The sequence below is a fragment of the Haloferula sp. A504 genome, assembly GCF_044385805.1.
In the GTDB taxonomy this organism is placed as follows: domain Bacteria; phylum Verrucomicrobiota; class Verrucomicrobiia; order Verrucomicrobiales; family Akkermansiaceae; genus Haloferula.
The window spans coordinates 55,721-109,357 of sequence record NZ_JBISBU010000007.1 but is presented as its reverse complement, the minus strand read 5'-3'; the positions used below and the strand labels follow the sequence as shown (position 1 = coordinate 109,357).

At 65.3% G+C, this 53,637-nt stretch carries 58 protein-coding genes and 1 tRNA gene (3 of these 59 cut by a window edge); 40 read left to right on the top strand and 19 right to left on the bottom strand.

Annotated elements, in window-relative coordinates; genetic code table 11:
• Positions 1-161 carry the 5' end (the start) of a polyprenyl synthetase family protein gene (locus tag ACG2LG_RS05795; RefSeq protein WP_396257158.1) on the bottom strand. 847 nt of this gene lie to the left of the window's left edge, so 161 of the gene's 1,008 nt are visible here — the first part of the coding sequence; its start codon is at positions 159-161; the stop codon falls past the left edge of the window.
• A gap of 242 nt (positions 162-403) precedes the next feature.
• On the opposite strand from ACG2LG_RS05795, the gene ACG2LG_RS05790 reads away from it, so the two are divergent.
• Together ACG2LG_RS05790 and ACG2LG_RS05785 are read left to right on the top strand one after the other, a co-directional pair.
• The gene (locus ACG2LG_RS05790; RefSeq protein ID WP_396257156.1) at positions 404-2,605 is read left to right on the top strand and encodes a hypothetical protein; all 2,202 of its coding nucleotides are present in this window, start codon (positions 404-406) and stop codon (positions 2,603-2,605) included.
• 61 nt (positions 2,606-2,666) lie between these two features.
• Entirely contained in the window at positions 2,667-3,749 is a 1,083-nt protein-coding gene (locus ACG2LG_RS05785) for a hypothetical protein (protein ID WP_396257154.1), read from the top strand.
• Positions 3,750-3,756: 7 nt separating this feature from the next.
• Here the strand turns inward: ACG2LG_RS05785 and ACG2LG_RS05780 are convergent, their stop codons facing one another.
• Complete coding sequence (locus tag ACG2LG_RS05780; RefSeq protein ID WP_396257152.1) at positions 3,757-4,809, bottom strand: substrate-binding domain-containing protein; 1,053 nt, start codon at positions 4,807-4,809, stop codon at positions 3,757-3,759.
• 154 nt (positions 4,810-4,963) lie between these two features.
• On the opposite strand from ACG2LG_RS05780, the gene ACG2LG_RS05775 reads away from it, so the two are divergent.
• Positions 4,964-5,194: a DUF6364 family protein gene (locus ACG2LG_RS05775; protein WP_396257150.1), complete on the top strand. Its 231-nt coding sequence runs from the start codon at positions 4,964-4,966 to the stop codon at positions 5,192-5,194.
• Entirely contained in the window at positions 5,184-5,615 is a 432-nt protein-coding gene (locus ACG2LG_RS05770; RefSeq protein WP_396257148.1) for a PIN domain-containing protein, read from the top strand. Before ACG2LG_RS05775 ends, ACG2LG_RS05770 begins: the two co-directional genes overlap by 11 nt.
• Positions 5,616-6,022: 407 nt before the next feature.
• Here the strand turns inward: ACG2LG_RS05770 and ACG2LG_RS05765 are convergent, their stop codons facing one another.
• Genes ACG2LG_RS05765 through ACG2LG_RS05755 form a run of 3 tightly spaced genes read right to left on the bottom strand, consistent with a single transcriptional unit; the run spans position 6,023 to position 8,366 of the window.
• On the bottom strand, positions 6,023-7,252 hold the full coding sequence (locus ACG2LG_RS05765; protein WP_396257146.1) for a M16 family metallopeptidase: 1,230 nt from the start codon (positions 7,250-7,252) through the stop codon (positions 6,023-6,025).
• Positions 7,252-7,911 carry a 2-C-methyl-D-erythritol 4-phosphate cytidylyltransferase gene (ispD, locus tag ACG2LG_RS05760; protein ID WP_396257145.1) on the bottom strand — a complete coding sequence of 220 codons (660 nt, stop codon included), beginning with the start codon at positions 7,909-7,911 and terminating at the stop codon, positions 7,252-7,254. The genes ACG2LG_RS05765 and ispD overlap by 1 nt, the downstream gene beginning before the upstream one ends.
• The gene (locus ACG2LG_RS05755) at positions 7,911-8,366 is read right to left on the bottom strand and encodes a GatB/YqeY domain-containing protein (RefSeq protein WP_396257143.1); all 456 of its coding nucleotides are present in this window, start codon (positions 8,364-8,366) and stop codon (positions 7,911-7,913) included. The genes ispD and ACG2LG_RS05755 overlap by 1 nt, the downstream gene beginning before the upstream one ends.
• 95 nt (positions 8,367-8,461) lie before the next feature.
• Between ACG2LG_RS05755 and ACG2LG_RS05750 the strand changes: the two genes are divergently transcribed.
• Entirely contained in the window at positions 8,462-8,959 is a 498-nt protein-coding gene (locus tag ACG2LG_RS05750) for a DUF3592 domain-containing protein (protein ID WP_396257142.1), read from the top strand.
• A gap of 3 nt (positions 8,960-8,962) precedes the next feature.
• Here ACG2LG_RS05750 and ACG2LG_RS05745 read toward each other — a convergent pair whose 3' ends face one another.
• Positions 8,963-9,904: an ABC transporter ATP-binding protein gene (locus ACG2LG_RS05745; protein ID WP_396257140.1), complete on the bottom strand. Its 942-nt coding sequence runs from the start codon at positions 9,902-9,904 to the stop codon at positions 8,963-8,965.
• Between the two features lie 146 nt (positions 9,905-10,050).
• Between ACG2LG_RS05745 and ACG2LG_RS05740 the strand changes: the two genes are divergently transcribed.
• On the top strand, positions 10,051-12,816 hold the full coding sequence (locus tag ACG2LG_RS05740; RefSeq protein ID WP_396257138.1) for a 2-oxoglutarate dehydrogenase E1 component: 2,766 nt from the start codon (positions 10,051-10,053) through the stop codon (positions 12,814-12,816).
• An 18-nt stretch (positions 12,817-12,834) separates the two neighbouring features.
• Positions 12,835-14,319 (top strand): dihydrolipoyllysine-residue succinyltransferase, encoded by a 1,485-nt coding sequence (gene sucB / locus ACG2LG_RS05735; protein WP_396257136.1) that lies wholly within the window; start codon positions 12,835-12,837, stop codon positions 14,317-14,319.
• Positions 14,320-14,598: 279 nt separating this feature from the next.
• Here sucB and ACG2LG_RS05730 read toward each other — a convergent pair whose 3' ends face one another.
• The gene (locus ACG2LG_RS05730) at positions 14,599-14,844 is read right to left on the bottom strand and encodes a hypothetical protein (protein ID WP_396257135.1); all 246 of its coding nucleotides are present in this window, start codon (positions 14,842-14,844) and stop codon (positions 14,599-14,601) included.
• 178 nt (positions 14,845-15,022) lie between these two features.
• Between ACG2LG_RS05730 and hisA the strand changes: the two genes are divergently transcribed.
• On the top strand, positions 15,023-15,796 hold the full coding sequence (gene hisA / locus ACG2LG_RS05725) for a phosphoribosylformimino-5-aminoimidazole carboxamide ribotide isomerase (protein WP_396257133.1): 774 nt from the start codon (positions 15,023-15,025) through the stop codon (positions 15,794-15,796).
• Positions 15,797-15,821: 25 nt separating this feature from the next.
• Here the strand turns inward: hisA and ACG2LG_RS05720 are convergent, their stop codons facing one another.
• Entirely contained in the window at positions 15,822-16,172 is a 351-nt protein-coding gene (locus ACG2LG_RS05720; RefSeq protein ID WP_396257131.1) for a DUF5615 family PIN-like protein, read from the bottom strand.
• Positions 16,169-16,390 (bottom strand): DUF433 domain-containing protein, encoded by a 222-nt coding sequence (locus ACG2LG_RS05715; protein ID WP_396257129.1) that lies wholly within the window; start codon positions 16,388-16,390, stop codon positions 16,169-16,171. The genes ACG2LG_RS05720 and ACG2LG_RS05715 overlap by 4 nt, the downstream gene beginning before the upstream one ends.
• A 108-nt stretch (positions 16,391-16,498) precedes the next feature.
• Between ACG2LG_RS05715 and ACG2LG_RS05710 the strand changes: the two genes are divergently transcribed.
• The 15 genes from ACG2LG_RS05710 to ACG2LG_RS05640 all read left to right on the top strand — a co-directional run bounded on the left by ACG2LG_RS05710 (position 16,499) and on the right by ACG2LG_RS05640 (position 26,783).
• On the top strand, positions 16,499-17,248 hold the full coding sequence (locus ACG2LG_RS05710; RefSeq protein WP_396257127.1) for a CorA family divalent cation transporter: 750 nt from the start codon (positions 16,499-16,501) through the stop codon (positions 17,246-17,248).
• Complete coding sequence (locus ACG2LG_RS05705; protein ID WP_396257125.1) at positions 17,245-18,051, top strand: zinc-dependent peptidase; 807 nt, start codon at positions 17,245-17,247, stop codon at positions 18,049-18,051. The genes ACG2LG_RS05710 and ACG2LG_RS05705 overlap by 4 nt, the downstream gene beginning before the upstream one ends.
• A gap of 147 nt (positions 18,052-18,198) precedes the next feature.
• Positions 18,199-18,711: a GYF domain-containing protein gene (locus ACG2LG_RS05700; protein WP_396257123.1), complete on the top strand. Its 513-nt coding sequence runs from the start codon at positions 18,199-18,201 to the stop codon at positions 18,709-18,711.
• A 15-nt stretch (positions 18,712-18,726) separates the two neighbouring features.
• Positions 18,727-19,152: a DUF2752 domain-containing protein gene (locus ACG2LG_RS05695; RefSeq protein ID WP_396257122.1), complete on the top strand. Its 426-nt coding sequence runs from the start codon at positions 18,727-18,729 to the stop codon at positions 19,150-19,152.
• 206 nt (positions 19,153-19,358) lie between these two features.
• The gene (locus tag ACG2LG_RS05690) at positions 19,359-19,895 is read left to right on the top strand and encodes a Na+/H+ antiporter subunit E (RefSeq protein WP_396257120.1); all 537 of its coding nucleotides are present in this window, start codon (positions 19,359-19,361) and stop codon (positions 19,893-19,895) included.
• Entirely contained in the window at positions 19,892-20,161 is a 270-nt protein-coding gene (locus tag ACG2LG_RS05685; protein WP_396257118.1) for a monovalent cation/H+ antiporter complex subunit F, read from the top strand. Before ACG2LG_RS05690 ends, ACG2LG_RS05685 begins: the two co-directional genes overlap by 4 nt.
• Positions 20,158-20,499, top strand: a complete 342-nt coding sequence (gene mnhG / locus ACG2LG_RS05680) for a monovalent cation/H(+) antiporter subunit G (RefSeq protein ID WP_396257116.1) — start codon at positions 20,158-20,160, stop codon at positions 20,497-20,499. The genes ACG2LG_RS05685 and mnhG overlap by 4 nt, the downstream gene beginning before the upstream one ends.
• Positions 20,496-20,741, top strand: coding sequence for a hydrogenase subunit MbhD domain-containing protein (locus ACG2LG_RS05675; RefSeq protein ID WP_396257114.1), 246 nt, complete (start codon positions 20,496-20,498; stop codon positions 20,739-20,741). Before mnhG ends, ACG2LG_RS05675 begins: the two co-directional genes overlap by 4 nt.
• A complete protein-coding gene (gene mbhE, locus ACG2LG_RS05670; RefSeq protein ID WP_396257112.1) occupies positions 20,738-21,034 on the top strand; it encodes a hydrogen gas-evolving membrane-bound hydrogenase subunit E in 297 nt (98 codons plus the stop codon). The genes ACG2LG_RS05675 and mbhE overlap by 4 nt, the downstream gene beginning before the upstream one ends.
• Positions 21,031-21,474, top strand: coding sequence for an MnhB domain-containing protein (locus ACG2LG_RS05665; RefSeq protein ID WP_396257110.1), 444 nt, complete (start codon positions 21,031-21,033; stop codon positions 21,472-21,474). The genes mbhE and ACG2LG_RS05665 overlap by 4 nt, the downstream gene beginning before the upstream one ends.
• Positions 21,467-21,838 carry a cation:proton antiporter subunit C gene (locus ACG2LG_RS05660; RefSeq protein WP_396257109.1) on the top strand — a complete coding sequence of 124 codons (372 nt, stop codon included), beginning with the start codon at positions 21,467-21,469 and terminating at the stop codon, positions 21,836-21,838. Before ACG2LG_RS05665 ends, ACG2LG_RS05660 begins: the two co-directional genes overlap by 8 nt.
• The gene (locus ACG2LG_RS05655; protein WP_396257107.1) at positions 21,835-23,307 is read left to right on the top strand and encodes a complex I subunit 5 family protein; all 1,473 of its coding nucleotides are present in this window, start codon (positions 21,835-21,837) and stop codon (positions 23,305-23,307) included. Before ACG2LG_RS05660 ends, ACG2LG_RS05655 begins: the two co-directional genes overlap by 4 nt.
• Before the next feature lie 4 nt (positions 23,308-23,311).
• Positions 23,312-24,838 carry a monovalent cation/H+ antiporter subunit D family protein gene (locus tag ACG2LG_RS05650; RefSeq protein ID WP_396257106.1) on the top strand — a complete coding sequence of 509 codons (1,527 nt, stop codon included), beginning with the start codon at positions 23,312-23,314 and terminating at the stop codon, positions 24,836-24,838.
• A gap of 12 nt (positions 24,839-24,850) precedes the next feature.
• On the top strand, positions 24,851-25,072 hold the full coding sequence (locus ACG2LG_RS05645; RefSeq protein ID WP_396257104.1) for a hypothetical protein: 222 nt from the start codon (positions 24,851-24,853) through the stop codon (positions 25,070-25,072).
• Complete coding sequence (locus ACG2LG_RS05640) at positions 25,056-26,783, top strand: Na(+)/H(+) antiporter subunit D (RefSeq protein WP_396257102.1); 1,728 nt, start codon at positions 25,056-25,058, stop codon at positions 26,781-26,783. Before ACG2LG_RS05645 ends, ACG2LG_RS05640 begins: the two co-directional genes overlap by 17 nt.
• 12 nt (positions 26,784-26,795) lie before the next feature.
• Here the strand turns inward: ACG2LG_RS05640 and ACG2LG_RS05635 are convergent, their stop codons facing one another.
• On the bottom strand, positions 26,796-27,383 hold the full coding sequence (locus tag ACG2LG_RS05635; protein ID WP_396257100.1) for a riboflavin synthase: 588 nt from the start codon (positions 27,381-27,383) through the stop codon (positions 26,796-26,798).
• Positions 27,384-27,602: 219 nt separating this feature from the next.
• Here ACG2LG_RS05635 and ACG2LG_RS05630 point away from each other — a divergent pair, with 219 nt between their 5' ends.
• The 5 genes from ACG2LG_RS05630 (at position 27,603) to ACG2LG_RS05610 (ending at position 31,268) form a co-directional block, all read left to right on the top strand.
• The gene (locus ACG2LG_RS05630) at positions 27,603-28,511 is read left to right on the top strand and encodes a hypothetical protein (RefSeq protein ID WP_396257099.1); all 909 of its coding nucleotides are present in this window, start codon (positions 27,603-27,605) and stop codon (positions 28,509-28,511) included.
• A 249-nt stretch (positions 28,512-28,760) separates the two neighbouring features.
• The gene (gene trxB / locus ACG2LG_RS05625; RefSeq protein ID WP_396257097.1) at positions 28,761-29,690 is read left to right on the top strand and encodes a thioredoxin-disulfide reductase; all 930 of its coding nucleotides are present in this window, start codon (positions 28,761-28,763) and stop codon (positions 29,688-29,690) included.
• 60 nt (positions 29,691-29,750) lie between these two features.
• Positions 29,751-29,831 (top strand) — tRNA-Leu (locus ACG2LG_RS05620).
• 19 nt (positions 29,832-29,850) lie between these two features.
• Positions 29,851-30,672, top strand: coding sequence for an LpxI family protein (locus ACG2LG_RS05615; RefSeq protein WP_396257095.1), 822 nt, complete (start codon positions 29,851-29,853; stop codon positions 30,670-30,672).
• Positions 30,669-31,268 carry a GNAT family N-acetyltransferase gene (locus ACG2LG_RS05610; protein WP_396257093.1) on the top strand — a complete coding sequence of 200 codons (600 nt, stop codon included), beginning with the start codon at positions 30,669-30,671 and terminating at the stop codon, positions 31,266-31,268. Before ACG2LG_RS05615 ends, ACG2LG_RS05610 begins: the two co-directional genes overlap by 4 nt.
• A 79-nt stretch (positions 31,269-31,347) precedes the next feature.
• On the opposite strand, the gene ACG2LG_RS05605 is transcribed toward ACG2LG_RS05610, so the two are convergent.
• The 3 genes from ACG2LG_RS05605 to ACG2LG_RS05595 all read right to left on the bottom strand — a co-directional run bounded on the left by ACG2LG_RS05605 (position 31,348) and on the right by ACG2LG_RS05595 (position 35,920).
• The gene (locus ACG2LG_RS05605) at positions 31,348-32,196 is read right to left on the bottom strand and encodes an SMP-30/gluconolactonase/LRE family protein (protein ID WP_396257091.1); all 849 of its coding nucleotides are present in this window, start codon (positions 32,194-32,196) and stop codon (positions 31,348-31,350) included.
• Positions 32,193-34,295: a polyphosphate kinase 1 gene (ppk1, locus tag ACG2LG_RS05600; protein WP_396257089.1), complete on the bottom strand. Its 2,103-nt coding sequence runs from the start codon at positions 34,293-34,295 to the stop codon at positions 32,193-32,195. The genes ACG2LG_RS05605 and ppk1 overlap by 4 nt, the downstream gene beginning before the upstream one ends.
• 74 nt (positions 34,296-34,369) lie before the next feature.
• Positions 34,370-35,920, bottom strand: coding sequence for an HD domain-containing protein (locus tag ACG2LG_RS05595; protein ID WP_396257087.1), 1,551 nt, complete (start codon positions 35,918-35,920; stop codon positions 34,370-34,372).
• Between the two features lie 111 nt (positions 35,921-36,031).
• Here ACG2LG_RS05595 and ACG2LG_RS05590 point away from each other — a divergent pair, with 111 nt between their 5' ends.
• Together ACG2LG_RS05590 and ACG2LG_RS05585 are read left to right on the top strand one after the other, a co-directional pair.
• Positions 36,032-36,862 (top strand): polyphosphate kinase 2 family protein, encoded by an 831-nt coding sequence (locus tag ACG2LG_RS05590; protein ID WP_396257085.1) that lies wholly within the window; start codon positions 36,032-36,034, stop codon positions 36,860-36,862.
• 42 nt (positions 36,863-36,904) lie between these two features.
• Positions 36,905-37,318 carry a DUF4259 domain-containing protein gene (locus tag ACG2LG_RS05585; protein WP_396257083.1) on the top strand — a complete coding sequence of 138 codons (414 nt, stop codon included), beginning with the start codon at positions 36,905-36,907 and terminating at the stop codon, positions 37,316-37,318.
• Between the two features lie 36 nt (positions 37,319-37,354).
• Here the strand turns inward: ACG2LG_RS05585 and mfd are convergent, their stop codons facing one another.
• On the bottom strand, positions 37,355-40,513 hold the full coding sequence (gene mfd / locus ACG2LG_RS05580) for a transcription-repair coupling factor (protein ID WP_396257081.1): 3,159 nt from the start codon (positions 40,511-40,513) through the stop codon (positions 37,355-37,357).
• Positions 40,514-40,809: 296 nt separating this feature from the next.
• Between mfd and ACG2LG_RS05575 the strand changes: the two genes are divergently transcribed.
• Together ACG2LG_RS05575 and ACG2LG_RS05570 are read left to right on the top strand one after the other, a co-directional pair.
• Positions 40,810-41,586 carry an N-acetylmuramoyl-L-alanine amidase family protein gene (locus ACG2LG_RS05575; RefSeq protein ID WP_396257080.1) on the top strand — a complete coding sequence of 259 codons (777 nt, stop codon included), beginning with the start codon at positions 40,810-40,812 and terminating at the stop codon, positions 41,584-41,586.
• Entirely contained in the window at positions 41,586-41,984 is a 399-nt protein-coding gene (locus ACG2LG_RS05570; RefSeq protein WP_396257079.1) for a YkgJ family cysteine cluster protein, read from the top strand. Before ACG2LG_RS05575 ends, ACG2LG_RS05570 begins: the two co-directional genes overlap by 1 nt.
• A gap of 188 nt (positions 41,985-42,172) precedes the next feature.
• Here ACG2LG_RS05570 and thiD read toward each other — a convergent pair whose 3' ends face one another.
• Positions 42,173-42,967, bottom strand: coding sequence for a bifunctional hydroxymethylpyrimidine kinase/phosphomethylpyrimidine kinase (thiD, locus tag ACG2LG_RS05565; protein ID WP_396257077.1), 795 nt, complete (start codon positions 42,965-42,967; stop codon positions 42,173-42,175).
• Between the two features lie 73 nt (positions 42,968-43,040).
• On the opposite strand from thiD, the gene ACG2LG_RS05560 reads away from it, so the two are divergent.
• Complete coding sequence (locus tag ACG2LG_RS05560) at positions 43,041-43,427, top strand: Co(2+)/Mg(2+) efflux protein ApaG (protein ID WP_396257075.1); 387 nt, start codon at positions 43,041-43,043, stop codon at positions 43,425-43,427.
• A 279-nt stretch (positions 43,428-43,706) separates the two neighbouring features.
• Here ACG2LG_RS05560 and ACG2LG_RS05555 read toward each other — a convergent pair whose 3' ends face one another.
• The gene (locus tag ACG2LG_RS05555) at positions 43,707-44,288 is read right to left on the bottom strand and encodes a 5-formyltetrahydrofolate cyclo-ligase (protein ID WP_396257074.1); all 582 of its coding nucleotides are present in this window, start codon (positions 44,286-44,288) and stop codon (positions 43,707-43,709) included.
• A gap of 67 nt (positions 44,289-44,355) precedes the next feature.
• Here ACG2LG_RS05555 and ACG2LG_RS05550 point away from each other — a divergent pair, with 67 nt between their 5' ends.
• The 5 genes from ACG2LG_RS05550 to ACG2LG_RS05530 all read left to right on the top strand — a co-directional run bounded on the left by ACG2LG_RS05550 (position 44,356) and on the right by ACG2LG_RS05530 (position 50,060).
• Entirely contained in the window at positions 44,356-44,910 is a 555-nt protein-coding gene (locus tag ACG2LG_RS05550; RefSeq protein WP_396257072.1) for a hypothetical protein, read from the top strand.
• A gap of 52 nt (positions 44,911-44,962) precedes the next feature.
• Positions 44,963-45,832, top strand: coding sequence for a branched-chain-amino-acid transaminase (gene ilvE / locus ACG2LG_RS05545; protein ID WP_396257070.1), 870 nt, complete (start codon positions 44,963-44,965; stop codon positions 45,830-45,832).
• 66 nt (positions 45,833-45,898) lie between these two features.
• On the top strand, positions 45,899-46,417 hold the full coding sequence (locus ACG2LG_RS05540) for a UvrB/UvrC motif-containing protein (protein WP_396257068.1): 519 nt from the start codon (positions 45,899-45,901) through the stop codon (positions 46,415-46,417).
• Positions 46,414-47,538 (top strand): protein arginine kinase, encoded by a 1,125-nt coding sequence (locus tag ACG2LG_RS05535; protein ID WP_396257066.1) that lies wholly within the window; start codon positions 46,414-46,416, stop codon positions 47,536-47,538. Before ACG2LG_RS05540 ends, ACG2LG_RS05535 begins: the two co-directional genes overlap by 4 nt.
• Entirely contained in the window at positions 47,535-50,060 is a 2,526-nt protein-coding gene (locus ACG2LG_RS05530; RefSeq protein ID WP_396257064.1) for an ATP-dependent Clp protease ATP-binding subunit, read from the top strand. The genes ACG2LG_RS05535 and ACG2LG_RS05530 overlap by 4 nt, the downstream gene beginning before the upstream one ends.
• A 267-nt stretch (positions 50,061-50,327) precedes the next feature.
• Here the strand turns inward: ACG2LG_RS05530 and ACG2LG_RS05525 are convergent, their stop codons facing one another.
• Positions 50,328-51,911 carry an arylsulfatase gene (locus ACG2LG_RS05525; RefSeq protein WP_396257062.1) on the bottom strand — a complete coding sequence of 528 codons (1,584 nt, stop codon included), beginning with the start codon at positions 51,909-51,911 and terminating at the stop codon, positions 50,328-50,330.
• Between the two features lie 100 nt (positions 51,912-52,011).
• Between ACG2LG_RS05525 and ACG2LG_RS05520 the strand changes: the two genes are divergently transcribed.
• Positions 52,012-52,764, top strand: coding sequence for a DUF502 domain-containing protein (locus ACG2LG_RS05520; protein WP_396257060.1), 753 nt, complete (start codon positions 52,012-52,014; stop codon positions 52,762-52,764).
• On the opposite strand, the gene ACG2LG_RS05515 is transcribed toward ACG2LG_RS05520, so the two are convergent.
• Entirely contained in the window at positions 52,713-53,111 is a 399-nt protein-coding gene (locus ACG2LG_RS05515) for a Crp/Fnr family transcriptional regulator (protein WP_396257058.1), read from the bottom strand. The two genes, ACG2LG_RS05520 and ACG2LG_RS05515, sit on opposite strands and share 52 nt — an antisense overlap.
• Before the next feature lie 98 nt (positions 53,112-53,209).
• Between ACG2LG_RS05515 and ACG2LG_RS05510 the strand changes: the two genes are divergently transcribed.
• Positions 53,210-53,637, top strand: the 5' portion of a protein-coding gene (locus ACG2LG_RS05510; protein WP_396257056.1) for a deoxycytidylate deaminase. It continues 13 nt past the right edge of the window; 428 of the gene's 441 nt are visible here — the first part of the coding sequence; it begins with the start codon at positions 53,210-53,212; its stop codon lies off the right edge, out of view.
• Positions 53,634-53,637: the 3' portion of a tetratricopeptide repeat protein gene (locus ACG2LG_RS05505; protein WP_396257055.1), read on the bottom strand. The gene runs 749 nt beyond the window's last position; 4 of the gene's 753 nt are visible here — the last part of the coding sequence; its start codon lies beyond the right edge, outside the window — the gene reads right to left on this strand; it ends in the stop codon at positions 53,634-53,636. The genes ACG2LG_RS05510 and ACG2LG_RS05505 overlap by 17 nt on opposite strands.

The window sequence follows — 53,637 nt, the reverse complement described above, 5'->3', positions numbered from 1 at the left end:
TTGCCCGAGGTGTTGCAGACATAGCTGACGTACGGCTCCACCGCCGGGTCGAAGGCGCGCACCTGTTCCCGGATCGAGGTTTCCACCAGCTCGAGATGGGGTCGAACGAGGTCGAAGGGAAAGCGGTCGCTGGTGGTCAGGAAGGAAGTCGTCTTTGCCATGATCGCGGGGCGCTGGACCGTGTCACAGCCCCGGGCTTCCCGCAACTCCCGACTGGTCCTCCTCCCGACTGGTCCTCCCGGCCGGTTCGGGCCATCGGGCGTGCAGCCGGACAGGAGGCCCGAAGCCACGGCAGGCGCCGCCAACATCATGTCGCGGAAAGATTCGAGCCTCGGGCGTTCCTCATTTCCCACAGAATTGGAATTGCCCGCTTGGGGAGAGGATTCGTAGGGTCGATCCAGTTATGAAGAAGCCCCGCTTTCCCGCCGCCCTGCTCGTCGCTCCCCTGTTCTTTCTGGCGTCGTGCGACGACAAGACCCCGCCGGCTGAATCCGGAGCGGGCGGCGAGGCACCTGCAACGGTCGATCCGGCCACCGGAGATCCGGCTCCCCCGGTGGAAACCGGCCTCTCCGCCGGGGAACGGGCGGAAATGCTCGGGTTCGCCGGACACCTGTCGGCGGACGCCGATTTGTTCATGGCGATCTACGACGGGACGGGAATGGTGAAGAGCCTCGCCGACCTCGACGCCTGGGACTTCATCCGCAAGGTGGTCGAGCAGGAGGAGGGGATCGATCCCCAGGAGCAGATCGAAGGGGGCGCGGCGCAGGTCGAGGCCTTCCTCGGCACGGAGTTCTTCCTCGCGCTCGGTGATGGCTCCGCCGAGCAGTTCGAGTCGTTCAACACGATGAGCTCGCGGATGAGCTACTACCAGTTCCGGATGATGTCGGCGGCCTTCGCCCGCGCGGCGGCTTCCGGAGACCTTGAGGAGGGAATGCAGGCGATGGACGACGAGGCGTGGCTGATGGACATGGCGCGGGACATCGGTGACTACATGCCCCTGATCGAGTCGGTCGCCGTGCCGCCGGTGCTGGCGGGGCTGCGGATCACCGACGAGGAGCAGATGAAGGTGGCGGAGCAGCAGATCCGCGACTTCCTCGGCATGGCCTCCGAGGGATCGGAGCCGGTGGAGTTTGAGAAGGGACCGGCGACCTTCAGCGGGAATCTCTACAAGGGGGAGATGCTGGCCCAGGGAATGGAGGGGGAGCGCGATGAGATGGACCAGGTGCTGGGCGAGGAGAACGCCGACAAGTTGTTGGCCGCGCTCCGCGAAAAGCAGCTTCTCGCCTGCGTCGGCCGGCTGGATGACTACCTGCTGGTGTATTTCGGCGGATCCTCGGACGCCTGTCCGATCGCCGATGACTTGAGCGGATCACTGGCGGGCGACGCTGGAATCGGCTTCATCGACGGCTTCAAGGACACGCCCGTCCATGGCTTCGTCCATGGGTCCGGGAGCTTGATGGAGAGCGCGGTGAGTTCCGGCCTCAAGCAGATCGCCGAGGGATGCCGCGACGGAATCCAGGGCGTCGAAGGATTCGGCGACACCCGCGAGCTGGTGGCGCTGCTCAACATGGTGGGCGAGCGCGAGCAGGCGCTGCTCGATTTTTATGAAGCGGAACCGGTCGGGGCGGTGATCAGCATCGATCAGGGCGCGCGCTTCGATCTCTTCGGCGGAGGGCGGAGCGGTGCCACCGACTTCGAGAGCCCGCACCAGCTCGAGTCGCTCGGTGATGCCGAGGACGTGCTGCTTTTCGCCAACTGGGCGAACAACCCGGCCTACGAGAAGCGGGCCGGTGAACTCGTCGAGCTGCTGGTGGAGATCGTCTATGCCACGGCGGGGCATCTTTCCGCGCTCGAGGTGGAGAGCGATGACCTCGCGCAGATTCGTGGCGGCTATCAGATGTTCGACAGCATGTTCCGCGAGGACCTGCTCAAGCTGTGGAAGGGCCTCGGAGCGATGGAAGCGGGGCTCGGCAGCGAGGGCGCGTTCCTGGTGGATCTCACGGCGGAGTTTCCTCCGATCCCGGGGGTCCCGGCCGGCATCGTCGAGGAGGGTCGCTTCCCCCGGATGTCCTTCGTCGCTCCGGTCGAGGAGCGGGAGAGCCTCCAGGTCTCCTGGAAGCAGATCGAGGAAGCAGTCGCGGCGATGCTCGCGACCGCCAACGAAATGGGGGACCTCGACCTTCACATGCTCAAGCCGACGAATTCGCAGAAGGATGACATCGTCACCTGGTACTTCGATGCGCTGGCCTTCTCGGACGATGTGAAGCCATCGGTGACCGTGAGCGACGACTGGTTCGTGGCCTCGACCTCGAAGAACCAGGCGCTGGATCTGGTCGAGCGCGCCGGCAGCGGCGAGGCCGGGCGGACCGGCCTCTGGGCGAAGCTGGACCTGGAGGTGCTGCGCAAATACCTCGAGGAGTCGCTGAAGGTGGTCGAGAAGAACGGCGGAGACGTCATGGGCGAAGGGGAGCTTGAGCAGTTCCGCGAGATGCTGCCGGTGGCGCTCGAGGGTCTGGCCTCGCTGGAGCAGGTCAAGGCGGTGACCGTGCACGAACGGGTGGAGGACGGCGTCCGCCGGGCCACGCTGCATTTCCACGTGGAGTGAGGGCCGAGCGGTTTCGCTCGCCGGATTGCCGCCGGGTGTGTTGGAATAAGTCGACAGCCGAATGAGCGAATCGGAACCTCCCACCCTTTACACCACCGAGCCACCTCCGGACTCGGTGGTGCATCAGCTTGACGGCTTTCTCGCACGCCAGAAGCGCAACGACACGATCCAGTCGCTGGTGGTGGCGGTGATCGTGATGCTGCTGCTGGCGGCCTTGCTGTGGCTCATCGCCATCCTGCCCGAGTTTCAGAAGGCGGAGACCATCGTGTCCTACGCGCCGCCGAAACCGCCCGAGGAGAATCCGGTCGACCGGCCCGACATGGCGGTGGGCATGAAGCCGAAGCCGGCGAGTTCAAGTTCCTCGATGGCGAAGGTGATCGCGGCATCGGTCGAGGCCCCGGTCGCGGTGCCGATGCCCGAGTTTTCGGATCCGGTGCTGCCCTTCGGGATCGATGACGACTTTGCCGCCGGATTCGGAGCCGGCGACGGGGATGGCGACGGGGGCGGTGGATCGTCCTTTTTCGGGACCCCGAGGAAGGGCCGCCGGGTGGCCTACGTGGTCGACTACTCGGAGTCCATGAAGTCGGACACTGAAGCCGGGGGGACCCGTCTCGATGCCCTGAAGAAGGAACTCACGCGCTCGATCAATTCGCTGCGGGACGGGATGAGCTTCAACGTGATCTTTTTCTCCCAGTCGGCATGGACGATCGCCACCGAGGGGCCGAACGAAGCGGACAAGGGCTGGAATGGTCTGGGCGAACCGCCGCCGGTGCCGTGGCACATGGCGAGCCAGCGCACCAAGAGCGTGTTCGCCGAGCGCATCGAGAACATGGGCTGTGGCATCGGCACGGTCTGGTCGTCGCCGCTCAAGCTGGCGTTCTCGATGCGGCCGCCGCCCGACATCGTGTATCTGCTTTCCGACGGTGAGCCGTCGGACTTGGACTACGCCCTCAACCGGGTCGACGAGATGAATCCGACCGGGGTTCCGATCGATACTTTTGCGATGGAGGCACCGGGGACGCCCGCCCAGGCGATGCAGGAGATGGCCCGGGAAACGGGCGGAAACTTCACCATGATCTACAAGGGCCGTGCCTACAGCGGCCTGAGTGCCCAGAAATACACCGACGAGACCGAGTTCGACTGATCCGCCGTCATCCCTTGCCCGGGACCGGCCCGATCGTCCCGCCCTCGACGAAGGTGGTTTCTACCTTGGTCCGCCGTCGGTCCTCCCTGCCGCGGCTCACATTGTCCACCCATCTCGTCATCCGGCGGACGAGCGCATCGATGTCCCAGCGGACATGGGCGAGCGGGCGATCCCACAGCTCGAAGCTGGGGTGGAAGTCGAGGCAGACCAGCGAGATCCGCTCGGGGGCGATGAAACCGCGCCGTGCGAGGTGGTCATGCGCGGCGTGGAAGGTGTGCAGCTCGTCGATGAGCAGGGCGGTTGGCGGAGTGACCGCCAGCAGCGAGTCGAGGCAGCGGCGGAACTCCTCCGGACCCGGACCGCAGTCGGGGATGTTGTAGGGGCCGGTGGAGATGCCGTGGGCCTTCAGCTCATCGAGGAAGTAGGCCGGCTTGGCACCCGCCCGGGTCAGCAACACGATACGGCGGTGGCCGAGTTCGACCAGCCGCCGTGTCGCTGCGGTGATCGCTTGCTCGAAGTCCGGCGCCACGCTGGCGATCGGCATCTCCAGGGTCAGTTGACCGGCATAGGCGAGGATGGGGGTGTTCCGCCCGATGAACCATTCCAGCACCTCCCGGCTTGCGGTCCACAACACCCAGGCATCGGCCTTCGCCTGGCCTACCACGCGTGAGATCCGCTTCACGTCCATGCCCAGGCGGGTCAGCGACCGGTTGGGAATGGTCACCGAATGCCCCGCATCCATGAGCCGGTGCTGGACCTCCACCATCTCATAGGACGACCGGTCGGCCGCCTCGTAGGGGAACAAGCCCACCGTCGATCCGGGCGCGTCGGCGTTCCTTGGAATGGCAATCCGCCGTCCGCGGCGGTGCCCCTGGTTGACGAGGATGCCGTCTTCCTCCAGCAGGCGCAGCGCGTCCCGGATCAGTCGCTGCGACACATCCAGGTCCCGGGCGAACTGCCTCGCCCCGGGCAGCCTGCCCGTCCAGCCACCGCGCAGGATCTCCTCGCGCAGATGCGCGGCAAGCTGCCGGGCGGGGCTCAGGACTCGGAAGGCGGACATGCAAGGCATGTTTAGGTTCGGATCGTGCCCGGGAGCGGGAAAGGGGAGGATCAACAGGGTGAAAAAAGCCCCAGTGCGCATGTCCATTGTTGGCATGCAACGGACCGGAAGGCTTCCTTGACACCCTTCAAAAGTGACACTATTTTCGTGCTTCATGAAAAACGTGACAATCACCCTGGATGAGGACGTGGTTCGCTGGGCCAAGGTCTGGGCGGCCAGTCACGACACCAGCGTGTCGCGGATGCTGGGCGAGGAATTGCGCAAAAAGATGCTGGCAGAGCAGCACTACGAGCGGGCCAGGAAGCGATTTTTGAGCAAGGGGCCCACGCCTCTCAAGGCCGCCAGCATCCCCTATCCCACCCGGGACAGCCTGTATGACCGATAGCGTTTTCGTGGACACCAACATCCTGCTCTATGCGCGGGATGCCTCCGAACCGGAAAAGCAGGCGATTGCCGCCGCCAGGCTCGCCGAGCTGTGGGAAACGCGCTGCGGCCGACTCTCGGTGCAGGTGCTCAACGAGTTCTTCGTGAATGCCACCCGCAAGCTGGATCCCGGTCTTTCCCCCGAGGAGGCGTGGGATGATGTCGAGGCGCTTTTTGCATGGAACCCGCTACCCATCGACATGCCCGTTCTCAACAGGACTTACGCGGTTCAGCGCCGCTACGAACTCTCCTGGTGGGACTCGATGATCGTTGCCGCGGCGGAAGCCGCCGGCTGCAGCCGCATCCTCAGCGAAGACCTGTCGCCGGAAACCAGCTACTTCGGCGTCGCCGTGGAGAATCCGTTCGTGGTTCCCGCCGAATAGGGCGCTCATCCTCACTGCAACTGCGGATTCCCGCCTTCAATGACATGCCGCGAAGAAGTCGATTCGGGGCATTAGCAGCATCGGTTCCCGGAGGTCGCGATCCCGGCCCGGCACGGGTCGTCCTTGACCCACTGGGGAAGAACCACCCTGCCTACTCCTGCCGGCGTGAGGAATGGAGCCTTGCATGCAACTGCTCCAGGGCGGCGACCCACTCCGGAAATTCGTCGGCGAGGTTTCTTGTTTCATTCCAGACTGTTCGCCCGACTCAATGTGGCGGTGGCGCCGTGATCTTGCGGCGCATGCGATGCGGGACCGGTGGGCGCTTGACGATGATCTACGAGAGCCTCGCCAACCGCGGGATGGCGGCAGGGAAGTTCACCGATGCGGACGAAGTCGACTGACCCCGGTCAGGCGGGGTGGATCTCGGCCAGCGCTTCGCGGCTTTCGACCAAGAACTCGGCTGCGACCTCGCGCAGTTCGCCCGCTTGAACGGCTTCGATCTCGGTCAGCACTTCGGCCGGTTCGCGGATTTCGTCGTGATGCAGGAGGGACTCGCCGGCCCACGAGGCGTGGGCGGCGGTGGTCTCGAGGGCGGCCTTCATCTGGGACGCATGGAGGCGTTTCGCGCGGCGCAGTTCTTCTTCGGAGGGACCGGTGTCGGAGAGCTGGCGGAGTTCCCTGCGGATGCTCTCCAGTGCCTCGTCACGCGAACCCGGATCGAGTCCGGCATGGATTTCGAGCGCCCCGGTATCGTCCAGCAGCACGACATCCGAAGCGATGTGGTAGCAAAGGCCGCGCTCCTCGCGCAGCGACTGGAACAGCCGCGAGCTGGCACCTTCGCCGAGGATGGTCGAGAGCAGTCGCAGCGCATGGCGGCGGGGATCCCGCCGGCCGAAGCAGCGGAACCCGAGGGCGAGCTGGACCTGGGCGGTCTCGCGCGGTTCCCGCCGTTGACGCGGACCGTCGAGTGGGTCGCTGTAAGGATGGCCGGAAACGGAATTCCCGGAGCCCGGTAGGAGGGGTTCGAGAACGGCGATCACCTCGTCGGCCCGGTGAGGACCGGCCACGGCAATCACCAGGCCGGGGTCGCGGTGATGGGCCTGGGAAAATCCGACGAGGTCGTCGCGCCGGATGCGGTCGATGCTTTCAAGGGTGCCCGAGATCGGATCGCCGAGCGGGTGGGGGGACCACAGGGACGCCGACATGAGGTCGCCGATGTGGTCCGAGGGATTCTCGTGATACATCACGATTTCCTCGGCGATCACGCCGTGCTCGAGTCGGACCTCGTCCTCGGGAAAGGTCGAATGCCAGACGATGTCGGCAAGGATGTCCGCAATGGGGACGAGCGAGGCGGCGTCGCCGCGCGCCTCGTAGACGGTCTGGTCCTCGGAGGTGAAGGCATTGAGGGAAGCGCCAAGGTCCTCGGTCTCGAAGCTGATCCTCCGGGCGTCCCGCTTCCCGGTGCCCTTGAAGATCATGTGTTCGACGAAGTGGGCCAGCCCCGCCTTGCCGGGCGGATCGTCGCGCCCCCCGGCGGGGATGTGGATGGAGAGCGCGAGGCACTCGCTCTCCGGCAGGGTGGCGGTGGCGATCCGGAAGCCCTGCGAGCTACGGTGAACGTGGTAGCTGGCGAGCATCAGCGGAGCAGGGCGGTGGCCAGGTCGAGGTCGGCCGGAACGGTGATCTTGGGATTGGGGCGGCTCGACGGCACGATCCGGACCGGGAGCCCGATCGATTCGGCCGCCGAGACCTCGTCGGTGACGTGGAGCCCGCCCTTTTCCACCGCCTCGTAGGCCTCGCGCAGGAGCGAGGCCCGGAAGACCTGCGGGGTTTCGGTGAACCAGAGCCCCTGGCGGTCGACGCTTTCCACGACGATGCCCGAGGCGTCGGCCCGCTTGAGCGTTTCGGTCGCGGGCCGGGCCAGGGTGGCGGCACCATGGGCGGAGGCAGCCGCGATGGCGGACGAGATGTCGGACGGCTCGACCAGCGGGCGCGCGCCATCGTGGACCGCGACCAGCTCGTCGTCGCCTTGCAGGGCTTCGAGGCCGGCGAGGACCGAGTCCTGTCGCTCGGCTCCTCCGTCGACCCGACTCAGTTCCTTGGCGAATGCTCCGCCGAGGAGTTCCCGGAAGCGGTCCTCGGCGCAAACGACGATCACGCGGGTGATCTCCGGCACGGCCATCAGGCGTTCGACGCTGCGGCGCAGCACCGGCACCCCGTCGAGGGAAGCGGCCAGCTTGTCGAAGCCCATCCGCCGGGAACTTCCGGCGGCGACGATGACGCCCGCGCAGCCCATCAGGACAGCCGTTTGGCGACCTCCTGGGAGAGGGTCCGGCCGTCGGCGCGGCCGGCCGCGCGCTCCTGGACCAGTTTCATCACCTTGCCCATGTCGGCCTTGGTCGAGGCCCCGCTCTCGACGATGGCGGACTCGACCAACCCGGTGATCTCGTCCCCGCTCAGCGGGGAGGGCAGGTAGGTTTCGAGGATGGCGATTTCCACGTCCTCCTTGTCGGCGAGTTCGGTGCGACCGGCGTCGCGGAACTGGCTGGCGGAATCCTGCCGCTGCTTGACCTGCTTGCGGACGATGGCCATCGCGGTGGCGTCGTCGATCTCGGCCTGCGGGCCGCCCTTTTCGATGGCGGCGTTGGTCATGGCGGTCTTGAGCGCCCGGATCACGGCGAGGCGTTCGCTGTCCCTGGCCTTCATGGCCGCCTTGAGATCATCCTGGATGCGGTTGGTGAGCGAACTCATGTCGGTTTCCTAGCCGCGGCCCGGCATCGGGGAAAGGGGGAAATCCCCGCGCGCTTCTTGCTTGGCGAAGGGCGCTTGCCGGTTCAAGGGGTGGCATGCCTTCGAGGACCACGGGTGCGCGCGTCTATCTCAGCCTGATCGGGCTGCTGCTGGCCCTGGCGGGCGGCGTCTTCAGCTGGTTGATGTGGCGGAGTTTCGATCGCGCCCGGGAAATCGACCATTGGCCGGTCGTTCCCTGCGCGATCCTTGAGTCGAGGGTCGAGGACCGTCGCGAGAATCCGGACTGGCCGGAGTCGATGCCGCAGGAGTTCCGGTTCAGCGTGCTCTATCAGTACGACTGGAACGACGAAACCCACGAGTCGCGGCGCTACCGGCTTCGCGGCGCCTCGTGGAAGTCGAAGCCGGACCGGGCCGCGGCGCTGGTCGAGCGCTACCCGCGGGGGTCGGTGGCCGAGTGCCGGGTGAACCCGGAGGTGCCCTCCGAGGCGGTGCTGGAGGGCGAGTCGCGGGGTCCCGGCTACTCGCTGTGGTTTCCGCTGCTCTTCCTCGTCGGCGGCCTCGGCATCATGGTCGGGGCGTGGCGGCGGGAGTAGCCCTCAGTCGCGACGGGTCAACTCGACGAAAACGTCCTCGAGCGAGGCGGTGTGGCGGTGAAGATCCCGCAGCGGCCACTTCTTGCGCACGACCAGTTCGTGGATCCGCTCGCGGGCGTCGGTGCCGGAATCGACGAGCACCTCGAAACTCGTCCAGCGGTCGTCGCCGTCGGCGGCGTCCCCCGCCGTGACGCGCTTCACGTGGTCGAGGCGGGTCATTTCTTCGATGACGACATCCGCCTCGGCCTGCAACTCCACCATCACCCTGCCGGCCGCGCGCATGTTGTCGACCAGTGCCCGCGGCGTGTCCTCGGCGCGGATCTTGCCGCCGTCGATGATGATCACCCGCCCGCAGGTCATCTCGACCTCGCTGAGGATGTGGGTGGAAAGGAGGATCGTGTGTCTTTCCCCGAGTCGACGGATCAGTTCGCGGATCTGGCGAATCTGGTTGGGGTCGAGGCCGTTGGTCGGTTCGTCGAGGATCAGCAGGTCGGGCGAGTGGATCAGCGCGTCGGCGAGGCCGACCCGCTGGCGGAATCCCTTCGACAGCACCTTGATCATCTTGCGCCGCACCGAATCGAGGCCGCAGGTATCGACCACGTCGTTGACCCGGGCGCGGGCATCCCGGTTGGAAAGCCCCTTGAGCCGGGCCCGGTATTTGAGATACTCGCGGACCCGCATGTCGTCGTAGAGCGGGACGTTTTCCGGCATGTAGCCGATCCGGCGCCGAGCCTCGACCGACTGGCGCAGGACGTCGAAGCCGGCGATGGACACGCTGCCCGAGCTCGGCGGCAGGTATCCGGTGAGCATCCGCATGGTGGTGGTCTTTCCGGCTCCGTTCGGCCCGAGGAAGCCGACGATTTCACCCTGGCCGACGTTGAAGGACACGTCGCTCACGACGGTTTGGCGCGAGAATCGTTTGGTGAGGTCGTGGACTTCGATCATGCAGGCGGAAAATCGTGGGATTCCGGGGGTTTTCGGCCCCTGTGCTGTTGACGTCGTCGGGGACGCCCCTTACCTAAGCGCTGCGCCGCCCGGGCCAAGTCGGAAATTTTCGATCAGGAGCACCCATCACTGCAAACGCTGAGTCAATGAAATCGTCGGTCTCCGCCCGCTTGAATGCGGAAATTCTCGAGGAGAAGTATGCGCTCTGGAGCGAGGATCCCCAGTCCGTGGAGCCGACTTGGGCGGCATTTTTCGAGGGTTTCGAACTCGGCACAACCCAGCCCCGGCCCAAGGGCGGAGTGCAGGCGGCCGTCACGCCGGTTTCCGGTGGCGTCAGCGATGACATCGCCTTCTACGGCAAGGTCGTCAGCCTCGTTTACAATTACCGGACGCTCGGGCACACCCAGGCCGACATCAATCCGATCGGAGACCCCGAGCTGAACCCGCGCCTGGATCTGAGCCAGTTCGGCTTCACCGAGGCGGATCTCGACCGCGAGGCCTCCAACCCGTTTTTCCGGGACGGCGAGAAGATGAAGCTCCGCGAGATGATCGCCGAGCTGGAGAAGACCTACTCGGGGGCGATCGGCTTCGAGTTCATGCACATCCACAACACGACCGTCCGCCACTGGGTGCGCGAGCGGATCGAGGGCCGGGTGCGTCGCGAGGCCGACACCCGGGAGCGCAAGAAGGAGGCGCTGCGGTGGCTCCTGGAATCGGAAGCATTTGAAAGTTTCCTCGGGCGCAAGTTCCTCGGGGAAAAACGCTTTTCGCTGGAGGGCGGCGAGGGCGCGATGGTGGTTCTGAATGCCATCCTGCGGGCATGCCCGGCCGCCGAGGTGCTCGAGATCGAGATGGGCATGGCCCACCGCGGGCGCCTCAACGTGCTGGCAAACTTCGTGCGGAAGTCGCTGCACACGATCCTCTACGAATTCACGCCCAACTACGTGCCCGACCTGGTCGCGGGTGACGGCGACGTGAAGTACCACCTCGGCTACGAGAAGGTCCACACCTTGCCCGATGGCGAGGTGCGGGTCAGCCTTGCGGCCAACCCGAGCCACCTCGAGGCGGTGAATCCGGTCGTCGAGGGCAAGGCCCGCGCCCGCCAGCGCCTGATCGGCGACGACGGGGTGAAGACCGATCGCAAGCGGGTGCTGCCCATCCTCATCCACGGCGACGCCGCCTTTGCCGGCCAGGGTTCGGTCGCCGAGGTGCTCAATCTCTCCCAACTTCCCGGGTACCGCACCGGCGGCACGATCCACCTCATCATCAACAACCAGATCGGCTTCACCACGATGCCGGCCGACGCCCGCTCGTCGTCCTACGCGACCGATGTCGCCAAGATGATCGAGGCGCCGATCCTGCACGTGAACGGCGAGGAGCCGATGGAGCTCTTCTGGGCGGCGCTCTTCGCGCTGGAGTTCCGCCAGCACTTCGGCCGGGACGTCGTGATCGACATGTACTGCTACCGCCGGCAGGGCCACAACGAGACCGACCAGGCCGCCTTCACCCAGCCGCACATCTACCGGCAGATCCAGTCCCGCGACAACGTCGGTGAGCTCTACAAGCGACGGCTGATCGAGGAGGGATCCATTTCCGAAGAGGAGGCGAAACAGCTGGAGGGTGAGATCCAGGCGCGCCTCGAGGAGGGCCACAGCAAGATGAAGGAACTCGAGGAGGCGGGCGATCGCACCGTCTTTTCCGGATCCACGGCGGTGGCGCAGGAGCGCTACACCCATGCGCCGGTTCCGACCGGGGTGCCACAGTCGGTCATCGAGCATGTCGGCCGGGTGCTGACCACGGTGCCCGATGGGTTCAATCTGCATCCGACGCTGGCCAAGCGTTTCGTCCCCCGGCGCCTGGAAGCCCTCGAGAACGGAAGTCCCATCGACTGGGCCTTCGCGGAGTCCCTGGCGTGGGGATCCTTGCTGATGGAGGGCTATCCGGTCCGCCTCTCCGGCCAGGATTGCCGGCGCGGCACCTTCTCCCAGCGGCACGCCGTCTTCTACGACTCGGAGTCGCGCGAGCGCTACATCCCGCTCCAGAACCTCAGCGACGACCAGGCGAAGTTCTGCGTCTACAACTCGCTGCTCTCGGAGTTTGCGGTGCTCGGCTTCGACTACGGCTACTCGCTCGGCGCGCCCAACATGCTCAACATGTGGGAAGCCCAGTTCGGCGATTTCTCCAACGGCGCGCAGGTCATCATCGATCAGTTCATCTGCTCGGCGGAGTCGAAGTGGCAGACCCCCTCGGACATCGTCCTGCTCCTCCCGCACGGCTACGAGGGCATGGGTCCCGAGCATTCGAGCGCCCGGTTGGAACGCTTTCTGCAACTCTGCGCAGAGAAGAACATGGTCATCGGCAACTTCACCACGCCCGCGCAGTACTTTCACGCGCTGCGGCGGCAGAAAAAGCGGCCCTTCCGCAAGCCGATGATCCTCATGACCCCGAAGAGCCTGCTGACCCGGGCCGAGGCGGTTTCGAGGATCGACGACCTGCTGGAGGGTTCCTGTTTCCAGGAGGTCCTCCCGGATCCGAAGAACTTCGATGATCCGTCGGTCGTCAACCGGATCGTTTTCTGCAGCGGCAAGGTCTTCTACGACCTCATGGCCTACCGCGACGAGAACGAGATTCACAACACGGCGATCCTCCGGATGGAGCAGCTCTATCCCTTCCACGATGAAATGGTGGGAGCACTCGTCGCCCAGTTCCCGAACGCCTCGAAGTTCGTCTGGTGCCAGGAGGAGCCGCTCAACATGGGGGCGTGGTCCTACATCTTCCCCCGGCTCGAGAAGGTGGTCGACCGCAGGGTCCGCTACGCCGGCAGGGGACGCGCCTCCAGCACCGCCGCCGGTTCGAAGGCGATGCACCACCGCGAACAGAAGTCCCTCATCGAGCAGGCCTTCTCGGTCTGATCCAGTTTTCCCATTTCCATGGCTACCGAAGTCAAAGTTCCCGCCGCCGGTGAGTCGATCACCAGCGCCAATGTCGCGACCTGGCACAAGAAGGATGGCGAGAGCGTCGCCAAGGGCGACGTGCTCGTGACCCTCGAAACCGACAAGGTCTCCAACGAACTCGCCGCGGATGTCGCCGGCGTGCTCAAGATCATGGTCGAGGAAGGTGAGGAGGTCGCCATCGGCACCGTGATCGCCGAGATCGACGAGAGTGCCGCCGGCAGTGCCGAGCCCGAGCCCGGCCCGGAACCACAAACCGAGAGCGCCTCAGAGCCCGCAATCGAGGAGCAGGCACCCGCCGAATCCGCGCCGGCCCCGGCCACCGGGGAGGGTAAGACCATCGATGTCAAGGTGCCCGCCGCCGGCGAGTCGATCACCACCGCCAACGTCGCCGCCTGGCGCAGGAAGGATGGCGACTCGGTCTCGAAGGGCGAGGCGTTGGTGACGCTGGAGACCGACAAGGTTTCGACCGAACTCGAGGCCGAGGAATCCGGTCGCCTGGAGATCGTGGTTCCGGAAGGGGAAGAGGTCTCCATCGGCACCGTGATTGCCCGGATCACGGTCGGGGCGGGGAGTTCGAAACCCGCGCCGGAGAGCGCTCCCGCGGTGCCTGCAAAGGAATCTTCGAAGCAGGCAGCCCCGGCCACGCCGGAGAAAGAGAAGGCACCGGCCCCCAAGCCGGAGTCCGCAGCCGCCGAGGCGAAGCCGGACTTCAAGATCGTCGATGCGCCGGCGGAGCGGCCCGACACGACGCCGGTCGCGGAGGGTCGGGTGACCCGCCGCAAGATGAGCATGCTGCGGCGGAAGATCGCGACCCACCTGGTCAATGCCCAGCAAACCGCGGCCATCCTCACGACTTTCAACGAAGCGGACATGTCGTCCGTGATGAAGCTGCGGAAGTCGGTCCAGGAGGACTTCATCGCCAAGCACGGAGTGAAGCTCGGCTTCATGTCCTTCTTCGTGAAGGCCGTGGTCCAGGCACTCAAGGACGTGCCCCAGGTCAACGGCATGATCGACGGCAACGAGATCATCGAAAACCACTTTTACGACGTCGGCGTGGCGATCGGCACCGAGAAGGGCCTCGTCGTGCCGGTGCTCCGCGATTGCGACCAGAAGAGCTTCGCCGAGATCGAGCAGGACATCATCGACTACGCGGGCAAGGCCCGTGACGGGAAGATCCAGCTCGAGGATCTCCAGGGCGGTGTGTTCACCATCTCGAATGGCGGCACCTACGGTTCTCTCCTGAGCACGCCCATCCTGAATCCTCCGCAGTCCGGCATCCTCGGGATGCATACCATCCAGCAGCGCCCGGTCGCGGTGGATGGCAAGGTCGAGATCCGGCCGATGATGTATCTCGCGCTGAGCTACGACCACCGGTTGGTGGACGGCAAGGAGGCGGTCACTTTCCTGATCCGCATCAAGGACTGCATCGAAAATCCGACGCGCTTGATGCTCGAGATGTGAGGAGTGGCGCTCTCCTGAGCGCCATGCCGGGGCGTGGCGACGTCCACGTCGCGGATGGCGGGCGGCCTTGAGTGTTTCGTTCCATCTTGAAGATTGGCGTCCGCCGGATCCATGTCGGCTAGGAAGCCGACCTGCCCCGCCATGGCCCGCGGAGCGAGCCACTCCGCCGAGAGTCCGACGCGTCTGATGCTCGAGATGTGAGCTTGGAGGCGGTCCGCCCCGGGCCCGCGAGCTTAAGAGCACTTCGTTCCGGGGTGGGGCCGTCCGGCCTCCGGACGACTACCAAGGCAGGTGCCGCCGCGGAACGAAGAGCAGCGTGGTCAGCAAGACACCGAGCGTCCAGAACACCGGACCGCTGGGGAAAAAGTAGGGGTAGACGCCGATCGAAACCCCGACGACGGCGGCGAACCACTCCTGCTTCAACTTGGCGTAGCCCAAGGCGATCATCGAAACCCCGCCGAAGATCACCCACCCGATGACCGTGGCCGTGGCGGGAAATACAAGAGCGGAAGAGGCGAGAGTCATGTCGGGAGGATCGCATCGATTTACTTGTTTAGCGAGATTGAAAATCTGGTGCTGCGTAGCTTGTCAGGCACTGCGGGAGGTCGCTTTCCCCCAGCCTTGCCGGCCCGTCATCGCCCGGAGGGCGACGTCGGGGAACTTGGAACTTCTCACTTGGAAGCTCGCCGCCCAGCCTCGCGCCATGAGCTGCCGCTTCCGACCGTGCATCGATCTCCACCAAGGAAAAGTGAAGCAGATCGTCGGTGGAACGCTCCGCGACGACGGACCGGGGCCGACCGAGAATTTCGTCTCGGACCGCAGTCCGGGAGACTTCGCGAAGATGTTTCGCGGCGACGATCTGCGTGGTGGTCACGTGATCAAGCTGGGTCCGGGCAACGACGAGGCCGCGCGCCAGGCGCTGGCGGCGTGGCCGGGTGGAATGCAACTCGGTGGCGGCATCGACGCGTCGAATGCATCGGAGTGGCTGGAAGCCGGGGCGTCGCACGTGATCGTGACCTCTTGGCTTTTCGAGGATGGTGTGAGGCTCTCGGAGGATCGCGTCCGTGAACTCGCGGACCGGGTCGGGGCCGGGCGCATCGTGATCGACCTGTCGTGCCGGCGGCACGAGGACGGCTGGGTGGTGGCGACGAACCGCTGGCAGACTCTGACCGATCTGCGGGTGGACGCCGCGACTCTGGATCGGCTCGCTCCCTTCTGCGACGAATTCCTGATCCACGCCGCCGACGTCGAAGGTCTCTGCGGAGGGATCGACACCGGGCTGGTGAGCTTGCTCGGAGAGTGGGCCGGTTGCCCGGTGACCTACGCCGGCGGGGTTGCCTCGATGGAGGATCTGCAGTTGGTCGATTGCCTCGGCAAGGGCCGCGTGGATGTCACCGTCGGTTCGGCCCTCGACATCTTCGGTGGCTCGGCGATCCGATACGCCGATCTGGTGGCGTGGAATGATCGACCTGATTGATGGCAGAATGGATTCCGTTGTTAGGCTAGCGGAACCTGATTCTGCGATCGTCCACAATCACCAAATGTCCACGCAAACTCAGTTCCTCGATCTCACTCAGTGCTTCACCGAGGCGATCGATCACGTGGAAAGCGTCTTGGCGGGTCAGGCGAAGAACGATCACTCCATGGTAGTCGATCGGTGCATAGCGGATGATGTCAGCAGAATCGAGGTCGAGCGTGATCAGATGCCGTTGCTCCCGTAGGCAGATGTTGATGAGGTCATCGTCCGCCCCTCCCTCGATGCCCTCGTCATACACAGGGTGGCAATCGTGACCGCGCTCGAGCAGCAAACTCTTCGCACTCGCGGAGATATTCTCGTCGATCTTGAACTTCACGTCACCACGACCCTCTCCTGGGCAAGCTCCGAGGAGTAGGCGAGCGCCGCATGGATCGCTGCCTTGGACAGTGAAGGATACTCGGCGATGATGGCGTCCGCGGACATGTCGGCCGCCAGGCAATCCAACACAACCGAAACCATGATTCTGGTGCCTCTGAAGCAAGCCTTCCCGTGGCAAATTTTCGGGTCTGCCGTGATATGATCTCTCCAGTTCATGGAAGGATTCTATCCCAGGTGCGCCGCAAGGGCAACGGTATCGGAATGCGGATCTCTTCGAGTCTTTCCGATTGTCGGTTATGGTGTCCGACGGTTTGAATGACAGGGATGACCGTCCGGAAAGTCATTCGCTTTCTCCCCGAAGACTTCGAGATCGAGGAGAGCTTGCGAGACCAACTCAGCAGCCGCTCGGGGACGCAGCGGTTTCTGGCGGGGGACCATGAGGCCCTGCTGATCGTCCACGAGGTGCCGGAGCCGAAGATTCCCGAGCGGGATGCCCTGGTGTTCTGGCGTCGCGCGGACGGCACCTGGCGGGGGCCGGCGGACAGTGAGGGCTTGAAGGAAATGTCCCGGCTTTTCGACCGCTACCAGTCGGTGATCGACAAGTATGAAGCGCTGCTCGAGGAAACCGAGGAGGTGACGCAGGTGTTCGAAATCATCCGCCACGCCGCGCCGATCGCGCGATCGATGCGCAACATGCTGGCGGCGCTCGAGGCGGCCGTTCCCGCGGACGAGGAGAACCGCACGCTGATCGGGCTGCGCGACCGGGTGCGCGAAATGCAGCGGGCGGCGGAGTTGCTCTACCACGATTCGAAGCTGACGCTGGAGTTCTGGCAGGCGGAAAGTGCGGAGGAACACCAGCAGGCCGCCGAGCGACTGAATTCGATCGCCTTCCGCCTGAACCTCATGGCCGGCTTCTTCCTGCCGCTGGTGGCGGTGGCCGGGTTGCTGGGAATGAACGTGGAAATTCCGGGTTTTCTCCAGCCAGGCTTCTGGGTGATCCTCGGGGCCGGCCTGTTGCTGGGGGCGATCGTCCTGTTCGTGGTGGGTTGGGAAGGCCTGCGGAGAAAAAAATGACCGGACTCTGGGTATTCCTGGGAGGGGTTGCCCTGGTGGTCGCCCTGACGGTGTGGCACGCGTCCAGGGTGAGCCGCCGCCGCCGCCAGCTGCGGGCCTCGGGGCTCTCCGACGCCGAGCGTGCCCTGGTGGAAAAGCGGTTTCCGCTGTGGAAGACGGTGCCGGAACCGACCCGCCGCCTCGCCGAGGGATGGATGCGGGTGTTTCTCGATGAAAAGGGGTTCGAGGCCTGTGGCGGACTTGAGGAGGTGACGGACGAAATGATGCTGGCGGTCGCCGCCCCGGCCTGCCTGCTCATCGCCCACCGGCCGCAGGATTTCTATTCGCGCTTGCGAAGCATCCTGATCTATCCGGATGCGTTTCACTCCGGCGGGCGCGACGTGCGGCTCGGGGAGTCGTGGAGTACCGGCAGTGTGGTGCTGTCGTGGCAGAGCGTTTGCCAGGGCTCGGCGGATCCACGGGACGGCCTGAACGTCGTGCTGCACGAGTTTGCGCATCAGATCGACCAGGAGGACGGGGTGGCCGACGGGATTCCGGAGTTCGACGAGGGACCGGACTACGGACGCTGGTCGGCGGCGATGGCCCCGGCTTACGAGCGCTTTTGCGAGCGGGTGGAGGCGGGGAAGCGCTCGGTGCTCGACGACTACGGGGCCGAGAGTCCTGCCGAGTTTTTCGCCGTCGGAACCGAGACCTTTTTCGAGAAGGCGCGCCAGCTGCGCGACGACGAACCGGAGGTTTATCGAGAGTTTGCGCGCTTCTACGGGATGGATCCGGCGGAGTGGAGGTCGGGGACCCGGACGTGAAGGGGATATTTGGTGACTGATTGGTGTGTGGAGAGGTTCGCAGAGGCGCGCTCCACGCGGCATCGCCATGGGGGAGTCGCTCGCAAAACATCACTTGGTGCCGCCGGGGCTTGTCGGAGCGGGCCGATTCGGGGATGATCCTTCCCCGTGGCGAATTGGTATTACGGCGAAAACGGCGAGCAGCGTGGCCCGGTTGAGGAACACGAACTCCGGGAGATGATTGCCGCCGGCAAGGTGGGTGGCGACACCATCATCTGGCGCGAGGGCATGGACAACTGGCAGAAGCTCTCCGAAGTGCCGGAGTGGTCGGGCCAGATCGTGGGGTCCCCGTCACCAGCCCAGCCGGTCTCGCCCTATCAGAGCCCGGCGGCCGGCGGCGTCGGTCCGTATCCGGTCGCTCCGAACAACGGCAACGCGATCGCCAGCCTGATTTGCGGGATCACCTCGATCCTGATGCTCTTCACCTGCTTCCTGGGAATCATCGCCGCCATCCCGGCGGCGATCTGCGGTCACCTGGCCCTGAAGCAGATCAACGAATCGTGCGTGCCGATGGCGGGGCGGGGAATGGCCATCGCCGGGCTCATCACCGGCTACGTCACCATCGCGGCCACGCTGTGCTTTGGCGTCATCATGCTGGTTGCGGTGATGAGCGAAATGTAGGTTTCCGCGAGGGGAATGACGTCCATAGGGAAGAGTCGATCGGGAAAACGTCTGGCGATCGTGGTCGCGGTCTTGGCCGTGTTTGGACTCGGGGCGTTGTGGCTGGCGCGCAGCGGACCCTCCGGCCTGCCCTGGACCTGCATCCTGCACGATACCACCGGACTCCATTGCGCCGGCTGTGGCATGACCCGCGCGGCCCACGCGCTTCTGGAAGGGCGCTTCGTGGACGCCTTTCGGTTCAACCCGCTCGGCGTGGTGCTGGTGCCCCTGGTGTTGGTGATGCTGGCGCCCGGGGTGGTCGGCTGGGTGCGGGGTGAGCCGCCGAAATGGCAGGTTCCACTCGGACGCCGCAGCGGGATCGTCCTGCTTGTCCTCATCCTTGGCTACACGGTCTTGCGCAACCTGCCCTGGGCGCCATTCACGCTGCTGGCACCGCCCTGAAGCCCGGCGAAACGAGGATTTTCGCGGGAGCGGGAGTGGATATTCGGCCGTAATCACTTGAAAAAGCGAAGCGCTTCCGGCAGAGGACTCCCGCCGTGAGGTTCATTGGATCGTCGGCCGTGGCGGTCCGGCGGTCGCGGCGGTCCGTGCGTCCCGTGCTTTGCGATCGATCACCCATGAAGGAGTCTGAAACATCCCGCCCGAGCGTGAGGCGTCTGAGCGTGGAGGCCGTGCTCGCATGGTCTGCGCTCTTCGTGATGTGGGTGATCCTCAGCGGGAAATTCGACGCCTTTCACCTCGGCTGCGGAGTGGTGACCGTGGGGGCGCTGATCTGGATGCACCGGGCGCTGGAGCCGTTCCGGCCGCATGGGTCGGGGGAAATCCGGCTGCGGCGGCTGGTTCCCTACATGTTCTGGCTGGCCAAGGAGATGCTGGTGGCGGCGGTGCATGTCGCGATCGTCATCCTGCGTCCCAAGGGCCGCCTGGACCCACGGTTGATCCGCTTCGAGTCCGAGCAGCCGACCCTGCTCAACGCGGTGATCTTCGGCCACTCCATCACCCTCACCCCGGGGACGATCACGCTCGACCTGGAGGACGACCGCTATCTGGTGCACGCCCTCACCCCCGGGGTTGCCCGCGACGTGATCGAGGGATCGATGCACCGTCGGGTGGCGAGGCTGACCTCCGACCGGCCGGTCGCCACGCCGCGGCTGCTGCCCCATTCCGACCCGACCGCCCCGTGAACTACGCGCTTACCATCCTGCTCGTCCTGTTTCTGGTCGCGGTGCTGATCCCCTTCTACCGCCTCGCCAAGGGGCCGACGGTGTTCGATCGGTTGCTCTCGGTCGGTGCGATCGGCAGCAAGGCCATCGCCCTGATTCTGCTCATCGGCCTGCTCTACGACCGGCTCGGCATGTTTGTCGACATCGCCCTGGCCTACGCCATCCTGAGTTTCATCGGCACGGTGGCGGTGGCCGAATATTTCAGGCTGAAGGGGGGCGAGGAGTGAGCGGGATACTGGACATCGTCGGCTACGGACTGGTGGTGCTGGGCCTGGCGTTCATGCTTGTCGGGAGCGTGGGCATCGTGCGGCTCCCGGACTTCTTCGCCCGCACCCATGCCGCCTCGAAAGTGGACACCGTGGGGGTCTCGATCGTGGTGGTCGGGGTCGCGTGCATCGAGGGGTTCTCGCTCGACGGCCTGAAGGTGCTGCTGGCTGCCTTCTTCGTGGTCATGACCAACCCGGTGGCGGCCCACGCCCTGGCGCGGGCGGCGGCCCTGACCGGGCTCAGGCCGTGGGTGCGTCCGGACACCGCCGATTCGGCCCGAGAAAAATCCGATCCATGAACCTGTTTATCGAGACGACGATGTTCCTGCTGCTGATCGCTTCGGCGATCGCGGCGATCGAGTTGCGCGACCTGCTTGCGGCGGTGGTGGTCACCTCGGTGTTCAGTTTCGTGCTTGCGACGCTCTTCGTCGCCTTCGGGGCGGTGGATGTGGGATTCACCGAGGCGGTGGTGGGTGCCGGGGTGGTGGGGGTCTATTACATCGCGATGTTGCTTCATACCGAAGGGAGGGCGGACGATTGAAGGCGGTCACGGGAGTGCTGCTCGCCGCCTTTTTCGGGGTGCTGGTCTGGGCGTCGAGCCACCTGGCGCCGGTCGGCGATCCGGACGCGCCGCTGCATCGGGAGATCAGCCCCGCCGGCACCCCGGTGGCCGGTGCGCATTACATCCATGAGTCCTACCGCGACGCCCACACCGAGAACATGGTGACGGTCGTCCTCGCCGATTACCGGGCTTTCGACACCCTTGGCGAGACCGTGGTGGTGTTCGCGGCGGGTGTCGGTGTGTTTCTCGTTCTGGCCCGCAGGAAGGCATGATCACCCACAGCAACATCAGCCCGATTCTGCGTTTCGCCTGCCGGTCCGCCGCACGGATCATCCAGGTCTTCGGGGTTTACGTGATTGTGCACGGGCACTACAGCCCGGGTGGTGGATTCCAGGGCGGCGCGCTGCTCGCCGCGGCGGTCTTCCTGCTGCGCATCGGCGAGGGGCGGGAGCACAGCCAGCGAGACATGCCCTCGCGGGTGACCCTCCTGCTCGGTTCGATCGGGGTGCTCGTCTATGGGGCGGTCGGGTTGCTGACGATCGCGACCGGGGGGCGTTTCCTCGACTATGACGCGGTGCCGCTGCCGGGGCTGAGCCTGGATGACCGGCACTACTGGGCGATCCTGGTGATCGAGTTGGCGGTGGGTCTGGCGGTGATGGCCATCCTCGTCGGCATCTTCGACCGACTTCTGCAAAGGTTCCACCATGACTGAATCCTTCTCGCAATACGGTGCCTACTGGATGTGCTTCCTCGTTCTCACGGTGGGCCTCTACGGCATGCTGATGAAGCGCGACTACGTCAAGAAGGTGATCGCGCTGTCGATCTTCCAGGCGGCGATCATCCTGTTTTTCGTGATCGCCGCCTACAAGGAGGGGGCCGGGGTGCCGATCTTCGACAAGGAGATCGGGGCGGAGACGGCCGCGGCCTACATCAACCCGCTGCCCCACACGCTGATGCTGACGGCGATCGTCGTCGGGGTCGCCACGGTAGGGATGGCGCTGGCGCTGCTGATCCGGATCCGGCGGGGGTTCGGCACGCTGGATGAGGACAAGCTGAAGGAGAAGATGAAATCATGAGTTCCCATCTTCCACTTCCGGTCCTGCTGACCTTTTTCGGAGCCGCCCTCTTCATGCCGCTGGCGGGTCTGGTGCACCGGCGCGCGCCGTGGGTGGTGGCGGTGGCGGGCAGCCTGCTGGCGGGAGGTTTCGCGTTGTTCGGCCTGCTGCACGTGGCCGGGCACGGGGAGGTGCGTTATTCCGTGGGCAACTGGGATCCGCCGTTCGGCATCGAACTCGTCGCCGATCCCTTGTCGGTCTTCATGCTGGTGGTGCTGGCGGTGATCGCGGCGGCGACCCTGATCCACTCGCGCGAGCCGGTGGAGCGCGAGGTGGCGGCACGGCCGGCGCTCTATTACGCGTCGGCATTGATCATGCTCGGTGGCTTCGCGGGGATCGTGAGCACCGGAGACCTCTTCAACCTGTATGTGTTTCTCGAAATCGCGGCCCTCGCGAGTTATGCCTTGCTCGGTGCGAACGGACCGCGCTCGGCGGTCGCCGCCTTCCGCTATCTCATCCTCGGCACCATCGGCGCCTCGTTCTATCTGATCGGCGTCGGCTTTATCTTCATCGAAACGGGATCGCTCAACATCGCCGATGTGAGGGCGATCATCGAGGTGGTGGGGTTGACCGTGCCGATCGGGGTCGGGGCGGCCTTCATGGTGGCCGGGATCGCGGTCAAGTTCGCGCTGGTGCCCTTCCACCAGTGGCTGCCCGACGCCTACACCGAGGCCCCCTCGTCGAGCACCGCGCTGGTCGCCCCGATCGGGACCAAGGTGGCGGCGTACGTGCTGATCCGCCTGATGCTGGATCTCTTCCCCGGCGAGCGGATCGAGTCCGCGCTGCACCTGCGCGAAATCCTCGGCGTGCTCGGTGCGATCGGGATCCTGTGGGGATCGATCATGGCCATTCCGCAGACCAACCTGAAACGCATGCTGGCCTACAGCAGTGTCGCGCAGGTCGGTTACATCGCCCTCGGAATCGGTCTCGGCACCGCCTACGGGCTGATCGGGGCGGTCCTCCACATCCTCAACCACGCCTGCATGAAGAGCTGCCTTTTCCTGGTGTCGAGCAATCTCGAGACGAAGGGGAGGGGCGTGAAGATCGGGGACTTCGACGCCTCGCTGCGGCGGGACATGCCGGTCAGCTCCGCGGCCTTCGCGGTGGCGGCGCTGTCGATGATCGGGCTGCCGCCCACCGCCGGATTCTTCAGCAAGTGGTACCTGCTGCTCGGCAGCTACGAGGAGGGGCGGTGGTTCTTCATCGCCACCATCATCGCCAGCAGCCTGCTCAACGCGGTGTACTTCTTTCGCATCCTCGAGCGGATGTATCTCGGGGGCGGCGACGAGCCTGCACGGCGGGAACGGACCCGTGGCGCGGCTTTGCTGGCGACTCCGGCGGCGGCGCTGGCCGTCGGCCTGCTGCTGCTCGGTTTCGGCAACGCCTACCTGGTGAGCGAGTTCATCTTTCCGATCGTGAGCGGACCCTGACACCATGCCAGCCGACCCTTCAACGACCTCGATCCTGCCGCTCGTCGCCATCCTGGTGTCGATGCTGGTGGTGCCGGCCATCCTGCTGAGCGGTCGCCGGCCGAACCTGCGCGAGGGCTGGACCTTCGCTGCGGCGGGCGTGAAATTCGTCTGCGTCCTTCTGCTGCTGCCCGCCGCGTTGCGCGGGGCGAGCACGAGCCTGACCTTGTTCGAGCTGGCGCCCGGGGTCGGTCTGTCGCTGGTGGCCGACCCGCTGGGCGTCTATTTCGCGCTGGTCGCCTCGGGGCTCTGGATCGTGACCTCGGTTTACTCGATCGGCTACATGCGCGGGCATGGCGAGAAGAAGCAGACGCGGTTCTTCGCCAGCTTCGCGCTGAGCCTGTCGGCCACGCTCGGCGTGGCCTTTGCCGGAAATCTCCTGACCTTCATCCTGTTCTACGAGCTGCTGACGCTGGCGACCTACCCGCTGGTGGTCCACAAGGAGAGCCCGCAGGCGCTGCGATCGGCGCGGATGTATCTGGCCTACGCCCTGACGGCCGGGTTGCTGCTGGTGGTGGCGGCCGGGTGGATCTTCGCGCGCACCGGCACGCTCGACTTCGCGCCGGGGGGGATCATTGCCGAAGGGGTGTTCAGCGATGGCGAGCTGAAGGTGCTCTTCATGCTGCTGATCACGGGCGTGGGCGTGAAGGCGGGGATCATGCCACTGCACAGCTGGCTGCCGGCGGCGATGGTTGCGCCGACCCCGGTGAGCGCCCTGCTGCACGCGGTGGCAGTGGTGAAATCCGGGGCCTTCGGGATACTTCGGGTGGTGGGCTTCATCTTCGGCCCGGCGCTGATGAGCGGGCAGGGCCTCGACGTGATCCTGGCCGGCTTCGCGGGGGCGACCATCCTGCTCGCCTCCATCATCGCGTTGCGGCAGGACAACCTCAAGAAGCGGCTGGCCTACTCGACCATCGGCCACCTTTCCTACATCGCGCTCGGGGCGGCGCTGCTGGCGCCCGGGGCCCTGACCGGGAGCATCCTCCACCTTTCCGCGCACGCGGTGATGAAGATCACGCTGTTCTTCTGCGCCGGGGCGATTCAGGTCCACGCCCACCGCAGCGAGATCAGCTCGTTCAATGGCCTCGGCCGGGCGATGCCCTGGACCTTCGGCGCCTTCGCGATCGGCTCGCTCGGGCTCGCCGGTATTCCTCCGGTCAACGGCTTCATCAGCAAATGGTGGCTTTGCCTCGGCAGCCTCGAGTCCGGCCGCGACATTGCGCTGGGTGTGTTCCTGCTCAGCGGACTGCTGAACGCGGCCTACTTCTTCCCCATCGTCATCCGCGCCTTCTTCCTGCCGCCCGATGCGGCGGGCGACGCCCACCCGGTGCGCGGCGAGGCCTCGCCGTGGATGGTGGCGCCCTTGTGCGTGACCGCCACGCTGGCCGTCGTCTTCGGCCTGTTCCCGGATTTCCCGTTGCCGTTCTTCGAACTCGCGAAGGGGATCGTGCAATCGATCGTCGCCGGATCGTCGCCGTCGCCCGCAGGCTGAATTCCTTTCACCATGAAACCGCTTCACTGGATCCTGCTCGCCCTGCCCACCCTCGGTGCCCTGGCCCTGCAACTGTTCGGGCCGGAGCATCCCTATCCGAAACCGTGGGACAAGATCCCGTTGTTCTACGCCGCGTTCGGCTTCGTCGGTTGCGTGCTGATCATCATCGTCTCGAAGGCCCTCGGGAAGGCCTTCCTGCAGAAACCGGAGGACTACTATGACCGGGATCGCTGAGCTGCCTCCGGCCCTCTGGATGGCCCTCGCGGCGGTGCTCATGGTGGTGCTGCCGAAGGCCGCGCGCGCGGGCGTCGCTGTGGTGGTGCCGCTGGTCGCGCTCGCTCTGCTGACCCGGCTGGAGCCGGGAACCTATCTCACGGCGGGACTGGCCGGATTCGAGTTGGTGCTCTTCGAGGTGACGAAGCTGAACTTCGTCTTCGGCGTGATCTTCCTGCTGATCTCGGCGGTGGCCGCGATCTACGCGTGGCATCTCGACGACCGGACCCAGCAGGTCGCGGCGCTGCTCTATGGCGCCGGGGCGGTCGGCGTGACCTTCGCCGGCGATTTCCTGAGCCTGTTGATTTTCTGGGAACTGATGGCGGTGGCTTCGGCGTGGTTGGTTTTCGCAAGAAAGACCGACGACAGCGTGCGCGCCGGGTTCCGCTACCTGATGGTCCACTTCGCCGGCGGCTCGCTGCTGCTCGGCGGCATCATCCTCCACCACGCGCAGACCGGCAGCCTGGAACTCACCGCGCTGTCCCCGGAGCAGGGTCTCCCGGCCTGGCTGATCCTGCTCGGCGTGGCGGTGAACGTGGCCCTGCCGCCGCTGCACGCGTGGCTGCCGGACGCCTACCCGCGGGCGACCGTCACCGGCGCGATCTTCATGAGCGCGCTGACGACCAAGTCGGCGGTCTACGTCCTGCTGGTGCTTTTCGCCGGCTGGGATTTGCTGATCTACGCCGGGGTCGCGATGGCGCTCTACGGGGTCGTCTATGCGGTGCTGGCCAACGACATCCGGCAGATCCTCGCCTACCACATCATCAGCCAGGTCGGCTACATGGTCGCCGGGGTGGGCATCGGCACGGCGCTTTCGATGAATGGCGCGGCCGCCCACGCCTACAGCCACATCCTTTACAAGGCGCTGCTTTTCATGGGCGCCGGGGCGGTGATCCAGGCCACGGGCAAGAGCAAGCTGACCGAACTCGGCGGCCTGGCACGGCGGATGAAGTGGGTGCTGGTGCTGTTCATGATCGGGGCCTTCTCGATCTCCGGCTTTCCGCTGTTCAACGGCTTCATCAGCAAGTCGATGATCGTCTCGGCGGCGGGCAAGGCGCACCTCGACGGAGTGATGCTGCTGTTGCTGCTGGCCTCGGTCGGAACCTTCCTCCACACCGGCCTGAAAATTCCGGTGTTCACCTTCTGGGGTCAGGACCGCAAGCTCGAGACCCGGCCGATCCCGCGCAACATGTACGTGGCGATGGGGATCCTGGCGTTTCTCTGCACGCTCTACGGCGTTGCGCCCGGCCTGTTGTACTCGATGCTGCCCTTCGAGGCGGAGTATCATCCCTACACGGCCTATCACCTGGTCGAGACCGTGCCGCTGCTGACCTTCACCTTCATCGGCTTCTGGGTGCTGCGCGAGAAGCTGGCCGGCGAGCCCTACCTGGCGGTCGATACCGACTGGTTCTACCGCCGCTCCGCGCCGTGGGCGGACCGGTTGCTGGTCGGCCCGGTGAATGCCTGCTTCGCCGCCGGCGCGGCGTTGCGGGGACGCGTCGTGGCCTTTGTCGAGCGGATCTGGGGCAATCCCCGGGCGTGGTTCCGGCCGGGGCGGGGGGCGTCGGAGACCTTCGATCCCGATGCCGAGCGCAAGCCGCTGGCCTGGAGTCTTGCGGCCATCCTGTTCTTCAGCGTGGTGCTGAGCCTGCTGTTGTATTTCGGCAGGTAGCCGGGGCGAGTTTCAGTCGCGGCCCATCAGCTTCGCCACATGCTTGGCGAGCAGGTCGGCCTCGAGGTTGACGCGCTGGCCGGGCTGTCGGGCGTGGAGGTTGGTCTGCTCGAAGGTGTGCGGGATGATCCAGAAGCGGGCGAGGGTGCCGTCGATCTCGGCGATGGTCAGCGAAATGCCGTCCACCGCCAGCGAACCCTTGTCGATGCACAGCGGCGCGAGGTTTTCCGGCAGCCGGACATCGAGCACGTGATCCTGGCCGTGGGGCCCGAGTTGTTCGACGGTGCCGGTGGCGTCGACGTGGCCCTGGACGAAGTGGCCGCCGAGCCGGTCTCCGGCCCGCAGTGCGCGCTCGAGATTCACCGGCGAGCCTTCGGCGAGGTCGCCGAGCGAGGTGACGTCGAGGGTCTGCATGAGGACGTCGAAATCCGCGCCGACCGGATCGACGGCGACGGCGGTGAGGCAGCAGCCGTTGACGGCGACCGAATCGCCGAGCGTGAGTTCGGAGGCGAAGGGGATGGCGAGCGAGAGGCGGGCCTGGTCGCCGCGCCGCTCGAGCGAGCGCACCCGGCCGCAGGCTTCGACGAGTCCGGTGAACATGACGATTTACGGTTCTGAGATGAATGGAATGAGTGGTTCGCCGGTCGGATTCCGGGGAGGAAACCCCACCTGGACGGCGGGCCGCCGGTCCGGATCACCGAGGCGACGGCGACACGGCCGGAGTGTGCTTGGTGCGCGGGCGTGGGGGCAAGGGAAAGCCGCGGCAGGAAGGAGGTTTCGGGCTTGGGTCGGTCGCGATGAGCCCGTACGGTCCCAGCAATGACTCGTTGGTTGCTCTTGTTGCTGCCGGTGGCCCTGCTTGCGGCCTGCGGCACCGGCGACCAGCGGGCGGTGGTCGACGAACTGCCGTCGAATCCCTTTTCCCCCGATGCCATCCCGGCCGCCCTGCGCGGGGGAGGGACACCGATCGAGCCGGGACGGGGACTCCAAGAGCTTCAGAACGACGCCGGGACGGTGATGAATCCCGACGAGATCGTTTACACCGATCCGGATGCCGAGAATCCTGAGGACGTCGTGCCGGAGTTGCGCGAGCTGCTCGAGGCGCGGCGCGAGGACGGACCGTGGGGGCGCAGCATCACCCAGGTCTTCCGCGAGGCGCGCAAGCAGGACCGGCCGGTGCTGATCTGGTTCAACGACTCGGGCAATCCGATGTCGAGCCGTGCCATCAGCGAGGACCTCTTCGGGCGGCAGGATTTCGAGACCTGGGCGGGCGAGACTTTCGTCCGGCTGCAGGTCGATGCCGAGGTGGGCAGCAAGCTCGACGACGAGGGCGCGAGGAAGGCCGACTTCGTCGACAACCTGAAGAAGCACTTCAAGGTGATGGGATATCCGACACTGCTCGTGCTGACGCCCTCCGGGGAAGTGATCGGCCGCTATCGTGGCTACAAGCGCGGCCAGTGGGAATACAAGTGGGCCCAGCTGCGGCAGGGCGCCTTTCTTGCCGAGAAGTCCCACAAGGATTGGAAAAAGAAGATGGAGCGCAAGGGCTACCGGACCTGGTCGGACCCGCTCGGCCGCAAGTTCTTCGCCAAGCTGATCGCCTATCGCGACGGGGAGGTGATCCTGATGGAGCCGGACGGAACCCGGGCCCGCACCCGCGAGCACCGGCTGTCGGTGGAGGATCAGGACTGGATCGCCGCCGAGAAGCGCAAGCGGGGGATCGAGTAGCAGGAAGGGACCGCGCGACGCTGTCGCGCATTGAACGCTTGGAGGAGCGGTTGGCTGGCTGATGTTGGTCGATTTTTTGGGGCTGTGGTTTCCCGTGTCCGGGGGCGGGTGGCGGTTCGCGACGACCTGGGCTCCGAGAGGCGCGACAGCGTCGCGCGGTCCCTCCGATCTTGCAGGAAAGTCTCGCCCCGGCGTTGACCGCGGTGGCCATCGGTCGGAATACTCCGCCCGCGAATCACTCACAGGATCATGGAAGACGTCATCATCATCGGAACCGGCTGTGCCGGCTACACCGCCGCCATCTACACCGCTCGGGCCAATCTCGAGCCCCTCATGCTCACCGGCACCCAGCCGGGCGGCCAATTGACGACGACCACCGAGGTGGAGAACTTCCCGGGCTTTCCCGAGGGGGTCATGGGGCCCGACCTGATGGCCAGCATGCAGAAGCAGGCCGAGAAGTTCGGAACGCGGATCGAGTTTGCCAACGTCGAGAGCGTCGTGAAGACCGATGCTGGCCACTTCGAAGTCAAGGCGGGCGACAAGACGCTGGAGAGCAGGACCGTGATCGTGGCGACCGGAGCCGCACCCCGTCACCTCGGGATCGAGGGCGAGGAGAAGCTCATCGGCCACGGCCTGACGTCCTGCGCGACCTGCGATGGTGCCTTCTACCGCGACGTGCCGGTGTGCGTGATTGGCGGTGGCGACAGCGCCTGCGAGGAAGCCGGGTTCCTGACTCGTTTCGCGAGCAAGGTCTACCTGATCCATCGCCGTGACGAATTGCGGGCCTCGAAGATCATGGCCGAGCGGGCGCTGGCCAACGACAAGATCGAGCCGGTGTGGAACTCGGTGGTCACCGATTACCTGACCGACGACGAGGGCGAGATGCGGGCGGTGAAATTGAAGAGCACGGTCGATGACAGCGAGAGCGAACTGGAAGTGAAGTGCGTGTTCGTGGCGATCGGCCACGTGCCGAACAGCAGCTTTCTGGGCGATCTGGTGGACACCGACGAGAACGGCTACATCCTCCAGAATCCGGGGCGCACGGCGACCAAGACAAAAGGTCTTTTCGCCGCCGGCGACGTGGCGGACCACTACTACCGCCAGGCGATCACCGCGGCAGGCCAGGGTTGTGCCGCGGCGCTCGAGGCCGAGCGCTACATCACGGACGCGGAAGGTTGAGGTGCCTTTTTTGCCGCTTGCCCCGGCGGGGGTCCTTGGTCAAACATCCGCCACCCCAAGGGCGGCTTGGCGGAATTGGTAGACGCGCTCGACTCAAAATCGAGTTCCTTTGGAGTGTGGGTTCGAGTCCCACAGCCGCTATTTTCCCCAGACATCCAGCATGGAGGCGACGCGGACCATCGGCATCATCGCGGGCAACGGCGCCTATCCGAAGGTGTTCATCGAAGCGGCGCGCCGCGAGGCACCCGAAGCGCGCCTGGTGATGGCCGCCTTCGAGGGCGAGACCCGGCCGGAGGTCGCGGAAATGGTCGACGACGTCGAGTGGATGCGGGTCGGCCAGCTGGGAAAACCGATCCGTTACCTGCGCAGGCAGGGTGCGAAGGAGGCCGTGATGGTCGGTCAGATCGCGCCGAAGAACCTCTTCGATCTCCGCCCGGATCTTCGCACGCTGAAGTTGCTGGCACGGGTCAAGGAGCGCAACGCCGAGACCTTGTTCGGCGGCATCGCCGAGGAGATGGCGCAGGATGGCATCGAGTTGCTCCCGGCAACGACCTTCCTCGAGGATCTGCTGCCCGGGCCGGGCCATGTGTTCGGACCTCCCTTCAAGGACCGGCAACTGGACGACGCGGCCTTCGGATACCGGATCGCCAAGGAATCGAGCCGGCTGGACATCGGGCAGACGGTGCTCGTGCGGCACGGCACGGTGCTGGCGGTCGAGGCTTTCGAAGGAACCAACGCCTGCATCCGCCGCGGCGGGGAACTCGGCCGTGGCAAGAACGTGATGCTGGTGAAGGTCTCGAAGCCGGATCAGGATTTCCGCTTCGATGTGCCGGTGGTCGGGCCGCAGACGATCGAAACCTGTGCCGAGGCGGGTGTCGGGGCGATTGCGGTCGAGGCACGGCGCACGCTGTTGATCGAGCGCGACGAGGTCGAGCGCCTGTGCCGGGAGAAGGGAATCGGTCTGCACGCGGTCGGCGAATGAAGGTGAAGACCCGGAGGGCCGAGGAACTGGCCGACTGTCTGGAAGAGTTGGCCGCGTTGAGGATCGCGGTTTTCCGGGAGTGGCCGTATCTTTATGAGGGAACGCTTGAATACGAGCGTGGCTACCTGGCGACCTATCTCGGGAATCCACGGGCCCGGATCGTGACGGCGGAGGAGGGCGGGCGGCTGGTCGGCATCTCGACCTGCCTGCCGCTGGCCGACGAGCTGGAGGAATTCCGGCGGCCGCTGGAGGAGGCGGGTTTTGAGACGGCCGAGGGTTTCTATTTCGGCGAATCGATCCTGCTGCCTGAATATCGCGGCCGGGGCATCGGGCGGCAGTTCATGGAGGCGCGGCTCGAGGCGGCACGGGCGCACGGGGGGATCGGGTTCTGTTGTTTCTGCGCGGTGAGGCGGGATGGAGACGATCCGCGACGACCGGAGGGATATCGTCCGCTCGATCCGTTCTGGCGCAAGATGGGCTTCGAGCCGCTGGACGGGGTGACGGCGGTCTTCGACTGGCGGGAGGCGGGCGACGTCGAAGAGACACCGCACGTGATGGATTTCTGGGTGTGGCGCGAAGTTGGACTTTGCGAGTGATCCACGGTGGCTCCAGCCCCGTGGGGCGCCGAAGCCGGAGCTTCGGCAATCAGCTCGCAAAGCCGGAGCTTTGCGCCACCTAACCGCCGAAGGCGTTGGCAGGCACGCCCTGGACGCCGAGATCGCGGATGACGAGGAGGCGGCCGGCGTGTTCTTCGACCTCGGTCTTGTGAATACCGGTCGTGACGTAGAGGTCGGCCAGGTCGGGGCCACCGAAGGCGCAGGCGGTGGTTTCGAGGCAGGGGAGTTCCACCCGGCGCAGCTCGGTGCCGGTGGTAGGGTCGTAGCACACCACGCAGGCACCGTGGCAGAAGGCAATCCACAGATTCCCGTCGGCATCAATCGTCATGCCATCGGGAGAGGCGTCGATGGCCCCGGTCGAGAAGGCGGTGCGGAGATTCGTCAGGTGTCCTTCCGCGTAGTCGAAGGCGAGGACCTCGCGGCGCGGCGTGTCGATGTAGTAGCAGGTCGCACCCTCCGCGCTCCAGGCGATGCCGTTGGAGTTGGTGACCGGGCCGAAGACCTCGTGGATCGAATGGTCGGGATCGAGCCGGTAGAGCCGGGCGTCGCCGGTCTTCTTCGCCAGGCTGATCGTGCCGGCGAAAAACCGTCCGTCGGGCGAGCACTTGCCGTCGTTGAAGCGGTTGTCGGTCTTGTCCGGCTCCGGGTCGCCGAGGGGTTGCAGACTGCCGTCGCCTTCGTCGAGAAGATGGAAGCCGCTGTCACCGGCAATGACCAGGCCGCCCGACTCACGGGGCACGACCGTGCCGACGCGCTCACCCGTTTCCCACTGGACCTCCTCGCCGCTTTCCGGGGTGTGGCGGATCACGCGGCGGCCCTCGATGTCGACGTAGTAGAGCGAGTTCTTCCACCAGATGGGGCCCTCGCCCCACTGGCTCCTGATGGTTCCGACAGGTTCGATGATCATGACTCTTCGGGAGGAAGGTGGGGTTCGAAGCGCATGGCGCGTTCATGTTCGCCAGCCTTGGCGGTGCGCCTCGCCCGGCGCTGGAAGTATTCCTGCGCCCGGAAGATCTTACCGCCCTTGTCCGGGGTGATCCGCTCGGAGGTGCCGTCGGACCGGATGCGCCAGGCCTGCTGGTTGTCGCGGAAGAAGGTTTCGAGGATCTTCAACAGGCGCGACTTCAGGCGGTTCTCCTCGACGGGAACCATGAGTTCGACACGGCGGTCGAGGTTGCGGCCCATCCAGTCGGCCGAGGAGATGAACATCTGCGCGTCGCCGCCCTGATGGAAATAGAAGATCCGCGAGTGCTCGAGGTAGCGGTCGATGATGGAGACGACCTCGATGTTCCTCGCCCGCTTCGAGTTGCCGGTCTTGAGGCAGCAGATGCCCCGGACATTCAGCTTGATCTGCACGCCGGCCCTCGAGGCGTCGTAGAGGGCGGCGATGACCTGGGGGTCCTGCAGGGAGTTGACCTTGGCCAGGATCCGGGCCGGTTCGCCCTGGCGGGCCCGCTCCGCCTCGTCCGCGATCAGCGACAGCAGGCGCGGCTTCATGGCGGTGGGCGCCGGCACGATGCGCTGGAAGCGCAGCAGCTTCGAGCGCCCGGTCACCGCATTGAAGAAAAGCGATGCGTCCGATCCGTACTCGGGCCGGCAGGTGAGCAGGGAGATGTCGGTGTAGAGCCGGGCGGTGGACTCGTTGTAGTTGCCGGTGCCGAGGTGGACGTAGCGGCGCAGGATGCCGGCCTCGCGGCGGACGATCATGCAGATCTTGGCATGGGTCTTGAGTCCCTTCACGCCGTAAACGATGTGCGCTCCGGCACGCTGCAGTTCCTCGGCGCGGTCGAGGTTCCGGGCTTCGTCGAAACGCGCCTTGAGTTCGACCAGCACGGTCACCTGCTTGCCGATGGCGGCGGCGCGGATCAGGGCATCGATGATGCGGGAATTCTTCGCGGTGCGGTAGAGGACCTGCTTGACCGACAGCACGTCGGGGTCGCGGGCCGCTTCATCGAGCATCCGCAGCACCGGCTCGAAGCTTTCGTAGGGGTGGTGAAGCAGGATGTCGCGCTGGGCGATCGCATCGAAGACCGGTTCGGCCGGAGAAATGTCGGGCGAGGGCTGGGGACTCCAGTCGCGGTCGCGGAGGTGGTCGAAGCCGCTGAGGAAGGCCATTTCCATGAAGGAGGCGAGACCCAGCGGGCCATGGATGCGGTAGACCTCGCCCGGCCCGGCCTGGCAGACCTCGCGGATGACTCCGGCGAGATCGCGGGAAATCGGAACGGGCAGCTCGAGCCGGACGGTGTCGGCGATCTTGCGGGCGGCGAGCACGTCCTCCATCTCGCCGGCAAGGTCGATGGCGTCTTCCTCCTGCACGGCGATGTCGCCGTTTCGCGTGACGCGGAAGCAGCCGGTCGAGACGACCTTTTCGCCGGGGAAAAGCGAGCCGAGATGGGCCGCAACAAGGTCCTCGATCAGCACGAAGGCGTTGTCGACCCCGGGGACGTCCACGGCGATCCGGCGACCGAGGCTTTCGGGCAGGGGGACGAGCGCATGACGGGTCGAGTCGCTGTCCTCGTCCCGCAGCTTGCAGGCCAGGGTGAGTTGCAGTCCGGGGACATGGGGTGGGTCGCCCCCGGGATCGATCGCCAGCGGCGTGAGCAGCGGGCCCACCGAGGCGTGGAAGTAGGTCGCCAGCTGGTCGGTCTGGGCCGGCTCGAGCTGGGCGATGCGCATCATCCGGATCCCCTCCTTCTCGAGCGCCGGCAGGAGATCCTCCGACAGCAGTTGATACTGGTCCGAGATCATCCGCTGGACCCTGCGGCGGATGGCCTGGATCTGCTGGAGAGGGGTGAGGCCGGAGGGATCGGGCCGGGTGCGGCCGCTGCGGCGCATCAGCATCAGGCCGCCGACCCGCACCTGGAAGAACTCGTCGAGGTTGGAGGCGGTGATCGCGAGGAACTTGAGCCTCTCGAGCAGCGGCAGATCGGCACGCTGGCCTTCGGAGAGCACCCGCTGGTTGAACTCCAGCCAGGACAACTCGCGGTTCACGTAAGGCAGTTTCATGAGCAGTGCGAAAAAGGAAGGGAAGGCGGTCTGCGGAGCATTTGGAACTTGGAACTTCTCACTTGGAACTTCGACTAAGCCGGATCGGCAATCACGACTTCGAGCCCGAAGACCTGCTCGAAGAGGTCGCCCTTCGACTCCATGGCCAGGCGTTCGACCGCGACGTCGCTGACGCCGGGGAGCACCAGGTGGAGGCGGTGGCGGTGGCGGCGTGTTTCGATGTCGTGGACGCGCTGGTTGTGGGTGCGCTCGAGGGCGTCGGCCACCCGCAGGATGGCGGCGAGCTTGGAGACGAGGATGCGGTCGGCCGGCGCGAGCTCGCGGTAAGCCGGGTGGTCGAGACGCGGACCGGAATGCCGGTGGTAGCGGGCGACGAGCGCGATCACGGTGACGTCGCGCCGGTCGAGCCCGAAGATCTCGCTGTTGAGGATGATGTATTCGGAGTGCTTGTGGTGGGCGCGCGGGCTGATGAAGGTGCCGACCTCGTGGAGAATCGCCGCGACCTCGAGCAGCAGCCGGTCGTGCGGGCTGAGCCGGTGGAGGTCGGTGAGCTGGTCGAAGAGATGCAGGGAGATCCGCGAGACGTGTTCGCCGTGATTGGCGTCGGACAGGAAGCGCGAGGCCAGGATGCGCGCCGAGCGCAGCACCTCGCGGTCGAGGGAGTCGGTCAGCTGGTTGGAGACGAGGATGTCCTGCAACAATCCCTGCTCGTAGTCGCTGGCGGGGATGTGCAGGTCCTCGACGCCTAGGGCTTCGGCGATGGCGAGATTGGTCTCGATGGCCGGGACGAGCGCCTCGGCCGACTGGTAGTCGGTCTGGAAATGCTGGACGAGTTCGAGATCGCTCATTTCCGCGGCGGTGCCGGAAACCCGCCGCAGTGTCTTGGGGCTGCACGATCCCGAGCGGTCGGTGAGGAAATGCCGCACCTGCTGGAGTTCATAGCCGATCATGACCAGGGTGGAGACCTTGACGTCGTGGTAGTCGAACCGGAGCTGGGCGAGGTTGCCCGAGGCGTTTTCGCGGATCACGCGGAGCATCGCCTCGCCGCCGTTGTGGGAGCCCTCGATGGCCTCGCGGGTGCGGTGGGCACCGAGCCGGTAGCTGGTGTAGCGGCGGATGGCTCCATCCTCGAAAAGCAGGGCGCGGGTGTTGCCGGGGCCGACGTGAAGGACCATCGCGCTCTTGCGCTTCATCGGGGGGGTGTCGAGCAGCCGGCGGCGGGTCTTCAGGTAGATCAGGCGGGTCATTTCGCCGTCGTCGATCGGATTGATCTCGAGTCCGCAGGCGATCCTCACCCGGTTGAGGAAACGCTCGTGGTTGTCGGCCTCGACGAGGATGTTGGTCGCGACCGCCCTCGACTCGAGGTCGATTCTCGCCCCGTACTCGCGGGCGGTGGAGACGAAGCCGTTGAGGATCTCGACGATTCGCTCGGTCGTCTCGCGGCCGATGCTGCCGTGGCGGAAGATGTCGCGGGCCAGCGGAGCGGGTTGCTCGAGGAAATCGACCGGGGTGTAGCGGCCGTCCTCGCCCTTCTGCGCCACCAGCATCGACACCGAACTCGCGCCGATGTGCACCGCGGTGACCGGCGCGACGGCGGAAATCGGGGTGTCGTCCGGGCAGCTCATCGGCTGCTAGGTTGCCGAACCGGACGGGCCATGCAACGCCGAATGTGTGACACTGGAAATTGGATCACTTGAAGCTTTTCAAGCGGTGAAGGGAACGAAAGCATGCCAATGATGAAGTTGCTTGGAGACCCGTGTGAACGCTACATCGTGCCCGAGGGTGCCAAGGTGAAGCTCCGTGAGAAGGAAGCCGACGACCTGTCCCTCTGCCCGGATGGCGGCAAGAGCTCGACCCAGGCGCTTTTCGACGAACTCCGCGACGAGATCCAGCAGCTCCAGAAGGTCCTCTATGCCCAGGGCAAGCACCGGGTGCTGGTCATCATCCAGGCGATGGACACGGGCGGCAAGGACGGCTGTGTGAAGCACGTCTTCTCGCGGGTCGACCCGCAGGGCATCCACGTGCGGAGCTTCAAGAAGCCGAGCGAGAACGAGCTTGCCCACGACTTCCTGTGGCGGATCCACCGCCACGTGCCGCGGGATGGCGAGATCATGATCTTCAACCGCAGCCACTACGAGGACATCATCGCGGTGCGGGTGAAGAAGCTGATGCCGGAAAAGGTCTGGCAGCAGCGCTACCGCCACATTGTCGAGTTCGAGCGGATGCTGGCGGAGGAGGGCACCACCATCTTGAAGTTGTTCCTCCACATCTCGAAGGACGAGCAGAAGGACCGGCTCCAGAAGCGCCTCGACAACCCGGCCAAGCACTGGAAGTTCAACCCGGACGACCTGGCGGACCGCAAGCGGTGGGATGAGTTCCAGCAGGCCTACGAGGATCTGATCGAGCGGACCAGCAAGCCCTGGGCACCGTGGTATGTGATCCCGGCGGACCGCAAATGGTACCGCAACCTGTGCGTCGCGCGGCTGTTCGCCAATACGCTGGAGAGGCTCGACCTGAAGTTCCCGGACATCGACTTTGATCCGGACAAGATTGTCATCGGGGATTGAAGCGGGGTTGACAGACCCATTTCGAAGCGGTCAAACAGGGCCATGGGTGCTTGGGACACGACTTCTTTCGCGAATGATTCCGCCAGCGACTGGCTGGCCGAGCTCGTCGAAAGTGGATCGATCGACATGGTCGACGAGGCAATCGATGCGGTGCTCGGCGGCGAGGGCGAACTCGAGGCCTCGGTGGCCGAGGAGGGAATTGCCGCGGCCGAGGTGACGGCATGGCTCTACGGCCGGCCCAGCAAGGGAGCAGACGATGCCGAGGGGTTGGAAAACTGGATCGACGATCAGGAGCTCGATGACGACGACGGGCGTCTGAGACGGGCCCGCAAGGTGGTGGATCGGGTTTTCAACCGTCCCAGCGAACTCAGGGAGACCTGGGAGGAAGCCGGCGAGATCGAGGACTGGCGCAAGAGCCTGACCGAGCTGAAGGACCGGTTGAAGGAGGTGGAGTGAGGGTGGCGGGTTTGCAGCTCGCGGTCCGTCCGAGACTCATAGGTTCCTGAGCAATTCGATCGCCTCGCGCAGCTTGGCGGCCGGCTTGGTTTGTTTGAGCCTCGGGAAACGACGACCTTCCAGCATGATGTAGTCGCCGTTGCGCTGGAGCATCAGGCGCTGGCCCTTGATCTCGATCGATTCGACCCCGCGCCCGGCACCGAGAAGCCGGAGGCGGGTGACGTCGAGAAGCTGGCGAGCCTCGTCGGGCAGGCGTCCGAAACGGTCGGCCCAGCGGGCGGAGAGCCGGTTGAGTTCCTCCTCGTCGAGGCACTCGGCCATTTCGCGGTAGGCGCTGACGCGCAGGCGGGTCTCCGTGAGCCAGCTGTGGGGCAGGTAGGCCGGGAGCATTTCCACATCGGCGGAGCCGCGCTGGAATTCGGCCTGGGAGAAGGCGATGAAATCACTGCGGAAGGCGGTGTCGACGGCACCGGTGGAATCCCGGCCCTGGAGCCGGTCGATCGATTGACGCAGGAGCTGGCAGTAGAGGCCGAAGCCGACCGCCGCGATCTGGCCGGACTGCTTGGTGCCGAGCAGGTTGCCGGCGCCGCGGATCTCGAGGTCGCGCATCGCGATCTTGAAGCCGGAGCCGAGCGCGGTGTACTGCTTGATCGCGTGGATGCGCTTGCGGGCGTCGCCCTGGGTGACCAGCTCGCGGGGCAGCAGCAGGATGGCGTAGGCCTGCTCGCCGGCGCGTCCGACCCGGCCGCGAAGCTGATAGAGGTCGGCCAGCCCGAAACGGTCGGCGCGATCGATGAGGATGGTGTTGGCGTTGGGGATGTCGATGCCGGTCTCGATGATGGTGGTCGCCAGCAGGATGTCGGCCTCGCCGCGGACGAAGGAGCGCATCACCACCTCCAGCTCGTCTTTCTCCATCTGGCCGTGGCCGACGAGGATGCGGGCCTCGGGGAGAAGTTCGGCGAGCTTGCGCCGCATCAGGTCGATCGACTTCACCCGGTTGTGGAGGAAGAAGACCTGGCCGTCGCGCCGGAGTTCGCGGCGGACGGCCTCGCGGATCAGGCGCTCGTCGTAGGGCGTGACCGTGGTGTGGACCGGGATCCGGTTCGGCGGCGGGGTGTCGATGGTCGACATGTCGCGCGCCCCCATCAGCGCCATGTAGAGCGTGCGGGGAATCGGCGTGGCGGAAAGGGTGAGCACGTCGATCTGCCGGAACAGGTCCTTGAAGCGTTCCTTGTGCTTCACGCCGAAGCGTTGCTCCTCATCGACCACGACCAGGCCGAGGTCCTTGAAGTGGATGTCGGCGGAAAGCAGGCGGTGGGTGCCGATGACGATGTCCACGGAGCCGTCGCCGACGCCGCGAATGGTCTCCCGCGATTCGGCGGGCGAGCGGAAGCGGTTGAGGAGGTCGATCCGGATCGGGTAGTCGCTCATCCGCTCGCGGAAGGTTCGCCAGTGCTGCTCGGCGAGGACGGTGGTCGGGCACAGCAGCGCCACCTGTTTGCCGCCGGTGACGGCCTTGAAGGCGGCGCGGATCGCGACCTCGGTCTTGCCGAAGCCGACATCACCGCAGATCAGCCGGTCCATGGCCCGCGGCGATTCCATGTCGCGCTTGGTTTCCTCGATCGCCCGGCGCTGGTCGGGGGTCTCGGTGAAATGGAAGGAGTTTTCAAACTCCCACATCCAGCGGCTGTCCGGTGGATGGGCGAAGCCCGCGGCCGCCTCCCGCTCGGCCTGGATGCGCAGCAGGCGGGCGGCGTAGTCCATGATCGCCGTTTCCGCCCCCTTGCGGGTGTTGCGCCAGCCGGTGCCCCCGAGCTTCGAGAGCTGGGGTGCCCGGCCGCCGATGCCGACGTAGCGGCTGACCAGGTGGCTCTGGTCGACCGGCACCGAGAGCAGGGCGCCATCGCGGTACTCGATGGTGATTTCCTCCTCGCCGTCGGGGATGCCGAGGAAACGACCGACACCATACTCGCTGTGCACGACCAGATCGCCTTCGGAGATTTCGTCGAGCGAGGCGCGGGCGCTGGTGACCCGGCGGGTGTCGCCGCGCGAGCCGCTGAGCATGCCCGGGGTTCGGTAGCGGCCGAAGATCTCGCTGGAGGAAAGCAGGGCGATCTTCGCGGCCGGAACCGTGAAGCTCTCCATCAGCTCGCCGCGGAGGAACTCCGGTGCGAATCCGAGATCGTCGGGAACCAGTTCCTCGAAGCGTTCCTGCTCGCCGCGATTGGAGAACACGATGCCGACCTTCCAATCCTCGCGGTGCCATTCGGCGAGTTGCTTGAAGAATCGCTCCCGAAGCGCATCCTCGAGCACGAAGTCCCCGGCCTCGAAGGCACCGAGGGGCTTGCTGAAGCAGGCGGTGGAGAAATCTTCCTCGGCCTCCGGATCCGCGGAGCCCTCGATGATGGCGAGATCATGGCGAACCGCGCTTTCCCCGAGCACGATCACCCGGTCATCCGGTCGCCGGTAGGCCTCGACCGTGCAATCGTTGTCGACCTCGCCGAGCAGGAGTTCGGCCTTGCCCAGCTTCCGAACCGAGGTCTGCGAGTCGATCTCGAATTCGCGGATCGACTCGATCTCGGTGTCGAAAAATTCGAGTCGCAGCGGGCAGCCGCTCTGCCACGGAAACACATCGAGGATGCCGCCTCTCACCGCGAACTGCCCGCGGTCCTGGACGAGGACGCATTTCTCGTAGCCTTGGTCGGAGAGGATGTCGGTGAGGGTCGCGGGGTCGTGCTGCTCGCCCGGACTCAGGATCAAGCGGCGCTGCCGCAGCTTGTCCGGATCCGGCGCGGGTGACGCGAAGACGCCCGGCGAGGCGAGCATCAGGAAATTTTCGGCGCGGGAGGCGCGGTTGAGCAGCTCGAGACGAGCCGCTTCGCCCTCCGGGTCGCCGAGTTCGGTCTCGCTGATCTCAAGCGACGGATCGGGCAGGATGGAGGCATTCATCCGCCACAGTGCAAGCTCCGCGGCGAGGCGCTCGCGGTGCTTGGGGGAGGGCACCAGCAACCAGGTCCGACCCCTCGGTTCGGCGTGGCGGACCAGGGCGATCAGCCACGCCTCGGCAGCAGGTTCGACGTGATCGAACACGATGGTGCCGTCGCCTTTGACCATTTGGTCCAGGCGTTTGCGGAACTCGGGAACCCCGGCCGCGCGGGCCAGCCAGAGATCCGTGGGACGCGCCGTCGCGGGCACGGCGGCACCTTGGGATGCCTGCGGCAAAAGGCAAGGGGGGATGGGATTGGTCTGAAAGTCGAAGGTCCGAAGGTCAAAAGTCCGAAGTGGCGAGCGGCGTGATTGGATCATCGACGGCTGAATTGGAGGACGTTCGACCTTGGGCCTTCAGGCCTTTGACGCTTTCCCTGCGGGCATCGTCGAGCCTGGGAAGCGCCTTGCGGGCGTTTCGGACGGACTTGGATTGAACAAACCCGCGCGATAAGGCGTCGGAATCCTTGCTTCCCCTCGGTGGGGAAGATGTTACGGTTTCCCAAATGAAGGCGCTGATCATCCCGGCCACCCTCCTGGTCGTGCTCTGTGGATCGCAGTGCACCAAGATGGGACCGGTCGCGGGTTACAGCGACGAGAGCGTGCCGGTGTGGGGCAGTCACCGGCAGACTCCGGTGGGGGTGACGAACCCCCAGAAGGTCTCCCAGGCAGCCAGCAGCCAGCAGGGCTCGGCGGCGTTGCTGCGCTCGGTGAACCTCAAGCAGGACATGGTTCCGCGCGGCACTCATGGGAGAAAGGTCGTCCGCCGGATGACGCCGCGCTACATCACCATCCACTCGACGCAGAACTACACGGCCGACGCCGAGCGCCACGCCCTCGCCCTCAAGCGCGGCGCCCTGCGCGCGCCGAAGCGCCGTGGCGGCAACCGCATCGGCTACCTGATCTGGCATTTCACGGTCGATGAGCACGCGGCCATCCAGCACATGCCGACCAACGAGCAGGGCGAGCACGCGGACTTCGACGGTCCGGGAAACCGCTACTCGATCGGCATCGAGATGTGCGAGGAGCGCGGATCGGACCTGAATACGACGATCAACCGGACCGCCCGTCTGACCGCCTACCTGATGCACCAGCACGGGATCCCGCTGAACCGCGTGGTGCCGCACTACCACTGGCCGCGTCGGGGCGTCAGCAAGCCGCACAAGAACTGCCCGCACTTCCTCCTCGATAACGGCCGCCCCGGGCGCAAGTGGCGCGCCTTTCAGTCGAAGGTGAACGGCTACTACAAGGCGGCCCAAGCCCAGCAAATGGCGAGTCGCTGATGAGTCACGGTACGCCTTCAAATCGGGACGTCCTCCTTGATCCCGATACATGGTACGTCTGCCAGCGCTGCACCGCGTGCTGCCGCTGGCCCGGCGACGTGCGGATCGAGGACGAGGAAATCCAACGCATGGCGGACTTTCTCGGCATGAGTGAAGCGCAGTTCCTCAAGCGCTACACCCGCCTGCGGAGCAACCGGCAGGGCCTGTCCTTGATCGAGCGCGAGGACCATTCCTGTATCATGCTCAAGGACGGCGGCTGCCGCATCCACGAAGTGAAGCCAAAACAGTGCGCCGGATTTCCGAACTACTGGAACTTTCCCGGTTGGAGAAAGCTCTGCGAGGCCGCGCCAATCCCGATGGACGAAGCGGAGCGGTTGGGTTTGGTCAAAGGCGGTTAGATGGGCTTGGCCGGTGGTCTTGCTGTTCCGCCTGGCCCGAATGGCACTTCTTCACGCTGGTGCCCCGGTCTGAAGGTCGAAGGTCTGAAAGTCCAAAGTCAGAATCCATCACGCGTAAGGAATGCTCGCAAACTTTTGAACCAGAGGACTTTTGACATTGGACCTTCAGACCTTCGATCGCCTGGCTCTCACCTGGGTAATCCAAGTCCCTGGTTCAGCATCGCGAGGTCGCCCCACTGAAGGGCGTTTGAGAGGGTGTCGTTGAGGTAGGCCTTGGCGGCGGCAACGGCTTCTGTCATCGATTGGCCCCGGGCCAGACCGGCCGTGATAGCGGCCGACAGGGTGCAACCGGTGCCGTGGGTGGCGGGGGTGTCGATCCTCGGGCTGCGGAACCATTGCCCCTTGCCATCGTGGTGAAGGAAGTCACCGCATTCATCGCCGGGGAGGTGGCCGCCCTTGAGGAGCACGCCGGTGTCGAAGCGGTCGGCGAGTCGCTCGGCCGCCGCCTCGATTTCGGACTCGGAGGAAAGGGGATTACCGTCGAGTTCAGACGCCTCGTCGAGGTTGGGCGTGATCAGGTCGGCGAGGGGCAGGAGCCGGGTGTGGTAGGCGTCGATGGCGTCCTTCTGCAGCAGGGGGTCGCCGGTGGAGGCGATCATGACGGGATCGACGACGAGCTGGATCGCGGGGTGGCGGGTGAGGATCTCGGCGACGGCCACGACGTGGGGCTTGGAGAAGAGCATGCCGGTCTTGATCGCGGCGACCGGGTAGCTCTCGAGCAGGATCTCGATCTGGTCCTGGAGCATGGCGGGTGGGACGGCTTCGATGGAGCGCACCTCGTTCGGGGTCTCCGCCACGATGCAGGTGGCGGCGGTGAGGCCGTGGACGCCGAAGTGCTGGAAGGTCTTGAGGTCGGCCTGGAGTCCGGCGCCGGCGGAGCAGTCGGAGCCGGCGATGGTGAGGGCGACGGGCGGGGAGTGCATGGGGAGAGGGAACCGTAATCACGCCGAGACGCAAAGGAATCTGCTTTGAGTTTGGCAAAAGGTCGGCGCTGTCGTGAGACTGCCGGGGATGGACGAACTCAAGGAGCTGCGCGTCACGGTGGACGACGTGATCTACATGCCGACGCTGGATGCGCCGGAGGAGAAGCCGCATCCCTTCGTCTATTTCATCTCGATTCACAATGAGTCGACCGAGACGGTGACGATCAAGGGCCGCAAGTGGGTGGTGCAGGAAGGCGAGGAGATGACCGTGGTCGAGGGCGACGGGGTGGTCGGGCAGACCCCGACGATCGAGCCCGGGGCGCATTTTTCCTACAACAGCTACCACGTGACGGCTGCGGATGCGGTGGTCGAAGGCGCGTTTTTCGGCCGGACGGGAGATGGACGCTGGGTCTTCGCCCGGATTCCCGAGTTTCGTCTCGAGGTGCCGGGGTGGGTTTAGGAGCCGGGAGCGAGGAGTGAGGAGCCGGGAGCGAGGAGCCAGGAGTGACGAGCGAAGACTGAAGGCGAAGAGCCGGGAACTGGAATCCGGAAATGGCCCGCAGGGCCATGAGAACAAAGCCAAGGGCAAGGCCCTTGGTTGCGGACGATGAAAGGGTGATGCGGCCCCAAGGGTCGCGAGAAGCCTTCTTGCGACCTTTCAGGCCGCGGGATTGTGGGGTGGCTGTCCCATCCTGGGGCCGTTGGCACCAGGCTTTGTTCTCTCGACCCTTCGGGCCGGTCAGTCCTGCTCCCCGAGTCGCATCATTCCATCCGCTGTGAGGAGGTGGGTCATCGGAATGTCGTGGCTTTCGGTCGGAACGCGATCGACGAGCTGCTCGATGAGAGCGACGCCGATGCGGGGGACGCCGGGGCGCAGGCGGGCCAGCACCCGGTCGTAGTAGCCCCGTCCGCGACCGAGTCGGGAACCGTCTCGACCGAAGCCGAGGCCCGGGACGAGCACCAGATCGATGTCCTCGATCACCATCTCGGGGAGGTCCGCCCGCGGGGTGCGGATGCCGTAGGTGCCGGCTTCGAGTTCGCCGAGCCTGCTGACGTGATGGAAGTGGAGGTGGTCGCCGTCGATCCGCGGAAAATGCCATTGGTGGCGCGAAGCCTCGACCAGCGGAGTGAGATCGGGCTCGCCGGGCATTGCGGCGAATGAGGCGATACGCGAGTCCGGCAGGGTTTCGAGGTGGGCCGAGAGGTGACGGCGGATCGAGGCCGACTGCGCCTCGATGGTGTCGAGCCCCTGCAGACGGCCGCGAAGGAAGCTGCGCCAGCTTGTCTTGTCGTTGTTGCCGGGTGGAGTTGCCGCTTGCATTCAGACCTTTGCGGAGGGAGAGATAGCCCTCGTGTTTCGGATCGGACAAGCGGCGATTGGTCTCTTGATGGCCTGGCCCTGCGGCATCGCCGCCGAGAAGGCGCCGTTCGTGTGGATCGAGCCCCGGGTGGGCGCCGGCGTGTTTTCCGATGATCTCGGAATGCTCGACCGCGAGCGCGAGGAGTATGCCAACAACCTGGCGATCCACGCGGTCAACGAGGTTGCCAAGGCCAAGGCGTCGGCCGCATCGCTCGAGGTCGCCCGGCGCCATCTGGCGCTCTCGCTGCATCTGGCCCCGCGGAACCGGCGGGCCCTGGTCGCAAATTATCAGTTGTCGCGCGGAGTCGTGCCCCAGCCGATCGAGGGTGAATACAGCTCCGAGGTGCTGGCGCGACTCTTGTTCACCCGGGCCGAGGTGCTCAAGCAGCAGGGTGGGGCGGAGAACGTCCTGCTGGCCCGGTTCTTCATCGACCTCTCGGCCGAACTCGATCCGCACAACGAGGATGCGGTGTATGCCAGCGAGTTGCAGCGCCTCGACCACGGCCGTCTCGACTGGAAACTGCTGACCGACGTCAAGGATCCCCGGAAGAAGGACTCGCCCGCCAGCGGCGAGTTGCCTTGAGGACGAAGCGCATGCTTGCCAGTCCCGCCGCCGCTTCTAGGCTTCGCGCACGATGAAAGTCTGGTTGGACGGAAAGCTGGTCGACGAGTCCGAGGCGAGGATCTCGGTGTTCGACCACGGCCTGCTGTATGGTGACGGTGTTTTTGAAGGGCTGCGATTCTACAGCGGCCGGGTATTCCGGCTCGAGGAGCACGTGAAGCGCTTGTTCGACTCGGCACGCGCGATCCTGCTGGAGATGCCATGGAGTGCCGGGGAGGTCATCGACTACGTGCTGGAAACGATTCGCGCGAACCAACTCGAGGACGGCTACGTGAGGCTGGTGGTGACCCGCGGGAGCGGGAGCCTGGGGTTGAATCCCCTCCTTTGCAAGACGCCGAGCATGTTCATCATCGCCTCGACGATCTCTCTCTACCCGGAGGAGTGCTACCGCGACGGCATGGCGGTGGCGACCTGCTCGACCCGGCGACCGTCGCCCGCCGCCCTGATGCCCCAGGTCAAGTCGCTCAACTACCTGAACAACATCATGGCCAAGGTCGAAGCGCTCCAGGCCGGGGCGATGGAGGGCGTGATGCTCAACGAGCAGGGCTACGTCGCCGAATGCACCGGTGACAACCTGTTCGTGGTCAGGGGTGGCGAACTCCGGACCCCGCCGGTCTCGGATGGGGCGCTCGATGGCATCACCCGTCAGGTGATCCTCGATCTCGCCCGCAGGGAGGGACTTCCCGTGAGCGAGCGTTCGGTGACCCGCTATGACATCTACACGGCCGACGAGTGCTTCCTCACCGGCTCCGCCGCCGAGGTGATTCCGGTGAAGACCCTGGACGGCCGGCGGATCGGCGAAGGCTGCCCGGGACCCGTGACGGCCCGCCTGATCAAGGCATTCCACGAGGAGACCCGCAGCACCGGGACGCCGATCGGCTGATTTTTCGGCATGTGACGTGCTTTTCCTTTCGCAATCGTGTGGCCCCGATTTAGCTTGGAGTCGTTCATGGATTGCGACAAATGCGGCAAGCCTGCGAAGGTTCACCTCACCCAATTGGTCGGTGGCAAGGTCAAGAAGGTGGTCCTTTGCAACGAGTGCGCGGCGGAAACCGGGGTGACCGACCCGACCGGCTTCGCGCTGGCCGACCTGCTGCTCGGCGGTGGCGGGGAGCATGGGGTCGCGACGGCGATCCCAAGGCCGCCGGGGCAGGGCCGCGCCTGCCCGGAATGCGGCTTCACGCTCGATGACCTCAAGCGCATCCGCCGCTTCGGCTGCGGTGCGTGCTACGAGGCGTTTCGCGATCAGGTCAAGGACATGATCCGCGGCATGCACAAGGGAGCTTCGCATTGCGGCAAGGTGCCTGATGGATTGATGGAGATGCGCCAGCGCAAGCTGCGACTCGGGGAGCTGCAGGAGCGTCTGGACCAGGCGGTGACGGCCGAGAACTACGAGGAGGCTGCCGGGCTGCGCGACGAGATCCGGCAGATCGAGGAATCGATGGCCAATTCGGAGACGCCCTCATGATGAGGTTTTCCACATTGCTGAAGCACCCGGCCGATTGGATGACCGGGAAGGGTGCCGACAACGCGGTCGTGCTGACCTCGCGCATCCGGCTCGCGCGCAACCTCGCCGGCGTTCCCTTTCCCGGCTGGGCCAGAAAGGAACAGCGACAGCAGGTGCTTGAGGAGCTCCGCCCGACCATCGAGGGGCTCTCCTGCATGCGCGACGGATTTTCGAAGACGCTCGACTCGCTGAGTTCCGTGCAGAAGCAGGTGATGGTCGAGCGCCACCTGATCAGTCGCGAGCACGCCGCGCGCGGCGAGGGCAGCGCCGCGATCATCGAGCGCCGCCAGGAGGTGGCGGTGATGCTCAACGAGGAGGACCACCTGCGCATGCAGGCGATCCGCCCCGGACTCGATCTGTCCTCGGCCTACGAGATGCTCGATGCCTTCGACAATGAAGTCGCGGAAGCCGTCGAGTATGCCTTCGACCCGGAGCTCGGGTATCTGACGACCTGCCCGACCAACCTCGGAACCGGCCTGCGGGCTTCGGCGATGCTCCATCTGCCGGCCCTGGTCATCAGCGACCAGATCGGCCAGGTGCTTCAGGCCGTCGGCAAGATCGGCCTCGCGGTGCGTGGGATTTTCGGCGAGGGCACCGAATCGCTCGGCAACCTTTTCCAGATCTCGAATCAATCCACCCTCGGAGAAAGCGAGGCGACCATCCTGCGGCGGCTCGAACGGGTCATTGCCCAGGTCGCGAAGCACGAGCGCAACGCCCGGGAGAAACTCCTCGAGGACGATCCGGACATGGTCTGTGACAAGGTCGGCCGGGCCTACGGGGTTTTACGGCATGCGTGGATCATCGAATCGAAGGAGGCGCTCAACCATCTCTCGCTGATCCGGCTCGGGGGCGATCTCGGATTTTTCCCCGAGGAATCGGTCCTGATGTGCGATGAATTGCTGATGGAAATCCAGCCGGCGCACCTTCAGATCCAGAACGGGAAGAAGCTCGGAGCGGAGGAAAGGGACGGGATCCGTGCCGAAATCATCCGCTCCCGGTTGCAAACCCTCGAAGCCCCTGATATTCATACAATCAAGAAACAGGAGGGTGATGACGACTCTCCCGACCTCGGAATCGCATGAACAATTTCACTCCCAGAGCGCAGCAGGTTCTCGCCCTCGCCCGCAAGGAAGCGGATCGCTTCAACCACAGCTACGTCGGCACCGAGCACCTGCTGCTCGGCCTGATCAAGCTGGGGCAAGGCGTGGCGGTCAACGTGCTCGAACGCATGGGCCTCGATCTGGAAACCGTTCGCATGGAGGTCGAGAAGGAAGTCGGCACCGGCAACGGCCAGAAGGTTTCCGGCAGCATCCCCTACACCCCTCGGGTGAAGAAGGTGCTGGCTCTCGCCAACAAGGAGGCCAAGGCGCTGAACCACAGCTACGTCGGCACCGAGCACATCCTGCTCGGCCTGCTGCGCGAAGGTGAGGGCGTCGCCGCCCGGGTGCTGCGTCGCATGGAGGTCGACATCCAGCGCACCCGCAACGAGATCCTCGCCGAGATCGATCCGAACTTCAGCCCCGACGGGGACGAGGACGATGATGACGATCTGGATGTCTTCGACGACGACGGCATCGAGGGCGACGTCGGTGGCGGCGGCCCCGAGGGCAAGACCAAGACGCCCGCGCTCAAGGCCTTCGGTCGCGACCTGACCAAGATGGCTTCCGATGACGAACTCGATCCGGTGATCGGACGGGAAGGCGAGATCGAGCGGGTGATCCAGATTCTTTGCCGCCGGACCAAGAACAATCCCGTGCTCATCGGCGAGGCCGGCGTCGGCAAGACGGCCATCGTCGAGGGCCTGGCCCAGGAAATCGCCAACGGCAACGTGCCGGAACTGCTGCGCGACAAGCGGGTGGTGACCCTTGACCTCGCGTTGATGGTGGCCGGGACCAAGTACCGTGGCCAGTTCGAGGAACGGATCAAGGCGGTGATGGACGAAATCAAGAAGGTGAAGAACGTGATTCTCTTCATCGACGAGCTCCACACCATCGTCGGAGCCGGTTCCGCCGAGGGCGCGATGGATGCCTCGAACATCATCAAGCCGGCGCTCTCCCGCGCGGAGTTGCAGGTCGTCGGTGCCACCACGCTCAACGAGTACCGCAAGTACATCGAGAAGGACGCCGCGCTTGAGCGGCGCTTCCAGCAGGTCAAGGTCGAGGAGCCTTCGATTGAGGACGCGATCGAGATCATGAAGGGGCTCCAGGACAAGTATGAGAGCCACCACAAGGCCGAGTTCTCTCCGGAAGCCGTCGAGGCATCGGTGCGCCTGACCTCCCGCTACCTGACCGGCCGCTACCTTCCGGACAAGGCGATCGACGTGCTCGACGAGGCCGGGGCCCGCGCCCGCATCGGGCAGATGACCCGCCCGCCCTCGATCAAGGAGTTCGAGCAGAAGATCGAGGAGATCAACCGCGAGAAGATTGCCGCGATCGGCGAGCAGGATTTCGAAAAGGCCGCCGCGTTGCGCGACCAGGAAAAGACCGCGAAGAAGGAACTCGAGGAGACCATCAACGAGTGGCGCTCGAATTCCGAGGAGACCGTCGTCAACGTCGGCGAAGACGAGATCATGGCGGTCGTGTCGAAGTGGACCGGTGTGCCGCTCCAGCGGATGGAGGAGAAGGAAGCTGCGAAGCTGCTCAAGATGGAGGACGAGCTGAAGGGACGGGTGATCGGCCAGGACGAGGCGGTGATCGCCATCTCCAAGGCCCTGCGCCGCTCGCGGGCCGACCTCAAGGATCCGCGCCGGCCGATCGGCTCGTTCCTGTTCCTCGGGCCGACGGGTGTCGGCAAGACCTACCTCGCCCGCAATCTCGCCGAGTTCATGTTCGGCGATCCCGAGTCGCTGATCCAGATCGACATGTCGGAGTATATGGAGAAGTTCACTTCGAGTCGCCTGATCGGGTCGCCTCCCGGCTACGTCGGGTATGAGGAGGGTGGACAACTTTCCGAGGCCGTCCGCCGTCGGCCGTATTCGGTGGTGCTTTTCGACGAAATCGAAAAGGCCCACCCGGATGTGATGAACCTTCTGCTCCAGATTCTGGAAGAGGGGATGATTACCGACTCACTCGGTCGCAAGATCGACTTTCGCAACACGATCATCATCATGACCTCCAATGTCGGGGCCACGACGGTGAAGCGCCAGACTTCGCTCGGCTTCGGTGCGATGGCCGAGGATGAAGCCGACTTCGAGGGGATGAAGGAGAAGATCATGGAAGAAGCGAAGAAGCACTATCGCCCCGAGTTCCTGAACCGCCTCGACGATCTCGTCGTCTTCCACATGCTCGAGAAGAAGGATCTCGACCAAATCATCGACCTCGAGGTCAACAAGCTCTCCGATCGCCTGCTTGAGAAGGAGATCACCATGGCGCTCGACAGCACCGCGCGGGACCTGCTCGTCGGGAAGGGCTACGATCCCGACTACGGGGCACGTCCGATGCGTCGCGCGGTGGAGAAATACCTCGAGGACCCGTTGGCCGAAGCGCTCCTGCGTGGCGACGTGAAGGCCGGCGATTCCGTGCGGGTGGTCTGTGCCGAGGGCGCCGAGGAACTCACCTTCGAGCCCGTCGAAGCCAAGCCGGAACCCGACGAGGCCGGGGTCTGATCGCCGAAGTTGGATTTGGCATGCGCGACCGGGCCGGCGGTGAGCAAGGGTCTTTGGAGGCCCGGAAGATCATTCTCTGCCTGCAAGGCGGGCCACGCTAGTGTAGCCCGTCCAACAGATTGGTAGTTTTGGGAACCGCAGATTAAGGGGATTTCGCAGATTTTAAGAGTCCAGAAAATCTGCGTAATCCGTTCAATCCCCTGAATCCGCGGTATTCGGCACGATTCAGCCTTGGCAGATAATCGCTCGTCTGTAAGGCGGCCTACACTAGCGCTTGCGGCGTCGGGTGGTGACGGGGCCGTTCCGGCCGCTGTAGTCGGACCACTCGGGGTGGATCTTCGGGCTGCTCCCGGTCTTGACCGGTGGGTTGGCTTTGTCCGGCATCAGGAGGTCTTCCCGGGTCATGCGGTGCCACTCGGAAACCATCCTTTCCAAGCGCTCCGGTTCATCGGCAGCAAGGTCGTTCAGTTCGGTCGGATCCTTGGCGAGATTGTAGAGTTCCCATGGCCCACTGCGGAAGGAAACGAGCTTCCAGTCGCCGTCGCGGAGGCCCCGGTCGGAGGCAAAAAGGAAGTGAATGGGCGGTCGTTCGGGAAGGCTCTTCCCGGCGAGCACCGGGGCGAGCGAAACCCCGGCGAGGGGCGTGGGTTCGCGACCGGGAAAGTCATCGGGAATCTCGGCCTGCCCGAGTTCCGCCAGTGTCGGCAGGATGTCAACCAGGTGCGCCGGGGTGGCATCGATCGAGCCGGGCTTCGCCTTCAATCCGGCGGGCCAGTGGACGATCGCGGGAGTGGCGACGCCGCCCTCGAACTGGTTCTGCTTGTAGAAACGGAAGGGTGCGTTGCGGGCCCATGCCCAGCCGGTGCTGTCCGACCAGCGGGTTGCCCCGGGCTCGTAAGGGGCCTTGTCCATGCCCTTGCTATGTCGGTCGTAGGGGCAGGCCCCGTTGTCGCTGAAGAAGATGATCACTGTGTTGTCGAGCTCGCCGGAGGCATCGAGATCGGTGACCAGTCGGCCGAGTTCCTGGTCGACCCGGTCGATGAGCGCCGCGTAGCCCGCCATCCGGCGGCTTTCCCACCCGCGGATCTCGGCGTTGACCGAGTCCCAGGCGGGCAGGTGACCGGGGCGGGGTGAGGGCTGGGTGCCCGGTGCCAACAAGCCGAGCTCTCGTTGCCGGGCGATGCGCTGGTCGCGGATGGCATCCCAGCCGACCTGGTAGCGATCGCGGTATTTCCGGTAGTCTTCCTCGAGGGGTTGGATCGGGGCGTGCGGGGCGTTGAAGGCGAGATAGAGGAACCACGGTTTTCCGGTCTCACGGGCTTCCTTGAGAAACCCGAGGGCGAAGTCGACCTTGGCGGTGGTGGTGTAGAAATCCTCGGCGGGAACCTTCCACGGCTTGCCGTTCAGGCGGAAGGTCTTGTCGCCCAGGAAGTAGTCGGTCGCTCCCGAGAGGTGGCCGAAGTAGCGGTCGAAGCCGAAGTCGGTCGGTTCCTTGGAAAGGTGCCACTTGCCGGTCATCATGGTGAAGTAGCCGGCCGGGCGCAGGACTTCGGGGAGCGTCACCGCCCGGTTCATCTTCTCGTCACCGGCCTGGCGGCACCAGCGACCGGTGAGGAGTGAGACCCGCGAGGAGTGGCACTTGGCGGTGTTGTAAAAGTTGGAGAATCGCAGGCCGTTCCGTGCGAGTCGGTCGAGCACCGGGGTGTCGATCTCCGATCCGTAGCATCCGAGATCGGAGTAGCCGAGGTCGTCGGTCAGGATGACCAGGAAATTCGGGCGGGGCTCCGCCGTGGCGACCGGCAGAAAAAGGATCGCCAGAACGAGGGCGAGGGGCATCGGGAGTCGATTCATGGTGTTGAACCCCATGACAGCGGGCGGGGAGGAAACTTCAATTGCCGTTTCTGGCGATTCTTGCAAATCGGGAGAGGCTGAACTTTGATGCAGGCCTCCGATGGACGACGAATTTCACGAAGGGGAAGCGAGCCCGGCGCATCCGCGTCTTCGTCGTACTTTCAGCACGCTTCTTGCCGGTGTTGCCTCCGTGGTGCCGGTGCTGGCGACCGCGTGGTTGCTGGTGGTGATCTACCGGATTCTCGGCGATCTCGGCGGGGGCATCATCGCCGGGGTCTTCCAGTTCCTCAACTGGCTGCGTGGCGTGGCGCCTGACTCGGTGGACGCCTGGTCGTTCAAGTTTCCCGGCTCGAACCTGGTGCTGGCGCTGCTGCCGGTGATCATCGTGTTTGCGGTCGGTTTCGCGGTGACCAACGCCCTCGGCCGACATCTCCTGCACTGGGTCGAGTCGAAAATCCGTCGGCTTCCGCTGCTGGGATTCATCTACTCGTCGATCAAGCAGCTGGTCGATGCCCTCAAGGGGCTGGGTGCCGAACGCAAGTTCAAGGGGGTGGCCTATGTCGAGTACCCGTCGCCCGGTTGCCGGTTGCTGGGTTTCGTGACCGGGAACTTCCACGACCCCCATCTCGGCAAGGACGTGACCTCGGTGTTCCTGCCGACATCGCCGAATCCGCTCACCGGGTTCGTGGTGATTGTCGAGGACGAGCGGGTGCATGCGTCCAAGATGTCGCTCGAGGAGGCCAGCAAGCTGATCCTCTCGGCGGGCCTCGTCGCGCCACCCGGGACGGTTTCCGTCGAAGCTCAGCGGGAAGCCCAGAAGACCGACTCGCCGTCGTCGATTTCCTCCGAGTAGGTCATCGTCAGCCAGCGCAGCCGGTGGGCCAGCAACTTGGCAATTTCCAGGCAGAACTCCGGGTTCTGCTTCAGGGTGTCCAGCGGGTTGTCGATGACGACGAAGGAGGAATCCGCGGTCGCCGTGGCGGTGGCGGTCGACGGGATCCCGAGCAGGGTGGAGATTTCCCCGAATGCCGAACCGGGACTCTTGATGGTGCAGATCGAGGTGCCGTCCCGGGTGATGTGGACGGCCCCCTGCTTGAGGATGAAGATCCGGTTTCCCACTTTCCCTTGCTGCAGCAGCACATCTCCCTTCGGGATGGAGACGACGGGTGCATCCTTGGCAATTTCGAGGAGTGAGGTCATTCGGCGGAGGATGCTTTTTCCTGTCGTGGCGGCAAGCCGCTGATTGTGACGAGTATGGCGCATTGACGGCGCCCGGCGGAGACGGTTGAGTCCGGGGCGTGGGAAGGATTTCGATTCCGGAATATGCGATGGCGTTGGCGCATGTCGCGTCGCTGCGCTCGGAGGATCCGTTCCGCAAGGTGGGAGCTGCGGCGCTGGACTTCGACAACCGGGTGATCGCGACCGCCTACAACGGACTCGCCCCGGGCTTCGATGCTCCCGAAGGCTTCTGGGACGACCGGGACGCCCGGCAGAAGTTCATGCTGCACGCCGAGATCAACCTGTGCAGCCTGTTCAAGCGGGGAGAGGTGAGGCTGGTGGCCAGCACGACCATGCCGTGCACCGCGTGCATGCAGACGCTGTGCGCCTACGGTGTCCGTGAAATCTACTACCGCGACATTTACAAGGCGTCCGATGCCCCGGAAATTGCGGAGCTTTACGGGATCCGGCTCGGGCAGATCGAGCACCACCCCGGAGCGGAGGCTAT

Coding starts and splice junctions, on each gene's coding strand:
- ACG2LG_RS05790 (WP_396257156.1), top strand. CDS start 404: ATGAAGAAGCCCCGCTTTCCCGCCGCCCTGCTCGTCGCTCCCCTGTTC.
- ACG2LG_RS05785 (WP_396257154.1), top strand. CDS start 2,667: ATGAGCGAATCGGAACCTCCCACCCTTTACACCACCGAGCCACCTCCG.
- ACG2LG_RS05780 (WP_396257152.1), bottom strand. CDS start 4,809: ATGTCCGCCTTCCGAGTCCTGAGCCCCGCCCGGCAGCTTGCCGCGCAT.
- ACG2LG_RS05775 (WP_396257150.1), top strand. CDS start 4,964: ATGAAAAACGTGACAATCACCCTGGATGAGGACGTGGTTCGCTGGGCC.
- ACG2LG_RS05770 (WP_396257148.1), top strand. CDS start 5,184: ATGACCGATAGCGTTTTCGTGGACACCAACATCCTGCTCTATGCGCGG.
- ACG2LG_RS05765 (WP_396257146.1), bottom strand. CDS start 7,252: ATGCTCGCCAGCTACCACGTTCACCGTAGCTCGCAGGGCTTCCGGATC.
- ispD (WP_396257145.1), bottom strand. CDS start 7,911: ATGGGCTGCGCGGGCGTCATCGTCGCCGCCGGAAGTTCCCGGCGGATG.
- ACG2LG_RS05755 (WP_396257143.1), bottom strand. CDS start 8,366: ATGAGTTCGCTCACCAACCGCATCCAGGATGATCTCAAGGCGGCCATG.
- ACG2LG_RS05750 (WP_396257142.1), top strand. CDS start 8,462: ATGCCTTCGAGGACCACGGGTGCGCGCGTCTATCTCAGCCTGATCGGG.
- ACG2LG_RS05745 (WP_396257140.1), bottom strand. CDS start 9,904: ATGATCGAAGTCCACGACCTCACCAAACGATTCTCGCGCCAAACCGTC.
- ACG2LG_RS05740 (WP_396257138.1), top strand. CDS start 10,051: ATGAAATCGTCGGTCTCCGCCCGCTTGAATGCGGAAATTCTCGAGGAG.
- sucB (WP_396257136.1), top strand. CDS start 12,835: ATGGCTACCGAAGTCAAAGTTCCCGCCGCCGGTGAGTCGATCACCAGC.
- ACG2LG_RS05730 (WP_396257135.1), bottom strand. CDS start 14,844: ATGACTCTCGCCTCTTCCGCTCTTGTATTTCCCGCCACGGCCACGGTC.
- hisA (WP_396257133.1), top strand. CDS start 15,023: ATGAGCTGCCGCTTCCGACCGTGCATCGATCTCCACCAAGGAAAAGTG.
- ACG2LG_RS05715 (WP_396257129.1), bottom strand. CDS start 16,390: ATGAACTGGAGAGATCATATCACGGCAGACCCGAAAATTTGCCACGGG.
- ACG2LG_RS05710 (WP_396257127.1), top strand. CDS start 16,499: ATGACCGTCCGGAAAGTCATTCGCTTTCTCCCCGAAGACTTCGAGATC.
- ACG2LG_RS05705 (WP_396257125.1), top strand. CDS start 17,245: ATGACCGGACTCTGGGTATTCCTGGGAGGGGTTGCCCTGGTGGTCGCC.
- ACG2LG_RS05695 (WP_396257122.1), top strand. CDS start 18,727: ATGACGTCCATAGGGAAGAGTCGATCGGGAAAACGTCTGGCGATCGTG.
- ACG2LG_RS05675 (WP_396257114.1), top strand. CDS start 20,496: ATGAACCTGTTTATCGAGACGACGATGTTCCTGCTGCTGATCGCTTCG.
- ACG2LG_RS05665 (WP_396257110.1), top strand. CDS start 21,031: ATGATCACCCACAGCAACATCAGCCCGATTCTGCGTTTCGCCTGCCGG.
- ACG2LG_RS05660 (WP_396257109.1), top strand. CDS start 21,467: ATGACTGAATCCTTCTCGCAATACGGTGCCTACTGGATGTGCTTCCTC.
- ACG2LG_RS05655 (WP_396257107.1), top strand. CDS start 21,835: ATGAGTTCCCATCTTCCACTTCCGGTCCTGCTGACCTTTTTCGGAGCC.
- ACG2LG_RS05650 (WP_396257106.1), top strand. CDS start 23,312: ATGCCAGCCGACCCTTCAACGACCTCGATCCTGCCGCTCGTCGCCATC.
- ACG2LG_RS05645 (WP_396257104.1), top strand. CDS start 24,851: ATGAAACCGCTTCACTGGATCCTGCTCGCCCTGCCCACCCTCGGTGCC.
- ACG2LG_RS05640 (WP_396257102.1), top strand. CDS start 25,056: ATGACCGGGATCGCTGAGCTGCCTCCGGCCCTCTGGATGGCCCTCGCG.
- ACG2LG_RS05635 (WP_396257100.1), bottom strand. CDS start 27,383: ATGTTCACCGGACTCGTCGAAGCCTGCGGCCGGGTGCGCTCGCTCGAG.
- ACG2LG_RS05630 (WP_396257099.1), top strand. CDS start 27,603: ATGACTCGTTGGTTGCTCTTGTTGCTGCCGGTGGCCCTGCTTGCGGCC.
- trxB (WP_396257097.1), top strand. CDS start 28,761: ATGGAAGACGTCATCATCATCGGAACCGGCTGTGCCGGCTACACCGCC.
- ACG2LG_RS05615 (WP_396257095.1), top strand. CDS start 29,851: ATGGAGGCGACGCGGACCATCGGCATCATCGCGGGCAACGGCGCCTAT.
- ACG2LG_RS05610 (WP_396257093.1), top strand. CDS start 30,669: ATGAAGGTGAAGACCCGGAGGGCCGAGGAACTGGCCGACTGTCTGGAA.
- ACG2LG_RS05605 (WP_396257091.1), bottom strand. CDS start 32,196: ATGATCATCGAACCTGTCGGAACCATCAGGAGCCAGTGGGGCGAGGGC.
- ppk1 (WP_396257089.1), bottom strand. CDS start 34,295: ATGAAACTGCCTTACGTGAACCGCGAGTTGTCCTGGCTGGAGTTCAAC.
- ACG2LG_RS05595 (WP_396257087.1), bottom strand. CDS start 35,920: ATGAGCTGCCCGGACGACACCCCGATTTCCGCCGTCGCGCCGGTCACC.
- ACG2LG_RS05590 (WP_396257085.1), top strand. CDS start 36,032: ATGAAGTTGCTTGGAGACCCGTGTGAACGCTACATCGTGCCCGAGGGT.
- ACG2LG_RS05585 (WP_396257083.1), top strand. CDS start 36,905: ATGGGTGCTTGGGACACGACTTCTTTCGCGAATGATTCCGCCAGCGAC.
- ACG2LG_RS05575 (WP_396257080.1), top strand. CDS start 40,810: ATGAAGGCGCTGATCATCCCGGCCACCCTCCTGGTCGTGCTCTGTGGA.
- ACG2LG_RS05570 (WP_396257079.1), top strand. CDS start 41,586: ATGAGTCACGGTACGCCTTCAAATCGGGACGTCCTCCTTGATCCCGAT.
- thiD (WP_396257077.1), bottom strand. CDS start 42,967: ATGCACTCCCCGCCCGTCGCCCTCACCATCGCCGGCTCCGACTGCTCC.
- ACG2LG_RS05555 (WP_396257074.1), bottom strand. CDS start 44,288: ATGCAAGCGGCAACTCCACCCGGCAACAACGACAAGACAAGCTGGCGC.
- ACG2LG_RS05550 (WP_396257072.1), top strand. CDS start 44,356: ATGGCCTGGCCCTGCGGCATCGCCGCCGAGAAGGCGCCGTTCGTGTGG.
- ilvE (WP_396257070.1), top strand. CDS start 44,963: ATGAAAGTCTGGTTGGACGGAAAGCTGGTCGACGAGTCCGAGGCGAGG.
- ACG2LG_RS05540 (WP_396257068.1), top strand. CDS start 45,899: ATGGATTGCGACAAATGCGGCAAGCCTGCGAAGGTTCACCTCACCCAA.
- ACG2LG_RS05535 (WP_396257066.1), top strand. CDS start 46,414: ATGATGAGGTTTTCCACATTGCTGAAGCACCCGGCCGATTGGATGACC.
- ACG2LG_RS05530 (WP_396257064.1), top strand. CDS start 47,535: ATGAACAATTTCACTCCCAGAGCGCAGCAGGTTCTCGCCCTCGCCCGC.
- ACG2LG_RS05525 (WP_396257062.1), bottom strand. CDS start 51,911: ATGAATCGACTCCCGATGCCCCTCGCCCTCGTTCTGGCGATCCTTTTT.
- ACG2LG_RS05520 (WP_396257060.1), top strand. CDS start 52,012: ATGGACGACGAATTTCACGAAGGGGAAGCGAGCCCGGCGCATCCGCGT.
- ACG2LG_RS05515 (WP_396257058.1), bottom strand. CDS start 53,111: ATGACCTCACTCCTCGAAATTGCCAAGGATGCACCCGTCGTCTCCATC.